At 71.9% G+C, this 52,000-nt stretch carries 31 protein-coding genes, 2 tRNA genes and 2 pseudogenes (1 of these 35 running past the window's edge); 28 read left to right on the top strand and 7 right to left on the bottom strand.

What is annotated here, in order from left to right; genetic code table 11:
- Positions 1 to 125: pseudogene (locus ABZX40_RS32935) on the bottom strand (superoxide dismutase); the annotation flags it as partial.
- Between the two features lie 343 nt (positions 126 to 468).
- Here ABZX40_RS32935 and ABZX40_RS32930 point away from each other — a divergent pair.
- Positions 469 to 1,050, top strand: coding sequence for a biotin transporter BioY (locus ABZX40_RS32930; protein ID WP_355746037.1), 582 nt, complete (start codon positions 469 to 471; stop codon positions 1,048 to 1,050).
- Between the two features lie 87 nt (positions 1,051 to 1,137).
- On the opposite strand, the gene ABZX40_RS32925 is transcribed toward ABZX40_RS32930, so the two are convergent.
- The gene (locus tag ABZX40_RS32925) at positions 1,138 to 2,589 is read right to left on the bottom strand and encodes an amino acid permease (protein ID WP_355746035.1); all 1,452 of its coding nucleotides are present in this window, start codon (positions 2,587 to 2,589) and stop codon (positions 1,138 to 1,140) included.
- Positions 2,590 to 2,701: 112 nt separating this feature from the next.
- Between ABZX40_RS32925 and ABZX40_RS32920 the strand changes: the two genes are divergently transcribed.
- Together ABZX40_RS32920 and ABZX40_RS32915 are read left to right on the top strand one after the other, a co-directional pair.
- Positions 2,702 to 3,187 carry a ribose-5-phosphate isomerase gene (locus ABZX40_RS32920; protein ID WP_355746032.1) on the top strand — a complete coding sequence of 162 codons (486 nt, stop codon included), beginning with the start codon at positions 2,702 to 2,704 and terminating at the stop codon, positions 3,185 to 3,187.
- A gap of 58 nt (positions 3,188 to 3,245) precedes the next feature.
- Complete coding sequence (locus tag ABZX40_RS32915) at positions 3,246 to 4,055, top strand: DNA-formamidopyrimidine glycosylase family protein (RefSeq protein ID WP_355746030.1); 810 nt, start codon at positions 3,246 to 3,248, stop codon at positions 4,053 to 4,055.
- Between the two features lie 236 nt (positions 4,056 to 4,291).
- On the opposite strand, the gene ABZX40_RS32910 is transcribed toward ABZX40_RS32915, so the two are convergent.
- Positions 4,292 to 5,545, bottom strand: a complete 1,254-nt coding sequence (locus ABZX40_RS32910) for a GNAT family N-acetyltransferase (RefSeq protein WP_355746027.1) — start codon at positions 5,543 to 5,545, stop codon at positions 4,292 to 4,294.
- A 223-nt stretch (positions 5,546 to 5,768) separates the two neighbouring features.
- On the opposite strand from ABZX40_RS32910, the gene ABZX40_RS32905 reads away from it, so the two are divergent.
- The 3 genes from ABZX40_RS32905 (at position 5,769) to ABZX40_RS32895 (ending at position 18,068) form a co-directional block, all read left to right on the top strand.
- On the top strand, positions 5,769 to 6,980 hold the full coding sequence (locus ABZX40_RS32905) for a PP2C family protein-serine/threonine phosphatase (protein WP_355746024.1): 1,212 nt from the start codon (positions 5,769 to 5,771) through the stop codon (positions 6,978 to 6,980).
- 102 nt (positions 6,981 to 7,082) lie between these two features.
- Positions 7,083 to 7,634, top strand: coding sequence for an HD domain-containing protein (locus ABZX40_RS32900; protein ID WP_355746021.1), 552 nt, complete (start codon positions 7,083 to 7,085; stop codon positions 7,632 to 7,634).
- 207 nt (positions 7,635 to 7,841) lie between these two features.
- Positions 7,842 to 18,068: a hypothetical protein gene (locus tag ABZX40_RS32895; protein ID WP_355746018.1), complete on the top strand. Its 10,227-nt coding sequence runs from the start codon at positions 7,842 to 7,844 to the stop codon at positions 18,066 to 18,068.
- Here ABZX40_RS32895 and ABZX40_RS32890 read toward each other — a convergent pair.
- Entirely contained in the window at positions 18,065 to 19,204 is a 1,140-nt protein-coding gene (locus ABZX40_RS32890) for an acyltransferase family protein (protein ID WP_355746015.1), read from the bottom strand. The two genes, ABZX40_RS32895 and ABZX40_RS32890, sit on opposite strands and share 4 nt — an antisense overlap.
- A gap of 314 nt (positions 19,205 to 19,518) precedes the next feature.
- Between ABZX40_RS32890 and ABZX40_RS32885 the strand changes: the two genes are divergently transcribed.
- The 3 genes and pseudogenes from ABZX40_RS32885 (at position 19,519) to ABZX40_RS32875 (ending at position 22,280) form a co-directional block, all read left to right on the top strand.
- Positions 19,519 to 19,713 carry a hypothetical protein gene (locus ABZX40_RS32885; protein ID WP_215168989.1) on the top strand — a complete coding sequence of 65 codons (195 nt, stop codon included), beginning with the start codon at positions 19,519 to 19,521 and terminating at the stop codon, positions 19,711 to 19,713.
- 66 nt (positions 19,714 to 19,779) lie between these two features.
- Positions 19,780 to 20,600 (top strand): annotated as a pseudogene (locus tag ABZX40_RS32880) (serine/threonine-protein kinase); the annotation flags it as partial.
- A gap of 372 nt (positions 20,601 to 20,972) precedes the next feature.
- Positions 20,973 to 22,280: a PQQ-binding-like beta-propeller repeat protein gene (locus ABZX40_RS32875; protein ID WP_355746057.1), complete on the top strand. Its 1,308-nt coding sequence runs from the start codon at positions 20,973 to 20,975 to the stop codon at positions 22,278 to 22,280.
- 92 nt (positions 22,281 to 22,372) lie between these two features.
- On the opposite strand, the gene ABZX40_RS32870 is transcribed toward ABZX40_RS32875, so the two are convergent.
- Positions 22,373 to 22,443: transfer RNA gene (locus tag ABZX40_RS32870), tRNA-Gly, on the bottom strand.
- A gap of 175 nt (positions 22,444 to 22,618) precedes the next feature.
- Here ABZX40_RS32870 and ABZX40_RS32865 point away from each other — a divergent pair.
- The 5 genes from ABZX40_RS32865 (at position 22,619) to clpX (ending at position 27,575) form a co-directional block, all read left to right on the top strand.
- Positions 22,619 to 22,695, top strand: a tRNA-Pro gene (locus tag ABZX40_RS32865).
- A 302-nt stretch (positions 22,696 to 22,997) separates the two neighbouring features.
- Positions 22,998 to 24,398, top strand: a complete 1,401-nt coding sequence (gene tig / locus ABZX40_RS32860) for a trigger factor (protein ID WP_355746012.1) — start codon at positions 22,998 to 23,000, stop codon at positions 24,396 to 24,398.
- Between the two features lie 328 nt (positions 24,399 to 24,726).
- Positions 24,727 to 25,329, top strand: a complete 603-nt coding sequence (locus ABZX40_RS32855; RefSeq protein WP_355746054.1) for an ATP-dependent Clp protease proteolytic subunit — start codon at positions 24,727 to 24,729, stop codon at positions 25,327 to 25,329.
- Positions 25,330 to 25,380: 51 nt separating this feature from the next.
- On the top strand, positions 25,381 to 26,061 hold the full coding sequence (locus ABZX40_RS32850) for an ATP-dependent Clp protease proteolytic subunit (protein WP_355746010.1): 681 nt from the start codon (positions 25,381 to 25,383) through the stop codon (positions 26,059 to 26,061).
- A 227-nt stretch (positions 26,062 to 26,288) separates the two neighbouring features.
- Positions 26,289 to 27,575 carry an ATP-dependent Clp protease ATP-binding subunit ClpX gene (gene clpX, locus ABZX40_RS32845; protein WP_355746007.1) on the top strand — a complete coding sequence of 429 codons (1,287 nt, stop codon included), beginning with the start codon at positions 26,289 to 26,291 and terminating at the stop codon, positions 27,573 to 27,575.
- Positions 27,576 to 27,672: 97 nt separating this feature from the next.
- Here the strand turns inward: clpX and ABZX40_RS32840 are convergent, their stop codons facing one another.
- Positions 27,673 to 28,635 (bottom strand): hypothetical protein, encoded by a 963-nt coding sequence (locus tag ABZX40_RS32840; RefSeq protein ID WP_355746005.1) that lies wholly within the window; start codon positions 28,633 to 28,635, stop codon positions 27,673 to 27,675.
- Positions 28,636 to 28,772: 137 nt separating this feature from the next.
- Between ABZX40_RS32840 and ABZX40_RS32835 the strand changes: the two genes are divergently transcribed.
- From ABZX40_RS32835 to ABZX40_RS32785, 11 genes are all read left to right on the top strand, one after another.
- On the top strand, positions 28,773 to 31,397 hold the full coding sequence (locus ABZX40_RS32835; RefSeq protein ID WP_355746002.1) for a valine--tRNA ligase: 2,625 nt from the start codon (positions 28,773 to 28,775) through the stop codon (positions 31,395 to 31,397).
- Between the two features lie 198 nt (positions 31,398 to 31,595).
- Positions 31,596 to 33,089: a folylpolyglutamate synthase/dihydrofolate synthase family protein gene (locus tag ABZX40_RS32830; protein ID WP_355746000.1), complete on the top strand. Its 1,494-nt coding sequence runs from the start codon at positions 31,596 to 31,598 to the stop codon at positions 33,087 to 33,089.
- An 11-nt stretch (positions 33,090 to 33,100) separates the two neighbouring features.
- A complete protein-coding gene (locus tag ABZX40_RS32825; protein WP_355745997.1) occupies positions 33,101 to 33,466 on the top strand; it encodes a DUF4233 domain-containing protein in 366 nt (121 codons plus the stop codon).
- Between the two features lie 95 nt (positions 33,467 to 33,561).
- Entirely contained in the window at positions 33,562 to 33,975 is a 414-nt protein-coding gene (gene ndk, locus ABZX40_RS32820) for a nucleoside-diphosphate kinase (RefSeq protein ID WP_355745994.1), read from the top strand.
- A gap of 409 nt (positions 33,976 to 34,384) precedes the next feature.
- Complete coding sequence (locus ABZX40_RS32815; RefSeq protein WP_004931372.1) at positions 34,385 to 35,404, top strand: rod shape-determining protein; 1,020 nt, start codon at positions 34,385 to 34,387, stop codon at positions 35,402 to 35,404.
- Between the two features lie 522 nt (positions 35,405 to 35,926).
- Positions 35,927 to 37,033 (top strand): rod shape-determining protein MreC, encoded by a 1,107-nt coding sequence (gene mreC, locus ABZX40_RS32810; RefSeq protein WP_355745990.1) that lies wholly within the window; start codon positions 35,927 to 35,929, stop codon positions 37,031 to 37,033.
- Positions 37,034 to 37,046: 13 nt separating this feature from the next.
- Entirely contained in the window at positions 37,047 to 37,727 is a 681-nt protein-coding gene (gene mreD, locus ABZX40_RS32805; RefSeq protein ID WP_355745987.1) for a rod shape-determining protein MreD, read from the top strand.
- Between the two features lie 206 nt (positions 37,728 to 37,933).
- A complete protein-coding gene (gene mrdA, locus ABZX40_RS32800; protein WP_355745984.1) occupies positions 37,934 to 40,453 on the top strand; it encodes a penicillin-binding protein 2 in 2,520 nt (839 codons plus the stop codon).
- Positions 40,450 to 41,649 carry a rod shape-determining protein RodA gene (gene rodA, locus ABZX40_RS32795; protein ID WP_355745981.1) on the top strand — a complete coding sequence of 400 codons (1,200 nt, stop codon included), beginning with the start codon at positions 40,450 to 40,452 and terminating at the stop codon, positions 41,647 to 41,649. The genes mrdA and rodA overlap by 4 nt, the downstream gene beginning before the upstream one ends.
- 184 nt (positions 41,650 to 41,833) lie before the next feature.
- Positions 41,834 to 43,348 (top strand): CYTH and CHAD domain-containing protein, encoded by a 1,515-nt coding sequence (locus tag ABZX40_RS32790; RefSeq protein WP_355745978.1) that lies wholly within the window; start codon positions 41,834 to 41,836, stop codon positions 43,346 to 43,348.
- A gap of 172 nt (positions 43,349 to 43,520) precedes the next feature.
- A complete protein-coding gene (locus ABZX40_RS32785) occupies positions 43,521 to 45,455 on the top strand; it encodes a TIGR03960 family B12-binding radical SAM protein (protein ID WP_355745975.1) in 1,935 nt (644 codons plus the stop codon).
- 64 nt (positions 45,456 to 45,519) lie between these two features.
- Here the strand turns inward: ABZX40_RS32785 and ABZX40_RS32780 are convergent, their stop codons facing one another.
- A complete protein-coding gene (locus tag ABZX40_RS32780) occupies positions 45,520 to 46,875 on the bottom strand; it encodes an enolase C-terminal domain-like protein (RefSeq protein ID WP_355746051.1) in 1,356 nt (451 codons plus the stop codon).
- A gap of 135 nt (positions 46,876 to 47,010) precedes the next feature.
- On the opposite strand from ABZX40_RS32780, the gene ABZX40_RS32775 reads away from it, so the two are divergent.
- The 3 genes from ABZX40_RS32775 to ABZX40_RS32765 all read left to right on the top strand — a co-directional run.
- A complete protein-coding gene (locus ABZX40_RS32775; RefSeq protein ID WP_355745972.1) occupies positions 47,011 to 47,964 on the top strand; it encodes a LysR substrate-binding domain-containing protein in 954 nt (317 codons plus the stop codon).
- 619 nt (positions 47,965 to 48,583) lie between these two features.
- Positions 48,584 to 49,375: a TIGR03936 family radical SAM-associated protein gene (locus ABZX40_RS32770; RefSeq protein WP_355745969.1), complete on the top strand. Its 792-nt coding sequence runs from the start codon at positions 48,584 to 48,586 to the stop codon at positions 49,373 to 49,375.
- Positions 49,376 to 49,639: 264 nt separating this feature from the next.
- On the top strand, positions 49,640 to 52,000 hold the 5' portion of the coding sequence (locus tag ABZX40_RS32765) for an Rne/Rng family ribonuclease (RefSeq protein ID WP_355745966.1). The gene runs 1,758 nt beyond the window's last position; only the first 2,361 of its 4,119 coding nucleotides appear in the window; it begins with the start codon at positions 49,640 to 49,642; the stop codon falls past the right edge of the window.

Below are 52,000 nucleotides of genomic sequence, written 5' to 3'. Positions count from 1 at the left end.
TCGTTCGCGCCCTTCACATACGCCGCGTGGTGCTTGTCGTGATGCAGTTCGATGATCTCGGGGCTGATCACCGGGGCGAGCGCGGAGTAGTCGTACGGCAGTTCAGGCAGCGTATAGACGGGCATGCGGTCCCCTCCGACCTCTTATTGCAATAGCCTTGCAAGTGCACGCTAGCAGCAGGAGGGGTGGGGTGGGCGGTCGGGACGCGCGACGGAAATCCCCGCCCGGGGGATGCCCTCGGCGCCCTCTTGGAGGGATCCCACAGGCCACCGCTCCCGGCACTCATGTGATCGGACCGTCCTCACCTCAGTGACCGGCATCACGCCGACCCAGGTGTATCCGGCATTCTTTGTGCGGTGCCCACCAAGACGCGGACACCGCCTTTGTCGTCTGCGAACGGTGATCGCCCCTTCACCGCTGGGATAGCGTCACGATGTCCCGAACTGCCCTCACCCCCGCGGAGTCCCCATGGCCACCGCCGCCACCACCGCCCGTCCGGGCCTGGTCCTCGCCGACCTGCTCCCGGCCTCCCGCGTCCGTGACCTCGCGCTTGTCGCGGGGGGCGCCGCTCTCACCGGCATCGCCGCCCAGATCGCCGTCCCGGTACCCGGCTCGCCGGTCCCGGTCACCGGCCAGACCTTCGCCGCCCTGCTGGTCGGCACCGCCCTCGGCGCCGGCCGCGGCTTCCTCTCGCTCGCGCTGTACGCGCTGGTCGGCATGGCGGGCGTGCCCTGGTTCGCCGAGGGCGGCAGCGGTGTGTCCGCCCCGTCCTTCGGCTATGTCATCGGCATGCTGCTCGCCGCCACGGCCGTGGGCGCCCTGGCCCGCCGCGGCGCCGACCGCTCGCCGCTGCGGATGGCGGGGGCGATGGTGGCCGGCGAGGCGATCATCTACGCCGTCGGCGTCCCCTACCTCGCCCTGGCCGCGGACATGTCCCTCACCGCCGCCATCGCCGCGGGCCTGACCCCATTCCTCCTCGGAGACGCCCTCAAGGCAGCCCTGGCAATGGGCGCGGTCCCCCTGGCCTGGAAGCTCACGAAGCGCGACTGAGAACGCCGGGCTCCTCTACCCCGGGAGGTTAGGGGGCGCGGGGAACTGCGCGACCAGCCACGAGACCGCCGCATCCGCCGACGGCCATCACCCACGCGCCCCAGACGGCCTCCGCTCACGCCACAACGCAACCCCCACCACCCCACCCCCCACCAGCAACGACAACAACACCGTCGTACGCCCGTTGTGCTCGGTGTCCGTCAGCATGTACCCGAGCACGAACACGATCACCCCCGCCGCGGCCCAGGTCAGATACGGATACAGCCACATCCGCACCACCAGCTTCTCCGGCGACTCCCGCTCGATGATCTTCCGCATCCGCAGCTGCGAGCAGCAGATCACCAGCCAGACGAACAGCGCGACCGCCCCGGACGAGTTCACCAGGAACAGGAACACCGAGTCCGGGAACCGGTAGTTGAAGAACACGGCGACGAACCCGAACACCACGGACACCAGGATCGCCGTACGCGGCACCCCCCGCTCCGTCGTCCGCGCGAACGCCCCCGGCGCGTCCCCGCGCCGCCCCAGCGAGAACGCCATCCGGGACGCCGTGTAGAGCCCGGAGTTCAGACAGGACAGCACGGACGTCAGCACGATGAAGTTCATGATCTGCCCGGCGTGCGCGATGCCGAGGGAGTCGAGCGCGGCGACATACGAGCCGTCCTCCTGGATCGCGGCGGAGTCCCACGGCAGCAGCGCGACCACGACGAACACCGAGCCGAGATAGAAGACGCCGATCCGCCAGATGACGCTGTTGGTGGACTTGGTCACCGCCCGCCGCGGGTCCCTCGACTCGCCCGCCGCCAGCGTGGCGATCTCGCTGCCCATGAAGGAGAAGACGACCAGCAGCACCCCGGTGAGGATCGCGCCCGGCCCGTTCGGCAGAAAACCGCCGTGGCCGGTGAGATTGCCCAGCCCGGCCCGCCCGCTGTCGACGCCCGGCAGCACCCCGAACACCGCGAGCCCGCCGATCACGATGAACGCGCCGATCGCGACCACCTTGATCCCCGCGAACCAGAACTCGAACTCCCCGTAGGAGCCCACCGAGACCAGGTTCGTGCCGGTGAGCACCACCATCACCAGCAGCGCCCACGCCCACTGCGGCACGGCCGGGAGCCAGCCCTCCAGGATCACGGCCCCGGCGGTCGCCTCGACGGCGAGGACGACGACCCAGAAGAACCAGTACAGCCAGCCGATGGAGAACCCGGCCCAGCGGCCGAGCGCCCGGTCGGCGTGCGCGGAGAACGACCCCGAGGCCGGATCGGCCGCCGACATCTCGCCCAGCATCCGCATCACCAGCACCACGAGCGTGCCGACGAGCGCGTAGGAGAGCAGGATGCCGGGTCCGGCGGTGGCGATACCGGAACTGGACCCGACGAAGAGCCCGGCGCCGATGACTCCCCCTAGGGCGATCATCGACAGATGGCGGTTCTTGAGCCCGGCCTGAAGCCCGGAACCGGGCTCACCGGAGCCGGAGCCGCGGCCGTGGCCGTGTCCCTCGGGCCCGGCGTCGGACAGGGTGGGTGGAGACGCTGCCATGTGGGGGGTCCTTAGCGGAGTAGGTGGGGTGGGGGGAGGGAGGGCGGACGACGGTCCCCGTCGCCCCGGCCCCTGCGCTGCCCCGCTTACCCGGGCATGTCACACTCATCCCATGCGCGTGTACCTCGGCTCCGACCATGCCGGCTACGAACTCAAGAACCACCTCGTCGAGTGGCTGAAGTCGGCGGGCCACGAGCCCGTGGACTGCGGGCCGCACCTCTACGACGCCCAGGACGACTACCCGCCCTTCTGCCTGCGCGCCGCCGAGCGCACGGCCGTGGACCCGGACGCCCTCGGCATCGTGATCGGCGGCTCCGGCAACGGCGAGCAGATCGCCGCGAACAAGGTCAAGGGCGTCCGCGCGGCCCTCGCCTGGAGCGAGGAGACGGCGGCGCTCGGCCGCCAGCACAACAACGCCAATGTGGTCGCGGTCGGCGCCCGTATGCACTCGGAGGCGGAGGCGACGGGGTTCGTCGAGACCTTCCTCGCCACCCCCTTCTCCGGCGACGAGCGGCACATCCGGCGCATCGACATGCTCGCGGACTACGAGACCACGGGCGAGCTGCCGCCGATCCCGGCCCACCACCCGCAGGGCTGAGGCCGCGCGGGGACCAGAGGCGAGACGGCCGGGACAGGAGCGGACGGGAGACGGCATCGTGCCGGAGGGCCACACCATCCATCGGCTCGCCCAGGACTACGGGGCCGCCTTCGCGGGGCGCCCGGTGCGGGTCAGCAGCCCCCAGGGCAAGTTCAGCGACGCCGCCGCCCTGCTGGACCGTACGCCGCTGGAAGCGGCCGACGCCCACGGCAAGCATCTCTTCCTGGGGTTCCGGGACGCCGACTGGGTCCATATCCACCTCGGGCTCTTCGGCAAGGTCGCCTTCGGTGCCGCCCCGGCGCCCCCGCCCACGGACACCGTCCGGCTGCGGCTCACCAGCGACACCGCCTATGTCGATCTGCGCGGCCCGACCACCTGCGCCCTGATCACCGGCGCCGAGAAGCAGGCCGTCCACGACCGGCTCGGCCCCGACCCGCTCCGCGCGGACGCCGACCCGGGCGCCGCCTACCGGCGGATCTCCCGCAGCCGTACGACGATCGCCGCGCTGCTGATGGACCAGAAGGTCATCGCCGGGGTCGGCAACGTCTACCGCGCCGAGGTGCTCTTCCGGCACGGTATCGACCCCTACCGCGCCGGGCGGGACCTCACCCCGGCCGAGTGGGACGCGATCTGGGCCGATCTGGTCGCCCTGATGCGCGAGGGCGTCCGCCTCAACCGCATCGACACCGTCCGCCCCGAGCACACCCCCGAGGCGATGGGCCGCCCGCCCCGCGTGGACGATCACGGGGGCGAGGTGTACGTCTACCGGCGGGCGCACCAGCCCTGCCATCTGTGCGGCGGCGAGATCCGCACCGCCGACCTCGCCGCCCGCAACCTCTTCTGGTGCCCCACCTGCCAGACCCACTGACCCGACCGACCCCAGGCCCCCGGCCCCCGGTCAGATGCCGAAGGAGGCAGCCACGCCCCGATCACAAGCCCCGCGGCAGCCAGGCCCAGCTCAGCAGCCGACGGCAGCCCACGCCCCGGTCACAAGCCGTGCGGCAGCCAGAGCCCAGCTCAGCTGCCGATGACGACCCACGCCCCGCTCAGAAGCCGTGCGGCAGCCAGACCCAGCTCAGCAGCCGACGGCAGCCCACGCCCCGCTCAGAAGCCGTGCGGCAGCCAGGGCGCGGGGCCGCCGCCCGGCCCGAACGCCGCCGACGCCGCCGCCAGCGCCCCGTCCCGCACCTCCCGGACCAGCCCGGCCCCGGCCAGCGCCGCCAGCGACGTACCGCCCAGATACGCCGACCCCAGCTCCCGCACCGACAGCGCCAGATCCGCCGCGTCCGTGGTGGGCGCGCAGGACGCGCCGCCCGCGTCCCCGGTGAGGCGCCAGCGCCCCGCGTTCCAGGGGCAGAAGGCGTCCTCGACGTCCAGCACCAGATCCACCGGCACCGCGTACGTCCGGGCCGCCAGCGCCGCGCCCACGTCCACCAGCCGGACATGCGCCGAGTCCTTCAGCCCTACGCCCAACCGCCGGACGTCCGACGCCAGATGCAGTACCGGATCGTCCACCGGGCGTCCGCGCGCCTCCAGCGTCGAGGTGAGGTCGATATCGAACAGGAACCGCCACAGCGCCGCGTACGCCGCCGGATACAGCGCCTCCACATCCCGCAGCCGCACCACGCCGTTCGGCCCGGCCGGATCCCACCCCGGCTTCACCTGGAACCGGGCATAGCCGACGATCTCCCGCTCCGACCCCGCCGCCCGCTCCGCGACCACGCACTGGAGCGGCGACGCCCCCTCCCGCTCGCTCTCCGGGTCCAGCAGCGGCACCCGCTCCCAGCCCGGCTGCCGGGCCAGCATCCCCGCCCGCCCCGCCACCTTCGCCGCGTACACCGCCTCGCACGCCGCCAGCACCTCCCCGGGCGCCGCGTACCGCAGCCGTACGTCATCCGTCCCCGGCGGGACCGACAGCCGTACCCGGCGGGTCTCGGCGGTCAGACTGAGCGAGTGCGAGCCGATGCCGTAGCCGAACCGGCCGTAGATCCCCGGCTCGGACGCCGTCAGCACCGCCAGCGGCCAGCCCCAGGACCGGACGTCCGCGAGCTGGCGCTCCATCATCGCCGTCAGCACCCCGCGCCGCCGGTGGGTGGCGGCCACGCTCACCATGGTCACGCCCGCCGCCGGTACCGACGCCCCGCCCGGCACGGTCATCCGGAACGCGAACGCCCCGGCCGTCCCCACCACCTCATCGCCGTCCCACGCCCCGAGGGAACGTTCCGTCTCGATCAGGGAGTCCCACAGCTCCCGCTCCTCCGGTGCCTCCGGCACCCCGCCGAACGCGCGGATCAGGGTGCCGTACCAGCGGGAGATCTCGTCCTTGTCGTCCTTGTGCGGCACCCGAAGATGCGCCACCCTCGCAGGGGCACCCGCACCAGCCGTCGTGTCACTCGCCTTGCTCGCCTCACTCACCATGAACCCATGCCTACCAGGGCATTGCCGGACGAGCCAGGGAATTTCCCCCTGAGGGCGGCGCGACGGCTTTCCGTGAAGTTCACTGTGAAGTCGAGCCTCGGACGGGGGACAAGTGGGACCTCCCGTACCGGGCGGCCGGTCCGATGGATAGGGTCCCGAACTAATGGCAGCAGGACGAGAGCGGCGCGCGGCGGCCGAGACGTTCCCGGCCCGGTTGAAGATGCAGTGGCACCGGGCCCGCGTCGGCGTGCGCAGAAGCGCCGTGGACTACTTCCGCGGCGACGGCTCCGACTGGATCGCCCTCGTCGGACTGCTGCTCACCATCCCCGTGATCACCGTCATGACCCTCGCCAACCCGGTCTGGTTCTCCCCGGCCGCGCTGGTGCTGCCGATCGTGGCGGGCGGACTGCTGCTGCGCCCCGCCAGCCTGCTCGGGCTGTACGCGGGCGCGGCCACCGCGCTGATCCTGGAGTCCGTCCGGCTCGGCCCGTACACCGAGGGCCCCGCCCGGGTCACGCCCGGCGTGGTGCTGGTGGTGGCCGCCTGCGGGTTCTTCGGGCTGCTGATCGCCCAGTTCCGCAGCCGGGTCGGGGTGCCCTGGCGGCGCGGCGGCACCATGCTCTTCGATCTGCGCGAACGGATCCGCACCCAGAGCCGGCTGCCCAAGCTCCCGGCGGGCTGGCACCGCGAGATGGCGCTGCGCCCGGCCGGCGGCCAGTCCTTCTCCGGGGACTTCGTGGTCGCCGCCCGCACCAACGGCGGCCGGACCCTGGAGGTCGTCCTCACCGATGTCTCCGGCAAGGGCATGGACGCGGGCTCGCGCGCCCTGCTGCTCTCCGGCGCCTTCGGCGGCCTCCTCGGCTCCCTCCCGCCGCACGCCTTCCTCCCCGCCGCCAACGGCTATCTGCTCCGCCAGGACTGGGACGAGGGCTTCGCCACCTCCATCCATCTCGTCCTGGACCTCGACTCCGGGGACTACGAGCTGTACTCCGCGGGCCATCCGCCGGGCCTCCAGCTCAGCGCGGGCAGCGGACGCTGGGAGGAGAAGGCCGCCGAGGGCCCCCTCCTCGGGGTGTACGACGCCGCCCAGTTCGACCCGGTCAAGGGCACGCTGCGCCCCGGCGACGTTCTGATGCTGTTCACGGACGGCCTGGTCGAGACCTCCGAACGGGACATCGTGGAAGGCATCGACCGCCTCACCGGCGAGGCCGACCGCTATGTCGCCGGAGGCTTCCACGGCGCCGCCTGGCATCTCATCGAGGCGGTCGCCAAGGACGTCAACGACGACCGCGCGCTGCTGCTGATCAGCCGCGAGGGAGGCGGCCCGGCCACGCCACCGCCTCCGGCGCTCTCCGGGCCGCCCCAGGCTCCGTAGGGGCTCCAGGAGGCTTGGAAGGGGGCTTGAAGGGGGCTTCCCAGGCTTCCTGGGGGCCTCTGAGGGCCTGAAGGTCCGGGGGGCCGGGGGAGACACTGGGGCATGACCGATGCCCCAGCCCCAGGCCCGGCCCCAAACCCGGCCCCAGCCGCCGCCGGGTCCCCCGACCCGCCCCCGCCCCCGCCCCCGCTCACCCTCCCCGAGGTCGAGGCGCTCGCCCGCGCCGCGCACCAGGGCCAGACCGACAAGGCCGGACGCCCCTACGCCGAGCATCTGCGGGCCGTCGCGGACGGCGTACGGCGCCGGGGCGGCGACCCCGACCAGATCGCCGCCGCCTGGCTGCACGACGCCGTCGAGGACGACGCCCTCTCCGAGCAGCAGCTCGCCGGGACCCCGCTCAGCCCCCGTACGAAGGCCATCGTCCTGGCGCTGACCAAGCGCGCCGGGCAGACCCCGCAGGAGTACGCGGCCCGCGTCCTCGCGGTGCCGGGGGCGCTGCTGGTGAAGGAGGCCGATCTGGCGCACAACGCCGACCCGGAGCGGCTGGCGGTGCTGGGGGAGGAGACCCGGGAGCGGCTGACCCGCAAGTACGCGCGGATGCGGGCGCTGCTGGGACTGCCCCGGAAGCCGCTGGATGGACCCCCGGTGGCCTGAAGGTGACGGCCAGGTGAACGGCGTCAATAAGCAATAAATAAGTTTCAGCGAGCATCTTTCTTGGTTTCCAGTAGTCACCACCCGCCCGACCATTCATGTGGTATTGGGCCACTTTGCTCGCGATCGGTGTTTCATCGAAGCTAACTTCCAGTAATTGCTGGAGCGCCCCATGGTGGGGACAACCATCGTTGTCAACACTCCTTGTCCATGGCTTCAGATGAACTTAACGGCCTGTTTCTCGCCCTCACCGGTTCGGAGATGCCGGACGCCGATTCGGCGCTGATGCGCGCCTATCTGGCGCAGCCGCAGCGTGAGCTGGAGGAGCAGCTCGTCCAGATACAGGAACTGGTCGTGCGGGTCGCCCAGTCCGTGTCGTCGAATGCCACGGGCGAGTTCAGCGAGTCGTATGTCGAGGCCATGAAGACGCTGGCCGCCCCGGAGGGGATGGCCGCGCTGGAGGGATTGCGGCAACAGGCAAGGGAGTTGGGGGACTTCGCGGAGGAGTCGGCGTACCAGGTCGACTACACGAATCTGATGATCCTCATGCAGCTGGCGATGTTCCTGCTGGAGTGGATGTTCACGCTGGTGATGGCGCTGTGGAATCCCTTCGGCGCACTGATACGGCAGTCCTTTCTCAAAGCGTTCTACCGGGCGATCCTGAACAGTCTGGTGCTGCGGGTGCTGGCGTCGATCCTGATGCAGCAGGTGATCCAGGTCGGACTGGCCGTGGCCATGGACCGGATCGCCCAGTGGGCCCTGGCCAAGATGGGCAAGCACACCACCAAGGGCAACACGTATCTGGTCCAGGCGGTCGGCTTCGGCGCGGTGTCCGGGCTGCTGGCGGTGCCGTTGCAGTTCTCGGCGTCCTGGGTGGCGCAGCGGCTGACCAAGGCGTGGCGCGGGGACGCGGGGGCGAAGCTCTTCAACGACCTGGACAACGCCCTGGCCAACCCGCCGGGACCGGTCCGGACGACGACCCGGGACGCCGCCGACGACAAACTGGACGGCGGCGGCCCCGCCCCCGTGCCGAGGCCCCGCCCCTCGGACACCGTGTTCGCCCGGGAGTTCACCGACCTGGTCACCGATGTCTCGGCACGGGTGATGCGCGACGGGGATCCGGGCGAGCTGGGTCTGACCCTCGTGGACGACATGGGGGCCGTCTTCGCCCGCGGTTTCGCCGACGACCTGGGCGGCGAGGGCCTGGCGGCGGCGCTGGGGCAGGAGTGGGCGCGGACGCTCCTGCGCAATCTGGGCAGCGACGACCTCGGGGGCGCGCTGAGCGGCGTCCTGGCCCGGGGCCTGCCGGATGCCTTCGGCGACGGGGTGCGGCGGGCGCTGTCGTACGGGGCGGCGGACCTGGTGGTCCCGTCCAACTGGGGCGGCAAGCTGATCAACTTCGTGGTGCAGGGCGTGGGGGAGGGGGTCCTGGGCCTGGGCTCGGAGATCGTTTACAACGCGGTCGCGCTGAAGGAGTTCTCCGTCAACGCGGCGAGCTTCTACTCGGGAATGATCAGCGAACGCTTCACACAGACGCTCGACTTCAACGCGGAGTGGGTGGCGGCGGGCTGGAAGAACCTGATGGCGGACGTGGGGTCCAAGTCGGGGACGGCGGGGGGGACGGCGGGGGAGCCCGTTCCGGGTTCCGACTCCGACTCCGGTTCGGGCACCGGCTCCGACTCCGGCTATGACTCCGGCAGGGGTGGCCTGGTGATGGCCGGGCCGAACGGCACGAACGGGTTCAACGGCGTAAACGGGTTCAACGGTACGAGTGGGCTCAACGGCACGAACGGGTTCGGGGGACTCAACGGGTCCGGCGGGCTCAACGGGCCCGGTCGCTTCACGGTCCCCGGTGTCTTCGGAGACGGCGGCGGCACGTGGAACACCGACGCTGAAACGTTTCTGGCAAACGTACCGGAGTTCGACCGTCCGGCCCTCGCGCCGCTCACACCGTTCGCTACGGAGGGCGATTCCACGGCGGACGGCACCCGGTCGGCGGCGGACCGGCAGACCCCGGACGCCTCCCGCCCGTCGAGTCCGGCCATGCCCTCTCCGGTCACCGGCACGCCGCTCGATCAGCGGGCGCCGGGAGACGTCCCGACGACGGACGCGGGCCGGGTCGTGGTCCCGCCCGCGATCAACCTCGCCCAGGACCCGGGCGCCGGTGCCCCTCGGCCGACGGCGGACCCCTCCACGACGGACAGGGAGCCGCTGCCGCAGGGGCCGGGGGTGCCTCAGCCGTCCGGCCTGGTCACTCCCTCCCCGGTCACCACTTCTCCGGTCACCACTTCTCCGGTACCGGTACCGCTCCCTCCGGTCATGCCGTCGCCGGTCACGCCGACTCCCGTCACGCCTACTTCGGTCACGCCTACTCCCGTCACGCCTACTTCGGCCACACCGTCTCCGGTCACTGACGCCTCCCCCCGCTCCAGCGCGCCCGGACCGGCCACGGCCACGCCCCGGCCCGATCAAGCCCGGCCCGATCAGCCCCGGCCCGTTCCCGGCCTGGTCTCCGACCCGGTTTCCAGCGACGTCCCCAGCCCTGTTCGCAACCTCGTCTCCGCCCCCGTCCCCGGCCCCGCTCCGTCCGCCACCCCCACCTCCAACCCGACCCCCACCTCCAACCCCGTTCTCACCCCCACCCCCACCCCCACCGAGAGCCGCCCCCCTGCCCCCACCTCCACCACCTCCACCCCCACCCCCCGCACCCCCGACCTCTTCGAGACCCTGACCGGTTCCCCCAGCTCCCCCAGTTCCCCCAACTCCGCCGCCGCCGACCACGACGACGCACCCACCACCGACACCCCGGACGATCGCCTCACCCCCGAGGAGCAGCACCACCGCGCCGAACTGCGCACCGCCGTGAACGCCGCCGCCGATGCCGCCCGGCAGGAGTATCTGCGGGACCTCGGGGCCGCCCAGGGCACCCCGCACCGCGAGGTCCCGCTCCGGATCATCAACTGCGTGATCCTGGTCCAGAAGCTGGCCCAGTACCTGTACTTCGGCAACAACTCCGACCTCTTCCGGGACGGCACCCACGGCGGCAGCGGTGTCCGGTCGGCCCGGACCATGGACGACCTCGGCATCGGCACCTCCCGCGCCGACCGGCGTCTGGCCGGGGGCCCCTGGACGCGCGTCACCTCACCGTCGGCGGTCGAGGAGGCCCTGCGCGCGGCCGAGCCCCGCTCCACCGCCCTGATCCTCGGCCAGCGCCCGGACGGACCGGGCCACGCCTTCGCCGCCCACCGCACTCAGACCGACATCCAGTGGATCGAGATGCAGGTCGAGCCGGTGGCCGGGCAGGGGCCCCGGATCGGCGATGTGCAGCTGCCGCAGCTGCCCGGTCAGACCCTGGCCGTCATCGTCGGCCCCGACGGCCGGGTCGTCCCCGACGCCTTCCCCGAACCCCCCGGCGGTTTCGCCGACCGCAGCCCCTCCGACGCCGAGGCCGTCATCGACCCCCCGGCGACGACCGGGTACGCGGCCGTCCGCCCCCAGCCCGACCCCCAGCCCCAGCCCCAACCCCCGTCCACCGCACCGGACTGGCGGGCCCTGGACCGCGCCCCGGCCGTCGGACTGCCCGCCCTCCTCGCCGGTCTCGCCGCCACCCCCGGCGCCACCACCGCCCACGCCGTCCGCGACCTCGCCGCCGCGATCGCCGGGCGGACCACCGGCCCCCCCGCCGCCGCCGTCCTCACCTTCGCCCCGACGGCCGCCGAGACCCGCCACTGGGTGCGCCGCCATCTCGCCTGGGCCATGGAGACCGTACGGGAGGACCTGCGGTGGGAGGGCCGGGCCGATCCGCGGGCCGACGCGCGGGCCCGGCGGTTCCTGCGGCAGTACGACGCCGCCTACCGCGACCCGGCGACGCTGCTCGACCGGCCCGGCACCCTGCACCACACCCTCGCCGCGGTCGACCGCGAAGTACGGGCCATCCGCACCGCGTTCACCAGCGGTATCGACCACCGGCCCGCCCCGGAGCCCCCGGAGTCCGTCCGGCTCCTCGGCCTGCGCCCGGAGCAGCTGCTGCCCGCCCTCGCCCAGGAACTCGGCGTCCCGGTCCGGCTGGACACCACCGCGCCCGACGGGACGACGTCCCGCCGCTGGGCCGAGTCCATCGGGCTCGTCTACGGCCGTGATCCGACCCCGGGCGACACCCTCCCCACCGGGATCCGCGGCGAACGCGGCTGGGCCGAGGTGGACCGGCGGCTGGCCGCGCTGGACCCCCGGCTCCCGGACCTCCACCGGTCCGCGCTGCTCCTCACCGCGTCCCCCAACGGCACCACGGCCGGTTTCCGGTCCACGCTCCCGCCCCGCGTCGGCGGCGACGCCTACCACGCCCTGGACCTGATCGACGCTCTGACCCGGGGCACCGTACGGCCCGACGCCGTCCCGGCGGCGGTCGACCGGATCGCCGGTTTCGTCGACCCGGCGGCGGCCGGCAGCCTGATGGCGCTGCTGGCCCGGCATGTCTCCACCGGGTCGGCGGACAGCGAGTTCAGGGCCCTGACGGGACGTCTGCTGGCCGCCGGGGAGGGAGCCTCCGCCCTGCTGGTCCCGGCCCACGACGGCCCCGAGGGCTCCTCGCCCGCCCCGGCCCTGCATGTCCTCAACATCGGCGGTGAGCTCCGCTGGGTCGACGCCCTCGCCGGCCCCGTCGCGGACACCTCCGTCCCGGGCCGGTTCCACTCGCTGGAGTTCGACCGGGACGGCCGCGCGCTCACCCCGGGACCGGATCTCCTCCCCCTGGGCGGCCACGCCTGGCCGCTGCGCCGCCTGGCCGTCGGGGACGAGGAGTGGACGCGGATCCGCCGGTCGGCGCTGGCGCCGGACTCACCGCCCGATTCCCCGGTCCCCCCGGCTCCGCCCGTCCCGCTCGCCCCGAGCCCGTCCGTGCGGGCCTTCGGCACCGCCCACACCGGCGCCGTCGACCTCGTCCGCATCCTCCCCGTCCCGCAGCCCACCGTCGACTGGCTGTACCACCAGGTCGTCGATGCCGTGGAGGCCGCTGAGGCCAGGGAGGTCATGGAGGCCATGGAGGCCATGGAGGACTGGGAGGGCGGCCCCGGTGCCGTCGCCACCGTCGAGCCCGAGCCCGACGCGGCGTTCCGCGCCGCCGTCCGGGCGACCCTCAACCAGAGCCTGCTCAGCGCCGACTGGCCCCGGCTGTTCAGCGAGTCCGGACTCCCGCTGCGGGTGTCGTACCGCGGGACGTGGTACCCGGTCTCCATCCGGCTCTCCACCGACGACCCCCGCCCGGCCGACCCGGGGATGGAACTCCTCGCCGACGGGCCGCCCGTGGCCGTCCACCGCTGGGCGTACGGCACCACCGAGAGCACCGAGACCGCGGGCGAGGGCGCGCTGCGGCCGGGCACGGCGGCGTACACCCACTACTTCCCGGTGGCGCGGACCGCGCTGTCGCAGGTGGCGCTCAGCCCGCAGGCGAGCCTGGTCCACAACCAGGCCGCGAGCTGGGTGACGACGGGCCGCAACGTCTATCCGATCGTCCGGCTGCGCAGCACCGAGCGCTCCTTCCCCTTCTCGTACGCCATGGACTGGGAAGTGCGGATCGGCGACGCCGCCGGGGAACTGCTCGCCGGACGGGTCCCGGCCGACGGCTGGCAGCGGATCGAGGGCGCGGCCCCCGACCGGCTGACGGTGTGGTTCCCCAAGCATCTGGCGGACCCGGCGCCGCTGCCCGTCGCCGACCCCGACGATCCCACCACCCTGCCCGCGCCGGTCGACCGGCTGCTGGACGAGGTCCCGCTCTACAGCCTGGTCAGCATCCCCGGCCACGACCGGCTGTTCGCCCATGTCATGGAGTCCTTCGCGGGGCCGCTCGACCGGCTGGGGGAGCAGTCCCAGGAGTCGCTGCGGGAGTTCCTCGCCGAGGGCGGCCTCCGGGTCAACATGCCGTCGCTCTGGGGCGGTTCCCTGCCCTCGCCCACCCTGTACGACGACTCCGGCCGGGTGCTCGGCTATCTGCGGCTCGGGGTGGACCTGACCGGTGGCGAGGAGGTGACGGGACCGATGTTCGCGGGTGCCCAGATCCAGAGCATCCTGCACCGGGCCCTGCGCATGGCGGGCGGGTCCTCGGTGACCAACTCCCTGGGCGTCAATCTGCCGCTGCCCGGCGTCTCGCTGACGATCGGCGGGGACACGGACCCGGAGACCGGGGTGCGCGGTGTCGGCGGTTCGCTGACCATGCAGTTCGGGATGCGGCACACCTTCACCCACACCCTGGGCTCCGGCGGCAGCACCCGGCTGATGCGCACCCTGCGGATCGCCCGCCCCCTGTTCCACATCACCCCGCAGGTGTCCCTGCGGGTCAGCCTGGTGCGCCCCGCCGGTCCCGAGGTGGGGCCCGCCGAGGGCACCCCGCTGGCCGACCCGGCGCAGCGCTATCCGGTGAACCTCAGGGTCCCCTCGCTGGACTCGCTGGGCCGCCCGCCCACCGAGACCCGGCATCTCCCGGCCCATCTGCTGCACCTCACCTCGCTGAGCACGGGCACGACCGCGCTCCAGGTCGAGGGGACCACCCCGCTCTTCGACCGGGCCGAGCAGGTGCTGCGCGACCACGGCTTCCTGCCCTCCCGGTCCGCCCTGGCCGGCACCCTGGACACGGTCACCCAGAAGTCGGTGCGCGCGGTACGGCTGGACAATCTGCGCAGGCTCGACCAGGCCCGGGACCGCCTCGGCCTGCGTGCCGAGCTGGACGAGATGATCGACGGCGGCTTCACCGTGCCGTTCACCGTGCCCACCACCGTCGGGGTGCGGCGGGCGACCCTCACCCTCGTCGCCGAGCGCGGCTACCGCGAGGGCGGCCCGGAGAAGGGTGTGGTGCACGAGTCGTCGGTGCCCGATGTGCACACCGCGAACTTCTACGGCGCCAACCTCGGCGGCGAGGAGTCCTTCACGACGGTCCCGCTGGCCTGGAACGCCGGGGTGCACGGCGCGGTCACCAACCCCATCTCCGCGCTGGGCCTGAGCGACACCCGGCCCCTCACCCAGGCCGGCGCGGAGTACCTGTTCAGCGCGCAGACCGCGTACACCCGGGGGGCGGCGACCGGCATCGACCAGGAGTACTACCTGCTGACCCCGACCGCCGAGGGCGTCCAGATCTTCCGGGTCCCGGTCACCTACCGCATGGAGATCGCCTTCGACGACGGGACGTCCGTCAGCCCGTCGCCCGCCGAGGGCTCGGTCCGGCTGGCGGTCCCGACCTACCGGACCTTCACCGATCCCGCCGGCTCCGCCACTTCCGCCGGGGCCCCCGCCCGGTCCGAACCGGTGGTGCGTGCGAAGGGCGGGGAGGACGACGCCCGGCTGCTGCTGCCGGACCAGCCGGGGCGCACGTACCAGAACGGGGTGCTGAAGCTGCCGGAGACGGCCTATCTGGAGCGGGTGGAGGGCAGCGGCGCGCTGCGCGACACCGTCCACGATCTGCTGGCCGGGCTGGATGTGGAGGCCGCCGCCCTGGCGCGGCAGGAGGCGGCGGCACTGGCCCTCCCCCCGATGCCGGGCGGCTGGCCGGAACACACCCCGGAGGACACCGCGGACAACACCCCGCAGGACCCCGCGGACGACCCCGCGGACGACCCGTCGGCCCCCGGCGGCCTCCCCCTCCCGGTCACCACCCCCACCCCCACCGCGGGCGTACGAGGACTCCCCGGACCGGACACCCCCGCGACCCCCGGCACCTCCTGGGGCACCGCCCTGGCCGCCACCACCGCCTCCACGGTCGGCCGCGCCGCGCTCACCGCCGTCCGCTGGGCCGCCCTGCCCCCCGGCGTCGACGGCGCCTGGCGCTTCGTCCGCCACCTGGCCGTCGGTGACCCGGTCACCGAATTCGGCTCCAGCATCGAGCAGGCCCACCGCGCGGCCCTGTCCCCGCAGCATCTGGTCGGCCACGCGATCCGGATCTTCCGGGACTCCTACGTCATCGAGAGCGGCGGCACCCCCGGAGCGCTGGCCGGGACGGATGTGACCGTGGAGGTCCGCGGCTATCTGACCGACGTCCGCAGGCTCCCGTACGCGCCGAAGCTCACCGTCGAGCGCTACAACCAGACCAACGACTCCTCCTCCACCACCGAGTCCCGGACCACGGGCCACCGCTTCGCCGGCTCCCTGACCGGCCGCTACGGCGACTCCACCCGCTCCTTCGACCCCACCGGCACCTACCACTACACCACCGGCACCACCCACAGCACCTCGGTCGCCGACAAGAGCGTGTCGGCCCGCGCGATGATCGACGAGGGCAGGACCGGGCACCTGTTCACCGCCACCCCGGTCTATGTCGTCACCGTCCGCAAGGGCATCGGCAACATCGTCACCGGGACGGTCCATCCCCGCCCCCACATCGAGCGCACCCGGGTGGTCGAGGTGCCCGACGGCGTCGAGTTCATCCTGGTGGACGAGGATCTGCGCAACCACCCCGACCTCGCCACGCTCGGCGGCCCCACCCCCACCCCGGCGAACCCCCTGGACCGGGTGCTGCCGTCCTGGTACCGCGACAGCGGGGGCGTCATGGCCACCGGCACGGTCATCGAGGCCCATCTCCAGGACGGCCGCAGCGCCCTGCACGACGCCGTCCGCGCCGCGGTCGAGGAACAGGCGCCCGGCTCCACCACCCCGGGCAGCGTCACCTACCGGCGCAATGTGCTGACCCGGATCAACGAGCACACCTCGGCCGTGGGCCTGCGCAGCCTGCCCGAGGCCGGCCCGGAAGGGCACGCCGCCTTCCACTTCGTCCACAACTCCTGGTTCGGCCCGCGGCTGGTCGAGGTCGCCCTCACCGCCCACCCGGTCCCCGGCGCACTCGACGCGGTCCGCGGCCGGGTCACCGACCCCGACTCCGGCCTCGACACCCTCTACGACCGCTCCACCGGCGAGGGCACCGCCCTGCGGGTGCCCGGCGCCACCCAGGTCTCCGTCACCCGCACCGCCGGTCACGGACTGGACCTCGCCCCCGTCGGCCAGGTCCGCGGCAACCAGGGACGGCCCCGGATCGCCCTGTCCGGCAGCCGCTCCACCACCGACAGCCAGTCCTCCAGCCGCCAACTGCGCGCCTGGGCCCGCACCCTGAACACCGTCGACTTCCACGGGGTGGAGTACGAGTACAGCTGGTCGGTCACCGCCCGCCCGCTGACCGAGGCGCTCCTCGTCGGGATCGTCACCGCCGGGCTGGGCGGGGTGACCAACGGTCTGCTGTGGGCGGGCCGCGCCACCGGGCTCGTCGGCCCCCAGCAGCCCCAGACCGGCTCCACGGGCACCCGCCGCGCCCGCCTCGACCTCCGCTTCCCGGCGGACGAGGCCCCGCCGGTCCCCTCCGTCACCCCGGTCCCGGCCCCGGCAGCCCTCCCGGCCCCGCCCGTGACCCCGGACGGGCTCGTGCCCCCGGCCGTCTACGCCGTCGACCCCACCGCCGCACCGCCCCCGGACGCGATCGTCGTCCAGATCGAGCCCCCCGAGGTGCCCACCACCACCCGCTCGCTGCTCACCGGCCACCCCTGGCAGCCCACCCGCGCCATCCAGCTCTACGCGTTCGGCGGCCTGCCGGAGCTGGGCCGGGCCCTGCGCGAGGTCCAGCCCGCGCTCGGCCGGACCGACGCCCCCCAGACCTCCCGGTCACCGGCGGGCATGCTGCTGCGCCTCACCGAACTCGTCTCCACCACGCGGGCGGTCGTCCTGGAACCGGCCCAGGTCGCCGCGTTCCTCGGCCAGAAGGGCGCCCCCGGCGTCTCCCTGCGCATCGGCGGCGTGTACGCGGCCCGCGCCGAGTCCAGCAGCAAGGACATCGCCATCGACCGCATGGCGATGATGGTGGACGGCTTCGGCGGCCAGACCAGCAAGACCACGACGCTCGGGGTGACCTTCGGCGGCTCCCCGATGCAGGCCGACGGCATCCGGCGCGGCGGCCCGTCCGTCCCCCTGCTGGGCGGCACCAGCACCCTCGGCCAGGGGTCGAGCGTCACCGGCCAGCGCCGGGACGTGATGCGGGCCGGCACCACCAAGCCCGAGGCCGACGGTTCGGGCCTCACCGGCCACCGGGTCCGCGCCGTGGCGGTGGTGGAGGTACGCGGCCCGGCGGGCACCCGCTGGGTCGTCGGCGACCTGGTCTTCCGCACGACGGAGACACCGCCACCGCTGCCCACCCCGCCCCCGGCACTCGCCCCGGCGCCTGCCCCCGCTCCAGCGCCGGACGCGGACCCGGTTCCTGTGCCGGACCCGGTCACTGTGCCGGACCTGGTCCCTGTCCCGGACCTTGACCCGGACCCTGTCCCTGTGTCGACGACGCCCACCTCGGCTCCGGACCCGGCCCCGACGGTCGTCTCGATCTCCGACCGCATCACAGCCGTACTGATGGGCGCCGACGGGGGCGACCGGGGCGGCCGGGTGGCGGAGGACGCCGGGGACGAACGGAAAGCCGTCAGCTAGGCGTTGACCCGCTCGCGCTCACCGTGCCCCGGCTGCGACACCGGCCGCGGACCGGAACCCCCAGCCCCAGCCTCAGCCCCAGCCTCAGCCCCTGCCTCAGCCCCAGCCCCTTCCCGCTCCCGGGCCACCCGCCCCGCGTCCCGGCGGAACGCCCAGTCCATCCGCGGCTCCATGGAGAACCGGAAGACCCGCCGCACCGGCCCGGTGCACAGCAGCGTGACCCCGACCACGGCCAGCGCTGTGACAAAGATCTCGCCGAGCGGCCGATGCAGCCAGGCCGGGTCGAACAGCCCGGCCTGATCGGCGCCCTTGACCACGAAACCGTGCAGCAGATAGCCGTACAGCGTGCCCGCGCCCAGCGCGGTGAACCAGGTACGGCGGCCCGGCACCCAGGCGAAGAAGCACGCGGTCAGCAGCAGCGAGCAGCCGAACAGGGCGAGCACCATCACCGGCCCGGTCCACCAGGGCGCGCCCAACTCCTCGGCGGAGTCGCGGTGGTAGAACCACCCGGTCTCCATCCGCGGCACCGCCCACCAGCCGACGGCGACCGCGAGGGCGAACACCGGAACCGACGCGATCCGTACCGAGGTCCGCCGCACCCACTGGAAGTGCTCCGGCCTCATGCCCAGTCCGAGCACGAAGAACGGCAGGAACTGCAACACCCGCTGAAGGTCGAGGTCGTCGCCGATTTCGGGGGAGAGGGTGGCGACCATGGCGATGGCCAGCGCCACCGGCAGCGGATACCGAATCATCTTCCAGATCGGCGTGGTGAGCCGCCACACGAACAACGCGCAGAGGAACCAGGTCAGATACCAGGGATCCAGCAGACTGATCTCCGCGGTCGCGTCCTTTTCGACGTACCGGCGGAATACGAAATACGCGGTCTCGAAGAGGATGTAGGGCACCGCGACACCCGTGATCAGGCGCTTGAGCCGGTCGGGCCGCATGTCGAAACTGCGGGAGAAGTAGCCGGAGATGAGGATGAACGCCGGCATGTGGAACGCGTACACCACCATATACAGGCCCTCCAGCACACGGCTGTCCCCCTTCAGGGGTTCCCAGGTGTGCCCGATCGCGACCAGCACGATGGCGAGATATTTGGCGTTGTCGAAGAATGCGTCCCGCTGCTTGCTCATCGGGGCACCCTAGTGGCGGGCGAGCTTTGTGCAAAACGAGGGCGGCGCTCTTCGTATCACTATTCGAAATGTCCGCTTCTCTGCTGTTCTAAAGACCTGTGAATTACTGTGAACACACTGTGTGGACATGGAAACGATTGTGCCGAATTCCCTGTTCAGTGCGGGTTTCGCGACGGGACCCGACCATCCTTGTGTGACCGACGTTGCGTCACGCCCCGCATACCGGAGCCGGGTTGGTGGCACCATGGTTCTGGCGGGGATGCGCGGTCGCACTCCCGGCCGGGAGAGCAGACCGACCGAGGGTGTGATCAGTTGTGGCCATTTCACTGTCCGTTGTGCTGCTGTTGGCGATCATCCTGGTGGTGTTGATCCGGGGCGGCTCGCTCAAGGCGGGACCGGCCATCGTGGCGGTCCTCTTCGGCTTCTTCCTGGCCTCGACGGGGATGGCCCCCTCGATCAACAGGTTTATGAACTCGATAGCGGAGACCATCAACTCGATCAGCTTCTGACCCCGTCCGTCACTACGGTTACGCTCCTCCGCAAGCGGACGACGCGAAACAGGGGGCGGCACGGGGATGGCGCTGCGCGACTCCGATCCGGCCGAGGTCGGCGGCTATCGGATCGAGGACCGGCTGGGCTCCGGCGGGATGGGCGTGGTCTATCTCGCCCGCTCCGCCTCGGGCCGCCGTCTCGCCCTGAAGATCGTGCACGACCAGTACGCGGGCGACGACGAGTTCCGTACCCTCCCCCACTTTCGGCTTCGCTCAAGCGGGGGGACCCCCATCGCCGCGAGGTGGCCGCCGCCCGCCGGGTCAGCGGCGCCTTCACCGCCCCGGTCGTCGACGCCGACGCCGATGCCGACCGCCCCTGGATGGCCACCCTCTACATCCCCGGCCCCACGCTCGCCGCCCATGTCCGCGACCACGGCCCGCTGCCCCTGCCCGCACTGCGCGACCTCGCCGCCGGACTCGCCGAGGCGCTGCGGGACATCCACCGCGCCGGGGTCGTCCACCGCGATCTCAAACCGGCCAATGTGATGCTGGCCGAGGACGGCCCCCGCGTCATCGACTTCGGTATCTCCCGCGCCGCCGAGTCCGCCGCCGAGGCCCTCACCCAGACCGGCCGCGTCCTGGGCACGCCGCCCTTCATGTCGCCGGAGCAGTTCGCCGCCCCGCAGCGGGTCGACGCCGCCACCGATGTCTTCTCCCTCGGCGCGGTCCTCACCTACGTCGCCACCGGCAAGGGCCCCTTCGACAGCGACAGCCCCTATGAGACGGCGGTCCGGGTGGTCGAGGGCCGCCCGGAACTGGACGCCGTACCCGAGGAATTGACCCCCTTCGTCCAGCGCTGCCTGGAGAAGGACCCGGCGACCCGCCCCACCGCGGCCGGACTGGTCGCCGGACTCCACGAGGCGGCCCTGCTCACCGCCCTCACCACCGGCCCCGCCACCCCCGCCCCGTCCCCCCTGCGCCCCGGCACCCGACCCACCCGGGCCTCCGACACGGAATGGGAAGGCGCCCGCTGGGACGGCACGGACTGGTCGGACACCGGCAGCGCGCCACTCCGGCCCGACACCGGCACCCCACCACCGGCGCCGCACCTCACCGCCCACCGCGCCGCCCCCACGGCCCCCTCCGGGACACCCACCCCCGAAGACCGGCCACCCACCCCCGAAGACAGGCCACCCACCCCCGAAGACCGGCCACTCCCCCCGGAGGACAGACCACTCCCCCCGGAGGACCAGCCCCCCACCCCCCGCCCCCGCCGCATGATCCTCGCCGCCGGGGCCGGAGCCGTCGCGCTGGCCGCCCTCGCCACCACCCTCCTCGCCCTCGCCCCCGGCGACAGCACCGCCCCCACCGACACCGGGTCCGCCACCACCCCGGCGGCCGGCGACCTCCCCGCCGGATGGCGTCCCTGGGCGGCCACCGCCGACGGCGGCGCGCGGGACTCCCGTACCGCCTTCCGCGGCTGTGTCCGCTCCGGGGACTCCCTGGTGTGCGCGGGCGCCGATCTGACGGCGGCCGGATTCGCCCTGGCCGACGGCGGCCGGGCCTGGCAGCACCCGGTGGACCCGGACCCGGTGACCCGGGGCGCGGGCGGCGAGGGCGCGGTCATCGGCACCCACGGCGGCACGGTCTTCGGCTACGGCGCCGACGAGACCGGCACCGAGGAGGACATGGCCGTCCGCTACAGCGTCCAGGCCCTCGCCGCCGACACCGGCGAGGTGATCTGGCGCACCAACACCGGCACCGGCCCGCTGGCGTTCTCCCCCGACAGCGAGCAGGGCGGATCCGTCGCCGTGGAACAGGGCGTGATCGTCCGCTACGGCGACACCGGCGGGGCGTACGCCCTGCTGGACGCCGAGGACGGCTCGGTGCGCTGGGAGAGCGCCTGGCCGCAGCCCGTGGACGACCCCGGCCCGCCCGGCGTCGGCGACGCCTGCGAACTGCGCGGTGCGGCCGGACAGGCGTATCTGCTGTGCACGACCGGCCGGATGGCCGACGGCGACGTACGCACCAGCCTGTACCAGCTCGATCCGGTCACCGGGGAACCCCGCTGGACCAGCGCCACGGAAGGGCTTCTGACCCTCCTGGGCGAGACCGGCGGACGCCTGGTGGCCGTCGCCCAGCGGGGCGACCTCCGGGAACCGCTCCTCGTCGACACCGCCACCGGCGAGATCGCCCCGGCCCCTCTCGCCCTCCCCATCGCCGGTGTCTCCCAGGGCACGGTCCATCTCGCCGGGGACACGCTCTACCTCGTCCTGCCCAGCGGCACCGTCCGCGCGTACACGGCCACCACCGGCGCGCAGAAGTGGGAGAGCGACTCCACCGTCGAGCAGCCGGGCCCACCGGCGGCCTCCGCCACCCATCTCTATCTGGCGTCCCCGAGCGGCCGGGTCGCCGCCCTGAATCTGCGCACCGGCGCCGTCGACGGCACGGCCCCCGCGCGCGAGGACGCCGCCGTCGCCACCGACCGCGAGCGCGGCGGCTCCCGGCCCCTGCTGGTCGGCGACGCCCTCTATGTGCCGTACGGGGTCCGCTCCGTCTACACGGTCGACATCCGCGACCTGTGACCCCCGCGGGACCCCCCAGGCCCCCCATGCGCCCGTACATGCCTCGGGGCCGGTCACGACGCGTTGCGCGTGACCGGCCCCGGGCCGGGAAGAGCGGGCGACGGGAATCGAACCCGCGTAGCTAGTTTGGAAGACTAGGGCTCTACCATTGAGCTACGCCCGCACAGACGCGCCGCGGGTCAAAGGACCGCGGCACCTGAAGCATCGTAGCGGGTCACACCCCCTCGCCGCACACCGCTTGTGCGCCCCCGGTGACCGGAGCGGGGCCGGGGCGGGGACACCCCGCAAATGCGGCGGTCGCACCGCCTGCGGGCATGTACCCTACGTGTCGCACCTGACGGGGTGTGGCGCAGCTTGGTAGCGCGTCCGCTTTGGGAGCGGAAGGCCGTGGGTTCAAATCCCGCCACCCCGACCACATGGATCCGGCGTAGAACCGGCGCGGATCCAGCGGAGCGGATCCCGTGGATCCGGCAGACGCCCGGGGACAGCCGGGGTGAGCCGGAGAAAGCGGGGGACTGCGGGGGACAGCCGGGAGCCGCCCCGGTACGGCGTCCCGGTATCGCGCCCCGTGATCGCCTTTTGGGGCGTTCGGCGCCTGCGGTTACTATGCAAGCTGCGCGCCCGTGTCTCTCCTCACCGAAGTCTCCGGGCGGCGAACGTGTCGGACCTGTCTGGCTCCGGCAGAATCCAAGAAGTCAGCCACAAGGAGACCGAACCGTGAAGAGCGCCGTTGAGAATCTGAACCCGACCCGGGTTCGGCTCACTGTCGAGGTGCCCTTCGAGGAGCTCAAGGACAGCCTCGACGCGGCGTACAAGAAGATCAACCAGCAGGTCACGGTGAAGGGCTTCCGCAAGGGCAAGATCCCGGCCCGGGTTATCGACCAGCGGTTCGGCCGCGGTGCCGTGCTGGAGGAGGCCGTCAACGACGCGCTGCCGAAGTTCTACACGGAGGCGGTCAACGAGGCCGAGCTGAACGTCCTGGGCCAGCCCGAGGTCGACATCAAGGAGCTGAAGGACAACGAGCTGCTGTCCTTCACCGCCGAGGTCGACATCCGCCCGGCCATCGAGATCCCGGACTACTCCGGTATCGAGGTCGAGGTCGACGCGGTCGCGGTCAGCGACGAGGACATCGACACCTCCGTGGAGCAGCTGCGCGAGCGCTTCGCGTCCACCTCCCCGGTCGAGCGGCCCGCCGAGGACGGCGACGTCGTCACCATCGACCTGGAGGCCAAGGTCGAGGGCGAGGTCCTGGAGGACGGCATCGCCTCCGGCGTCTCCTACACCATCGGCTCCGGTGAGCTGCTGGAGGGCATCGACGACGCCGTGAAGGGCCTGGAGGCCGGTGGCGAGACCACCTTCACCTCCGAGCTGAAGGGCGGCTCGGCGGCCGGCAAGGAGGCCGAGGTCACCGTCAAGGTCACCCAGGTCGCCGCCCGTGAACTGCCCGAGCTGGACGACGAGTTCGCGCAGCTCGCCTCCGAGTTCGACACCCTGGACGAGCTGAAGGCCGACAGCCGCAAGCGGCTGGAGAACATGAAGCAGTTCGACCAGGCCACCCAGGCGCAGGAGCGGGTCCTGGAGAAGCTCCTCGAACTGGTCGAGATCCCCGTCCCCGAGAAGCTCCTCGAAGACGAGGTCAACACCCGCAAGCACAACCTGGAGCACCACCAGCTCGGCCAGATGGGCCTCACCCTCGACAAGTACCTGGAGCTCCAGGGCAAGACCGCCGAGGAGTTCGAGACCGAGACCCACGAGGCGGCCGTCAAGGGCATCAAGACCCAGTTCGTCCTGGACGAGCTGGTCAAGACCGAGAAGCTCAATGTCAGCCAGGACGAGCTGACCGAGCACCTGATGCGCCGCGCCGCCTCCTCGGGCATGTCCCCGGACCAGTTCGCGCAGGCCGTCGTGGAGCAGGGCCAGGTCCCGCTGCTGGTCGGCGAGGTCGCCCGCGGCAAGGCCCTCGCGGTGGTCGTCGAGGCCGCCGTGGTCAAGGACACCAACGGCGAGATCATCGACCTGGACGACGAGGACGAGGACACCACCGAGGCAGCCACGGAGACGGCGGCCGAGGTCACGGAGGGTGAGCCGGAGCCCGCCGAGGACGCCGACAAGTCGTAAGCGACAGCAAGAGGGCCCTGGACGAGCAGAACGTCCGGGGCCTTCTTCATCTGGCGCCCCGGACACGCCCCGAAGGGGCGCCGGGCCGTATCGATATGCGGCTCCGCCGCGCGGGCGCGATCAGCCCCCCACCACCCGCACCCGCCCGAGCACCCCGGCCCCCCTCCCCCCTGGGCGCCCCACCCCCCCGGCGCGACTACGCCCCCGGCGAACACCTCCAATTCCGGGATTCCCCCGGAGGGGCACCGCGTTAGGGTCCATGAATACGGCGAACGTAAGACGGCCCGGTGCCGTCGCAAGACGAGCAGGTGGATACGTGACGAATCTGATGCCCTCCGCCGCCGGCGACCCCATCGGTGGCGGCCTCGGTGACCAGGTCTACAACCGGCTGCTCAACGAGCGGATCATCTTCCTCGGCCAGGCAGTGGACGACGACATCGCCAACAAGATCACCGCACAGCTGATTCTCCTTGCCGCCGACCCCGACAAGGACATCTACCTCTACATCAACAGCCCCGGCGGATCGATCACGGCCGGCATGGCGATCTACGACACGATGCAGTTCATCAAGAACGACGTGCAGACCATCGCCATGGGTCTCGCGGCCTCCATGGGGCAGTTCCTGCTCAGCGCGGGCACCCCCGGCAAGCGCTTCGCGCTGCCGAACGCCGAGATCCTGATCCACCAGCCCTCCGCCGGTCTCGCCGGTTCGGCCTCGGACATCAAGATCCACGCCGAGCGGCTGCTGCACACGAAGAAGCGCATGGCCGAGCTGACCAGTCAGCACACCGGCCAGAGCGTCGAGCAGATCACCCGCGACTCCGACCGCGACCGCTGGTTCGACGCCTTCGAGGCCAAGGAGTACGGCCTCATCGACGACGTCATCCCCACGGCCGCCGGTATGCCGGGCGGCGGCGGCACGGGCGCCTGAGGCACCCGAGCGCAGCCCCAGCCGACCGCCACAGCTCCTAGGAGAGAGACAGTGAACGAATATCCCGGCAGCGGCCTCTACGACCGTACGCGCGCCGAATACAACGGCCCGGTGGCCGAGTCCCGCTATGTCATCCCGCGCTTCGTCGAGCGCACCTCCCAGGGCATCCGCGAGTACGACCCGTACGCGAAGCTCTTCGAGGAGCGGGTGATCTTCCTCGGGGTGCAGATCGACGACGCCTCCGCCAATGACGTCATGGCGCAGCTGCTGTGCCTGGAGTCGATGGACCCGGACCGGGACATCTCGGTCTACATCAACAGCCCCGGTGGCTCCTTCACCGCGCTGACCGCGATCTACGACACCATGCAGTTCGTGAAGCCCGATGTCCAGACGGTCTGCATGGGCCAGGCGGCCTCCGCCGCGGCGATCCTGCTCGCGGCCGGCACCGAGGGCAAGCGCATGGCCCTGCCGAACGCGCGGGTGCTGATCCACCAGCCCTACAGCGAGACGGGCCGCGGCCAGGTCTCGGACCTGGAGATCGCCGCGAACGAGATCCTGCGGATGCGCGCGCAGCTGGAGGAGATGCTGGCCAAGCACTCCACCACGCCGATCGAGCAGATCCGTGAGGACATCGAGCGCGACAAGATCCTCACGGCCGAGGACGCCCTGGCCTACGGCCTGATCGACCAGATCATCTCCACCCGCAAGATGAACAACGCCTCCGTGCGTTGACACGGACGGCGCACCCCGGGCCGAGCGCGACCGGCGCCCGGGGGAGTATCGTCTGCCGCCCCTTGGCATGGTTCGCCCCGGTGCCCGACTCGGTGCACGTCAAAGTGAACCGCGCCAAGGGGGGCCCGAACGGGGGGCCCGGCAAGGTACCGTCGACATAAGGCAGCACCAGGAGCCGCTGGACTCGAAAGCGTCCAGGCAGCTCCCAGGCGAAGGGGAAGCACACCGTGGCACGCATCGGTGACGGCGGCGATCTGCTCAAGTGCTCGTTCTGCGGCAAGAGCCAGAAGCAGGTCAAGAAGCTCATCGCAGGCCCCGGTGTGTACATCTGCGACGAGTGCATCGATCTCTGCAACGAGATCATCGAGGAAGAGCTGGCCGAGACCAGCGAGGTGCGCTGGGAGGAACTGCCCAAGCCGCGCGAGATCTACGAGTTCCTCGAGGGATACGTCGTGGGTCAGGAGCCGGCCAAGAAGGCGCTCTCCGTCGCGGTGTACAACCACTACAAGCGCGTCCAGGCCGGTGAGAACGGCGGCGCCCAGGGACGGGACGACGCCATCGAGCTGGCCAAGTCCAACATCCTGCTGCTGGGCCCCACCGGCTCCGGCAAGACCCTCCTCGCCCAGACCCTGGCCCGGATGCTGAACGTACCGTTCGCCATCGCCGACGCCACGGCGCTGACCGAGGCGGGCTATGTGGGCGAGGACGTGGAGAACATCCTGCTCAAGCTGATCCAGGCGGCCGACTACGACGTCAAGAAGGCCGAGACCGGGATCATCTACATCGATGAGATCGACAAGGTCGCGCGCAAGAGCGAGAACCCGTCGATCACCCGGGATGTCAGCGGCGAGGGCGTACAGCAGGCCCTGCTGAAGATCCTGGAGGGCACCACGGCGTCCGTTCCGCCGCAGGGCGGTCGCAAACACCCTCACCAGGAGTTCATCCAGATCGACACCACGAATGTGCTGTTCATCGTGGGCGGTGCCTTCGCGGGCCTGGAGAAGATCATCGAGTCCCGGGCGGGCGCCAAGGGCATCGGCTTCGGCGCCACCATCCGCTCCAAGCGGGAGCTGGAGGCCAAGGACCAGTTCGAGAACGTCATGCCGGAGGACCTGGTCAAGTTCGGCATGATCCCCGAGTTCATCGGCCGTCTCCCGGTCATCACCTCGGTGCACAACCTGGACCGCGAGGCGCTCCTCCAGATCCTGGTGGAGCCGCGCAACGCGCTGGTGAAGCAGTACCAGCGGCTCTTCGAACTCGACGGTGTGGAGCTGGACTTCGAGCGCGAGGCCCTCGAAGCCATCGCCGACCAGGCCATCCTCCGCCAGACCGGCGCCCGCGGCCTGCGCGCCATCATGGAGGAGGTCCTCCAGGCGGTGATGTACGAGGTCCCGTCCCGCAAGGATGTGGCCCGGGTCGTCATCACCGCCGATGTCGTCCTCTCCAATGTCAACCCGACCCTGATCCCGAGGGACTCGCGGGGCCGTGGCTCCGGCGAGCAGAAGTCGGCCTGACCGACGGCACCGTACGCAGCGCAAGGGGAAGGCCCCGGTCCCAGTGACCGGGGCCTTCCCCTGTTCCGCTTGCCCTGTTCCGCTTCTCCCGCCCGCGTCACTTCTTGACGCGGACCTCCTTGCGGAGGTCCGCCGCCAGCTTCGCGGCCTCGTCCAGGGTGTACGTCGTGGTGCCGGCGGTCGGCTCGACCACGCCCATGGTGCTGTAGTCGGCCCAGATGCAGAGATAGGTGTTCTGCTTCTCCCCGGTGAGCACGCTCGGCGACTCCGCCTGCTGGCACTTCATCACCGCGCCGTCCAGGCTTGCCGGTTCGACCGACTTGGCCTCGCCGACGAAGGTGATGTCCTCGCCGCCCGACTCCTTCTTCATCTCCGCGAAGGTGGAGTCGAGCGCGGCCTGCGGGTCCGCCACCTTGCCGTACACGCCGAAGTAGGTGATGTTCTCGGCGTCGCTCATCTCGCTCGGGTCCTCGATGGCGGCGAGGTCGGTGGTCGAGTAGATGGCGCCGACCGAGGTGGGGTCGGTGATGCCGGCCTTCTCCAGATCCTTGGCGTCACTCGCGCTCGCCTCCTCCTCGGTGGGCTCACCGAAGCGGTCGTACTTGGACAGGACCGTGGCCGGGGCGCTCAGCTTGTGCGGGCCGTCGTCCTCGATCCCGCCCGCCCCGCCCGAGCCGCCGCCGATCACGAAGTACGCGCCGACGCCGATCGCCGCGACCACCGCGACCGCGCCGATGATCAGGCCCGTCCGCTTCTTGCCGCCACCCGGAGCCGGGGGCTGCGGCACCCCGTACGGGGGCTGGCCGGGGGGCTGCTGGCCGTACGGATTGGGCTGCTGGCCGTAGGGGCCGGGCTGCTGGGGGGCGCCGGGCTGCTGCGGGTAGCCGTAGCCGGGCTGGCCCTGCAGTGGAGCGGGCGGCTGCTGGGGGTAGCCGTAGCCGGGCTGCGGTGCCTGCGGCTGCTGGCCGTAGGGGCCCGGCTGTCCGTAGGGGCCCGACTGACCGTGCGGTCCGGGCTGCTGGGGCTGCCCGCCGTACGGGCCCGGCTGGTTGTAGCTCATTTCTAGGTTCCCCCTGTGGCTGCTTATGTGTTCCTGACATCCTGGACCAGGCGCCGGAAACGCAGGCCATCGGGGTCCCCACCGTTACAAAGCAATCGCGTTTCGGGACGGCCCCGTGACACCCCTAAACTGGGCCCGTGACCGAGAACGCTCAGCAGCAGCCACCAGCGCCCCACATCGAACTGCCGACCCAGTACGCGCCGGCCGACGTAGAGGGCCCGCTGTACGAGCGCTGGGTAGAGCGCGGTTACTTCGAGGCGGACGCGAACAGCGACAAGCCGCCGTACACCATCGTCATCCCGCCGCCGAACGTCACGGGCTCGCTCCACCTCGGGCACGCCTTCGAGCACACCCTCATCGACGCCCTCACCCGCCGCAAGCGGATGCAGGGCTTCGAGACGCTCTGGCAGCCCGGCATGGACCACGCCGGCATCGCCACCCAGAACGTCGTCGAGCGCGAACTCGGCAAAGAGGGCAAGTCCCGGCACGACCTGGGCCGGGAGGCGTTCGTCGAGCGGGTCTGGCAGTGGAAGGGCGAGTCCGGCGGCCAGATCTCCGGCCAGATGCGCCGCCTCGGCGACGGCGTCGCCTGGAACCGCGAGCGGTTCACCATGGACGAGGGCCTGTCCCACGCCGTCCAGACCATCTTCAAGCGGCTCTACGACGACGAGCTGATCTACCGCGCCGAGCGCATCATCAACTGGTGCCCGCGCTGTCTGACCGCGATCTCCGACATCGAGGTCGAGTACCAGGACGACGACGGCGAACTGGTCTCCATGCGGTACGGCGAGGGCGAGGACACCATCGTCGTCGCCACCACCCGCGCCGAGACCATGCTCGGGGACACCGCGGTCGCCGTGCACCCGGGCGACGAGCGGTACGCGCACCTCATCGGCAAGCTGATCCGCCTCCCCCTCACCGACCGCTCGATCCCGGTCGTCGCCGACGAGCATGTCGACCCGGAGTTCGGCACGGGCGCCGTCAAGGTCACCCCGGCCCACGACCCCAACGACTTCGAGATCGGTCGGCGCCATGACCTGCCCGCCATCACCGTGATGGACGAGCACGCCGTGATCACCGTCCCCGGCCCCTTCCAGGGCCTGGACCGGCTGGAGGCCCGCTCCGCCATCGTCGCCGCGCTGCGCGCCGAGGGCCGGATCGTCGCCGAGAAGCGGCCCTACGTCCACTCCGTCGGGCACTGCTCGCGCTGCAAGACCACCATCGAGCCGCGGCTCTCCCTCCAGTGGTGGGTCAAGGTCGGCCCGCTCGCCCAGGCCGCCGGTGACGCGGTCCGCGACGGCCGGGTCACGATCCACCCCCAGGAGATGGAGAAGCGGTACTTCGACTGGGTCGACAACCTCCACGACTGGACCATCTCCCGCCAGCTCTGGTGGGGCCACCGCATCCCGGTCTGGTACGGCCCGGACGGCGAGGTCGTCTGCGTCGGCCCCGACGACGAGCCGCCCACCGGCGAGGGCTGGCACCAGGACACCGACGTCCTGGACACCTGGTTCTCGTCCGGCCTGTGGCCCTTCTCCACCCTGGGCTGGCCCGAACGGACCGAGTCGCTCGCGAAGTTCTATCCGAACTCCGTCCTGGTCACCGGCTACGACATCCTCTTCTTCTGGGTCGCCCGGATGATGATGTTCGGCCTCTACGCGATGGACGGCACCCCGCCCTTCCACACCATCGCCCTGCACGGCATGGTCCGTGACCAGTTCGGCAAGAAGATGTCCAAGTCCTTCGGCAACGCGGTCAATCCGCTGGACTGGATGGACAAGTACGGCTCCGACGCCCTGCGCTTCACCCTCGCCCGCGGCGCCAACCCGGGCGTCGACGTCCCGATCGGCGAGGACTGGGTCCAGGGCTCCCGCAACTTCGCCAACAAGATCTGGAACGCCACCCGCTTCGCCCTGATGAACGGCGCGACGGTCGACGGCCCGCTGCCGGACCCGTCCCGGATGTCCGCCACCGACCGCTGGATCCTCTCCCGCCTCAACACGGTCGTCTCCGAGGTCGACGCCCTCTACGACGACTTCCAGTTCGCCAAGCTCTCCGACGCCCTGTTCCACTTCGCCTGGGACGAGGTCTTCGACTGGTACGTCGAGCTGTCCAAGACGACGTTCCAGGCGGGCGGCGAGCCGGCCGAGGTCTCGAAGCGCGTCCTCGGCGAGGTCCTGGACGTCACCCTGCGGCTGCTCCACCCGGTCGTCCCCTTCGTCACCGAGACCCTGTGGACGACCCTCACGGGCGGAGAGTCGGTCGTCATCGCCGACTGGCCGACCGACAGCGGCTTCCGGGACACCGGCGCCGAGCGCGAGATCGAGTCACTCCAGTCCGTCATCACCGAGGTCCGTCGCTTCCGCGCCGACCAGGGCCTCCAGCCCGGCCAGCGGGTGCCCGCCCGGCTGACCCTGGACGGTACGGCGCTGGCCCCGCACGAGGCCGCGATCCGCCAGCTCCTCCGGCTCCAGCCCGAGGGCGAGAACTTCTCGGCGACGGCGACCCTGCCGGTGTCCGGCGCCTCGGTCGCCCTCGACCTCTCCGGCACGATCGATGTGGCGGCGGAGCGGAAGCGGCTGACCAAGGACCTCGCCGCCGCAGAGAAGGAGAAGGCCCAGGCCACGGGCAAGCTCGGCAACGAGGCGTTCCTCGCGAAGGCCCCGGACCAGGTGGTGGAGAAGATCCGGGGCCGCCTGGCGAAGGCGGAGGCGGACATCACACGGATCACTGCGCAGCTGGCGGGGTTGCCGGAGGTGTAGGGCGGGGAGGTGGGCGGGGCTGGCTGCGTGGGGCGGGGGGCGGCAACGCCCTGCTTTTTAGGGGCGCTGGGGGCACCCCCTCTGGGGGAGGAACTGCGCGAACGGGCCCCACCGGCCCGCACCAGCCCACCCGGCCCAGCCACCCCCCACCGCCCCCGCCCCCACCGGCTCCCACCCCGCCCGCCTTAGACTGACCCCGTGAGTGACAGCGACAGCGACCCGTTCGACGACATCGTCGCCGAAGAGACCGACCGCGACCCCGACCTCGCCGTGATCGAAGCGGGCAGCCGCACGCTCCGGACCCAGGGCGCCGCCCCCACCCGGGGCGACATCCCCGCCCGCCCCGAGGACCCGGAGGTCGACGCCGCGCTGCGCGAGGTCGAGGCCGAGCTGGCCACCCGCTGGGGCGAGACCAAGCTGGAGCCCTCGGTCACCAGGATCGCCGCGCTGCTGGACGTCCTGGGCGAGCCGCAGCGCACGTACCCCTCGCTCCACATCACCGGGACCAACGGCAAGACCTCCACCGCCCGCATGATCGAGGCCCTGCTCGGCGCCTTCGATCTGCGCACGGGCCGGTACACCTCCCCCCATGTCCAGTCCGTCACCGAGCGGATCAGTCTCGACGGCGCCCCGATCTCCGCCGAGCGGTTCATCGAGACGTACCAGGACATCAAGCCGTACATCGAGATGGTCGACACCGCCCAGGAGTACCGGCTGTCGTTCTTCGAGGTGCTCACCGCCATGGCGTACGCGGCCTTCGCCGACGCGCCCGTCGATGTCGCGGTCGTCGAGGTCGGGATGGGCGGGACCTGGGACGCGACGAATGTGATCGACGGCGATGTCGCGGTCGTGACGCCCATCGATCTCGACCACACCGACCGGCTCGGCTCCACGCCCGGCGAGATCGCGGGGGAGAAGTCCGGGATCATCAAGCCGGGCGCCACCGTGATCATGGCCCAGCAGCCGGTGGACGCGGCACAGGTGCTGCTGAAGAAGGCCGTCGAGGTCGATGCGACGGTGGCGCGCGAGGGCCTGGAGTTCGGGGTCGCGGAGCGCAGCGTCGCCGTCGGCGGGCAGCTCGTCACCCTGCGCGGGCTCGGCGGCGAGTACCCCGAGCTGTACCTGCCGCTGCACGGCGCCCACCAGGCGCACAACGCGGCCGTGGCGCTCGCCGCCGTCGAGGCGTTCTTCGGGGTCGGTGCCCTGCGCTCCGACCCGCTGGACCTGGACACGGTCCGCAAGGCGTTCGCGTCGGTGGCCTCGCCGGGCCGGCTGGAGGTCGTCCGGCGCTCGCCCACCGTCGTGCTGGACGCGGCGCACAACCCGGCGGGCGCGCGGGCGGTCGCCGAGGCGGTGGGGGAGGCGTTCCAGTTCACCCGGCTGATCGGGGTGGTGGGCGCGAGCGCCGACAAGGACGTACGGGGGCTGCTGGAGGCGCTGGAGCCGGTCTTCCTGGAGGTCGTCGTCACCCAGAACTCCAGTCATCGCGCGATGGACGCCGATGAGCTGGCGGCGGTCGCGGTGGAGGTGTTCGGCGAGGACCGGGTGCAGGTCGAGCCGCGGCTGCCGGACGCGCTGGAGGCCGCGATCACGCTGGCCGAGGAGGAGGGTGAGTTCGCGGGCGGCGGTGTGCTGGTCACCGGGTCCGTCATCACCGTGGGAGAGGCCCGGCTGCTGCTGGGGAAGGGCTGAGTCCAGACGTCATGCGTACGCTCACGTCGTCGACCCTGATCGGCGAGATCTTCATCATCGGCTTCGCCGGGCTGGTCGCCATGAAGGACCCGGATCTGTCCACCCAGACGGTGTGGACGGTGTGCGGGATCGCCATGTTCGCGTCGCTGGTGCTGTGCGGGCTGGCCACCCGGCCCGGGGGCATCGCACTGGGCTGGGCGCTCCAGGGGGCGCTGATCCTGTCCGGGTTCGTGGTGCCGCTGATGTTCTTCCTGGGGGCGATGTTCGCCGGGCTGTGGTGGGCGTCGGTGCACTACGGGCGGAAGATCGACGAGGCCAGGGCGAGATTCGCGGCGCAGGGCGGCCCGGCGCCCGATGCCTCGCCTGACGCTGCGTGAGGACGGCTCAGGGCAGCCCTGTAGCCTCGTCCCACCGCACGCACAGCACGTACACCGTCAGGCAGTAAGTCAAGGCAGTAAGAAGGAGTCCTCCCGTGACCCAGCGCACCCTCGTCCTGCTCAAGCCCGACGCCGTGCGGCGCGGACTGACCGGCGAGATCATCAGCCGTATCGAGCGCAAGGCCGGCTGGCGGATCACCGCGCTGGAGCTGCGCACGCTGGACCAGGAGACGCTGGAGCAGCACTACGGCGAGCACAAAGGCAAGCCGTTCTACGAGCCGCTCATGGAGTTCATGGCCTCCGGTCCGGTCGTGGCGCTGATCGTCGAGGGCGACCGGGTCATCGAGGGGGTGCGCGCGCTGGCCGGCCCGACCGACCCGATCGCCGCCGCGCCCGGTTCCATCCGCGGTGACTTCGGGGTGATCGTGCGCGAGAACCTGATCCACGCGTCCGACTCGGAGGAGTCCGCCGAGCGCGAGGTGAAGATCTTCTTCCCGGGCCGCGGCTGACGTATCGCGTCCCTCCCCGCGGTGTCGATGCGGGGACGTCCCTCCCCGCGGTGTCGACGCGGACGGAATTGGCCCATCCGGGGGCGTGCCGTCCGGGGGAGTTTTCGTGGACGTTCCTGACGGGATGTCAATCGGATCACATCGGCCATGCTGGGACCATGGTGGGGCGGCCGGGCGTTTTCGGCCGCCCTTTGGCATATGCGTGGCGATCGGGGGAACGAATGCCCCCGATGGACCGTCTCCACAAGCGAGGCGGTTCGCCATCTGGTGACAATGGCGAAGACCCTCGCGCGGTGTTCGTGCAGGCGCGTCTACGATGGAAGCCTTCACGTCACCGCACCCACCTCGCCTACCTGAAAAGCCCTCAAAGCTCCGTGGGAAGGCCAGACGAATCCTGATGGGGAACTCAATGTCGTTCATCGGCCGTGACATGGCTGTCGACCTCGGGACCGCCAACACGCTGGTGTACGTCAGGGGTCGCGGGATCGTACTCAACGAGCCGTCCGTCGTCGCGATCAACACCAACACCGGTGGAATTCTCGCGGTCGGCGCCGAAGCGAAGAAGATGATCGGGCGCACCCCGGGCAACATCGTGGCCGTGCGTCCGCTGAAGGACGGCGTCATCGCCGACTTCGAGATCACCGAGCGGATGCTCCGCTACTTCATCCTGAAGATTCACAAGCGGCGGTATCTCGCCCGGCCGCGGGTCGTCGTCTGTGTGCCGTCCGGTATCACGGGCGTCGAGCGCCGTGCCGTCATCGAGGCGTCGTCCCAGGCCGGCGCCCGTCAGGTGCACATCATCGAGGAGCCCATGGCCGCGGCCATCGGCTCCGGTCTCCCGGTCCACGAGGCCACGGGCAACATGGTGGTGGACATCGGCGGCGGCACGACGGAGGTCGCGGTCATCTCGCTCGGCGGCATCGTCACCGCGCAGTCCATCCGCGTCGCGGGCGACGAGCTGGACAACGCGATCATCCAGCACATCAAGAAGGAGTACTCGCTCCTGCTGGGTGAGCGCACGGCCGAGCAGATCAAGATCACGATCGGCTCCGCGTACGACCTCGACGCCGACGAGCACACCGAGATCCGCGGCCGGGACCTGGTGTCCGGGCTGCCCAAGACGGTCGTCATCTCCGCCGCCGAAGTCCGCAAGGCGATCGAGGAACCGGTCAACGCGATCGTGGACGCCGTGAAGACCACGCTCGACAAATGCCCGCCGGAGCTGTCCGGCGACATCATGGACCGCGGAATCGTTCTCACCGGCGGCGGAGCGCTGCTGCGCGGACTCGACGAACGGCTGCGCCGGGAGACCGGAATGCCGATCCACATCGCCGAGGACCCGCTCGACAGCGTGGCGCTCGGCTCCGGAAAGTGCGTCGAGGAGTTCGAGGCGCTCCAGCAGGTGCTGGACGCCCAGCCGCGCAGATGACATAACTCTTCGATTCCGCCGTACGAGACGATCCCCTCTCGTACGGCGGATCGTTGATTAACCGGCATAAGCTCCCTACATCTATCCGTTCCGTATCCACCCACCCGTATCCGCCCACCCGTATCCGCCCCCAGCTGTTCCGCCATCAGTTAGCTGTTCTGTCATCAGTTCCGCATCTGATCCGCGCCTGATCCGCATCCGATCCGTATCTGCTTCGTATCCACGTCGTATCCGATCCGTATCCGCATCGCCGCACCGCGTATCCCTTGCGCGTCCGTTCCTCGTCCGTTCCTCGTCCGCTCTTCGTCCGTTCCGCGTTCCTGCCGGATCCCCTTCGGATCCCCTTCGGATCCGCTTCGTATCCGGTGCGCGGTACATCGCCCCGCCGAATCGGTGAATGGGCCGAATCGGCCGAATGGGACGGGCGGGCCGAAGGGGCCGGAGGTGCCGGGCGGGGGCGGTATCCGGATACACGCACCACCCACACGAGAATTCCTACGAGGAAGGGCACGGCCGCCGCACGTGAGGGACACACGAGAGAGCCGGCTGCTCCTGGTGCTGCTGGTCGCCATCGCGTTCGCACTGATCACGGTGGACATCCGCGGCGGTGAGGACTCACCCGTCGACGGAGCCCGGCAGGCCGCGGCGACGGTCTTCGGCCCGATCGAGAACGGGGTGGCCTCCGCGGTCGACCCGGTGGGCAACGCGATCGCCGCGGTCCGCGACTCGGGGGAGCGCCATGACCGGCTCGCCGAACTGGAGCGGGAGAACGCCGCGCTGAAGGCGCAGATCGGCAGCGAGGACCGCGGACGCAGCCGCCTCGCCCAGCTCGACTCGATGCTGAAGCTCGCGGGCGAGGGCCAGTACGGCATCAAGGGCGCCGAGGTCATCGCCATAGGGGCGGCCCAGGGCTTCTCCTGGACCATCACCATCGACATCGGCGCCAATGACGGCATCAAGCGCGACATGACCGTCCTCAACGGCGACGGTCTGGTCGGCCGGATCACCACCGTCGGCCCGCACACCTCGACCGTGCTGCTCGCCAACGACCCCGACTTCACCGTCGGCACCCGGATGGAGGGCAACGACGAACTCGGCTTCGCCTCCGGCCAGGGCGACCGGCCGCTGCGGGTCGAACTCCTCAACGGCAAGGCCGAGATCAAGAAGGGCGACCGGCTGGTGACCTTCGGCTCCGAGGCCGACAAGCCGTTCGTGCCGGGGGTGCCGGTCGGGATCGTCTCCCGGGTCGACCCGTCCGGCGGCGATCTGACCCGCACCCTGTATGTGACGCCGTACGTCGGCTTCAGCAAGCTCGACATCGTGGGTGTGGTCGTCGAGGCGCCGAAGAAGGACCCGCGGGACGCCGTACTGCCCGACCGGCCCAGGGCCACTCCCACCCCGACCGTCACGGTGACCGTGACGCCGGGCGCCGACGGCGAACTGCCGCTGGAGGAGCAGGCGGGCGGCGAGCAGCAGCAGGGCGGCCGGGAACAACGGCCCGGTACCGGGGAAGAGCCCGCCGGGCAGAACCAGCAGGGCGGTCCCGAGCAGCAGGGCGGCGGCCGGGAACTGCCGAGCGCCCAGGAACTGCCCGGGGCCACCGACCAGCGAGACCCGCAAGGGCAGTAGGGGAGCTGAACTCATGCGCTTCAACCGGATCCTGCTCTCCACCACCCTGGTCGTCGTCGCCCTGGTCATCCAGGTCAGCGTGCTGGCCCGGCTGCATCTGCCGGGCGCCGTCCCCGATCTGGTGCTGCTCACCGTCCTCGGCCTCGCCCTGGTCTACGGGCATGTCGGCGGCGCCCTGATCGGCTTCGGCGCCGGGCTGCTCTCCGACCTCGCCCCGCCCGCCGACCACGCGGCCGGCCGCTATGCGCTGGTGCTCTGTGTGATCGGCTATCTGGCCGGCCTGGTCAAGCCGGAGAACGGCCGTCTGAAGTCGGCGACGGCCCCCATGGTGGTGGTCGTGGCCGCCGCGATCGGTACGACGCTGCTGTACGCGGGCGTGGGCGCCCTGGTCGGCGACACCGCCGCCCGCCATGTCGGCCTGCCCAGCCTGCTGTTTACGGCGGCGCTGTACGACCTGCTGCTCGCCCCGTTCGTGGTCCCCGGCGTCATGGCGCTGGCCCGCCGCGCGGAGAACGACCCGCTGGCCGAGTCCTCCGCCGCCGCGAAGAGCACCGACATCTCCTCCGGCTGGCTCTCCTCCGGCACCGGACTGCGCATCGGCAACCAGCGCGGCGGTCTCGGCGGGCTGAAGGTGAAGGCGGCCCGCGCCCGGGTGGCTCGGGCCGGTCGTATCAAGGGGGTCAAGCGGCTGTGACCGCAGGGCAGTTCACCCGAACGGGGGAGCGGGGGCGGAACCCGGCCCCGTCGGCCGCTCGTTCATCACTCGTACATGCACACGCACGGGCATCGGCTGTACCGGTACCGGTACCGGTACCAGTGCTGGTACCAGTGCTGGTACCGGTCTCCGTACCGCCGATGCCCGCGTACTCGCACACACACTGAGAGGGGGAGGCAGCCGCAGTGACCAACATCCCCGAGACCGGCCGGACCCCACGGGTCCAGATCCGGCTCGTCGTCATCCAGATCCTCGTCCTCTCCCTCCTCGGCACGCTCGGCGGCCGGCTCTGGTACCTCCAGATCCGCCAGGGCGCCGAGTACGCGAAAGAGGCGTCGGGCAACCATGTGCAGCAGGTCGTCGACCCCGCCGTACGCGGCTCGATCCTGGACGCGCGCGGAGTGCCCCTCGCGGACAACGAGACCCGGCTGGTGGTCTCCGCCTCCCGCACCGAGCTGCTGAAGATGCCGGACGACGGCGCCGCGGTGCTCGGCAAGCTGGCGGGCGTCCTGGGCATGGAGCCCAAGGAGGTCCAGGAGAAGGTCCGGCTGTGCGACGCCGAGACCCCCCAGCCCTGCTGGAACGGCTCGCCCTACCAGCCCATCCCGATCACCGACGAGGCCACCGCGCGCCAGGCCCTCCAGATCCGCGAGCGCGCCGAGGACTTCCCCGGCATCACCGCCGAGCCCCAGGCCGTACGGCGCTATGCCGCGCCGGGCCAGGCCAATACCGCCCAGGTCCTCGGCTACCTCTCCCCGGTCACCGACGACGAGCTCCAGAAGGCCCAGGACACCGACTCGCCGTATCTGCGCTCCGACCAGGTCGGCCGCTCCGGCCTGGAGCGGGAGTACGACGCGGAGCTGCGCGGCAAGGCCGGTGTCACCCGCTACGAGGTGGACAATCTGGGCCGGGTCATCGGCGAGGCCGAGGCCGACCCGGCCGAGCCCGGCGCCAACCTGGTCACCAGCATCGACGCCCGGGTGCAGCGGGTCGCCGAGTTCGAGCTGAACGAGGCGATGAAGGCGGCCCGCAAGGAGTGGGACCGCAACACCCAGGAGAACTACAAGGCCGACGCGGGCGCGGTCGTGGTGATGGAGGCCAAGACCGGCCGGGTCGTCGCCATGGCCTCCAACCCGACCTACGACCCCAACGCCTGGGTGGGCGGTATCTCCGCCAAGGACTACGCGGCGCTCACCGGCAAGTCCTCCAACTACCCGCTGCTCAACCGGGCCATACAGGGTCAGGCCGCCCCTGGCTCCATCTTCAAGGTGGTCTCCACGGCCGCCGCGGTCCAGGCGGGCTACGACTTCGACGGCGGGTACAACTGCTCCAGCTCGTACTCGGTCGGTGGTCAGGTCTTCAAGAACTTCGAGTCGCAGAACCACGGCTCGATCGACCTGGGCCGCGCCCTGGAGGTGTCCTGCGACACCGTCTACTACTCCCTCGCGCACAGCGAGTGGAAGAAGGACGGCGGCATCGACCCCAAGGGCAAGCCCAACGACTACTTCTACAAGGCCGCCCATCAGTTCGGCCTCGGCAAGGAGACCGGCATCGACCTGCCCAACGAGGTCACCGGCCGGGTCCCGGACCGCCAGTGGAAGCAGGACTACTGGGAGGCCAACAAGGACGCCTGGTGCAAGACCGGCAAGAAGGACGGCTCCTACGTCGAGGTCATCGCCTACGAGAACTGCCTCGAAGGCAACAAGATGCGCGCCGGTGACGAGATCAACTACTCCATCGGCCAGGGCGACACCCTGGTGACACCGATCCAGATGGCCACCATCTACGCGGCCATCGCCAACGGCGGCACCCTCTACAACCCCACCGTAGGCAAGGCCGTGGTCAGCGCCGACGGCAAGCAGGTCACGGAGATCGAGCCCGAGGCGCACGGCAAGCTGCCGGTCGACCAGGCGACCCTCAAGCAGATGGACGAGGCGCTGGAGGGCGTGGCCACCCGGGGCACGGCGGCCTGGCGGTTCGGCGGCTGGCCGCAGGACGAGATCGCGATGCACGCCAAGACGGGCACGGCGGAGGTCTACGGCAAGCAGACCACCTCCTGGTTCGCCACGTACACCGAGGACTACGCGATCGTGATGACGATCTCCCAGGGCGGTACGGGCTCCGGGGCCTCCGGACCGGCCGTGCGGAACATATACGACGCGCTGTACGGGGTCTCCGACGACGGCACGATCACGGAGAAGAACGCGCTGCTGCCGTCGCCGCAGGCATCCCTGCCGAAGGTCCGCACGGACGGCACGATCACCTCGCCGAAGATCTCCAAGGACCCGGCGAAGGACCAGCAGGCGTACCAGAAGGCTCCGGAGGAGCCGACCGGGGGACAGCTCCCGGCGGGCGCCCCGCAGTCGCCGGAGGCCAACACCAACCGAGAGACGCGCAGGCGCAGGCGCCGGGGCGGGGGACGACCGGGCGGCGGATCGCGGCGTGACGGCACGGGCTCCGGCTCGGGCTCGGGCTTGGGCTCGGGTTCGGGGCCGGGTTCGGGGCCGGGATGCTGCGGCCCGGCCGGTGAGGCGGCGGCCTCCGGGCTCCCGGGCGCGGCGATGGCCCTGCCGGGTGCCGTGACGGCTCTGCCCGCGAGGAGACATCGGGAGACGCCCGGCGGCAGGCCCCGGCGGCTCGGGCCGAGGCGCGCCCGTGGGGTGTGGGCCGCGCTGAAGGACGGCCGGAAGGCGGCGGGCTCATGACCGGGGCGAACAGCTTCCAGGTGTCCGGGTACGGGCCGGAGCGGGCCGGATGGACCCGGCTGCTGGCCCGGGACTCGCTGGCCCGCCGGCTCGACTGGCCGATACTGCTGTCGGCGCTCGCGCTGTCCCTGATCGGCTCGCTGCTGGTCTGGTCGGCGACCCGCAACCGCACCGAGCTGAACCAGGGCGACCCGTACTACTTCCTGTTCCGGCATCTGCTCAACACCGGTATCGGCTTCGCCCTGATGATCGGCACGGTCTGGCTCGGCCACCGCACCCTGCGTACGGCGGTGCCGATCCTCTACGGGGCGTCGGTCCTGCTGATCCTGCTGGTGCTCACCCCGCTCGGCTCGACGGTCAACGGCGCCCACTCCTGGATCCAGGTCGGCGGCGGGTTCTCGCTCCAGCCGTCGGAGTTCGTGAAGGTCACCATCATCCTGGGCATGGCGATGCTGCTGGCGGCGCGGGTGGACGCGGGCGACAAGCTCTACCCCGACCACCGGACGGTGCTCCAGGCGCTGGGGCTGGCGACCGTGCCGATGCTGATCGTGATGCTGATGCCGGACCTCGGCTCGGTGATGGTGATGGTCATCATCGTGCTGGGGGTGCTGCTGGCCTCCGGTGCCTCCAACCGCTGGATCTTCGGCCTGCTGGGCGCGGGCACCACCGGCGCGCTCGCGATCTGGCAGCTCGGCATCCTCGACGAGTACCAGATCAACCGCTTCGCCGCGTTCGCCAACCCCGAGCTGGACCCGGCCGGGGTCGGGTACAACACCAATCAGGCGCGGATCGCGATCGGTTCGGGCGGGCTGACCGGGTCGGGGCTGTTCGAGGGCTCGCAGACCACCGGGCAGTTCGTGCCGGAGCAGCAGACCGACTTCGTCTTCACGGTGGCCGGTGAGGAGCTGGGCTTTCTCGGTGCCGGACTGATCATCGTGCTGCTCGGCGTCCTGCTCTGGCGGGCGTGCCGGATCGCCCGGGAGACGACCGAGCTGTACGGGACGATCGTGGCGGCCGGGATCGTGGCCTGGTTCGCGTTCCAGGCGTTCGAGAACATCGGGATGACCCTCGGGATCATGCCGGTGACGGGTCTGCCGCTGCCGTTCGTGTCGTACGGAGGGTCGTCGATGTTCGCCGTGTGGGTGGCGGTGGGGTTGTTGCAGTCGATCAGAGTGCAGCGTCCGATGTCGGCGTGAGCCGTGCGGCGGACGCGCGGTCCGGCGGGCTGGTGTGCGGCGGGTCCGGGGTCCGGCGGATCCGGGGTCCGGCGGATCCGGGGTCCGGCAGGCTGCTGTGCGCTGCGTCCTCGCCGGGCGTTTTCCTCCGGTTCACCCGGGGTGCACTCTGCCATCGCGGCGTGACTGCCATTAGGGTCGGTTCATGGCGGAGACGAAGCGTGAAATCGAGCGCAAATACGAATCCGACGAGAGCGGCCTGCCGGATCTGACCGGAGTGGCCGGGGTGGCGGCGGTCGTGGACAAGGGCGTCGCCGAACTGGACGCCACCTACTACGACACCGCCGACGAACGCCTCGCCGGGGCCGCCATCACCCTGCGCCGCCGCACCGGGGGCTCGGACGCGGGCTGGCATCTGAAGTTCCCGGTGTCCCCCGGGGTGCGGGACGAGATCCAGTCCCCCCTGTCCGACACCCTGCCCGGCGAACTCGCCGCGCTGATCCGGTCCCGGGTCAGGGACACCGAGCTGCTGCCGGTGGTGCGGCTGCGCTCCGCGCGGGACGTCCGGGAGCTGACCGACGGCGAGGGCCGGCTGCTGGCGGAGGTGAGCGTGGACGCCGTACGGGCCGAGCGGCTCACCGGGGGCGGCGGGCGGGCACAGTGGACCGAGATCGAGGTGGAGCTGGCCGAGGGGGCGGACCCGGCCGTGCTCGACAAGGTCGAGAAGCGGCTCCGCAAGGCGGGGGTACGGCCGTCGAAGTCCCCCTCGAAGCTGGCGCGGGCGCTCACCGAGACCGCCCCGAAGAAGCAGCGCAAGCACCGGAAGGCCGACCGCACACCGGCGCCGCCGGTCACCGCCGGGGACCATGTGCTGGCGTATCTGCGCGAGCAGCGGGACACGATCGTGGCGCTGGACCCGGCCGTGCGCCGGGACGCGTACGACTCGGTGCACCGGATGCGGGTGGCGACCCGGCGCACCCGCAGCGCCTTCAAGTCGTACGGGAAGCTGCTGGACCGGGCGGTGACCGACCCGATCGGCGAGGAGCTGAAGTGGCTCGCCGGGGAGCTGGGCGTCGACCGGGACCAGGAGGTGCTGACCGAGCGGCTCACCGACACCATCGGCGCCCTGCCCCGCATCCTGACCGTCGGCCCGGTCCGCACCCGGCTGCGCACCTGGTCCCACGCCCGGCGCGGCGGCTCCCGGCGCCGGCTGATCGCCGTACTGGACGGGCGGCGGTATCTGGCGCTGCTCGGCGCGCTGGACACCCTGCTGGCCGAGCCGCCCCTGCTGGAGCCGGCCGCGGGGGACCCGGCGAAGGTGATCGCCAAGGCCGTCCGCAAGGACGTCGACAAGCTGGCGGCGCTGGTGGACCAGGCGCTGGAGCTGCCCCCCGGGCACGACCGGGACTTCGCGCTGCACGAGGCCCGCAAGAAGGCGAAGCGGGCCCGGTACGCGGCGGAGGCGGCCGTCCCGGCGCTCGGGGCCCCGGCGGGCGGGCTGGTGAAGTCGATGAAGTCGCTCCAGAGCCTGCTCGGCGACCACCAGGACAGCGTGATGACCCGAGAGGCCCTCCGCGACCTGTCCCGCCAGGCCCACACGGCGGGGGAGAGCGCGTTCACCTACGGCGTCCTGTACGGCCGGGAGGAACAACGAGCGGCGGACGTGGAACGCGAGCTGCCGGGGGTGTGGGGTCCGATCCGCAAGACAGCACCGGTGTGACCCGGATCCCCCCCACTCCCCACCCCCCATTCCCCACTGTTGCCCCCACCCACCCCACCGACCACCAGCCCGTACGGACCGCCCCTCCGGTCGCGTTAGGCTGGATGGTCACTCCTCTTCCCCGGATCGGCCTCCGGCCGGGGGCGCCCCCGTCAGCTCACGAAAGTCCGCGATGTCTGCCGAGTCGGTTTTCCCGCAGCTCGAAGCCTTGCTCCCGCATGTGCAGAAGCCGATCCAGTACGTCGGTGGAGAGCTGAACTCCACCGTGAAGGACTGGGACTCCTGCGATGTGCGCTGGGCGCTCATGTACCCGGACGCGTACGAGGTCGGGCTCCCCAACCAGGGCGTCATGATCCTCTACGAGGTGCTGAACGAGCAGGAGGGCGTCCTCGCCGAGCGCACCTACAGCGTGTGGCCGGATCTGGAGGCGCTGATGCGTGAGCACCGCGTGCCGCAGTTCACGGTGGACGCGCACCGCCCGGTGAAGGCGTTCGACGTGCTCGGGGTGTCCTTCTCCACCGAGCTGGGCTACACCAATCTGCTGACCGCGCTGGACCTGGCCGGCATCCCGCTGGCCGCCGCGGACCGCACCGTCGACGACCCGATCGTCCTCGCCGGGGGCCATGCCGCGTTCAACCCGGAGCCGATCGCCGAGTTCATCGACGCGGCGGTCATCGGCGACGGCGAGCAGGCCGTGCTGGACATGACCCGGATCATCCGGGCCTGGAAGGCGGAGGGCCGCCCCGGCGGCCGGGACGAGGTGCTGCTGCGCCTGGCGAAGACCGGCGCCGTCTACATCCCGCGCTTCTACGACGTGGAGTACCTGCCGGACGGCCGGATCGGGCGGGTCGTACCGAACCGTTCCGGCGTGCCGTGGCGGATCTCCAAGCACACGGTGATGGACCTGGACGAGTGGCCCTACCCCAAGCAGCCCCTGGTCCCGCTCGCCGAGACGGTCCATGAGCGCATGTCGGTGGAGATCTTCCGCGGCTGCACCCGGGGCTGCCGCTTCTGCCAGGCCGGCATGATCACCCGCCCGGTGCGCGAGCGCTCCATCACCGGCATCGGCGACATGGTCGACAAGGGCCTGAAGGCGACCGGCTTCGAGGAGGTCGGCCTGCTCTCCCTGTCCTCCGCGGACCACAGCGAGATCGGCGACATCGCCAAGGGCCTCGCCGACCGCTACGAGCAGGACAAGGTCGGCCTCTCCCTCCCCTCCACCCGCGTGGACGCCTTCAATGTCGACCTCGCGGGCGAGCTGACCCGCAACGGCCGCCGCTCCGGCCTCACCTTCGCCCCCGAGGGCGGCAGCGAGCGGATGCGGAAGGTCATCAACAAGATGGTCTCCGAGGAGGACCTGATCCGGACGGTCGCCACCGCCTACGGCAACGGCTGGCGCCAGGTGAAGCTGTACTTCATGTGCGGCCTGCCCACCGAGACCGACGAGGACGTCCTCCAGATCGCCGACATGGCGATGAGTGTGATCGCCAAGGGCCGCGAGGTCTCCGGCTCCGGCGACATCCGCTGCACGGTGTCGATCGGCGGCTTCGTCCCCAAGCCCCACACCCCCTTCCAGTGGGCGCCCCAGCTCTCCGCCGAGGAGACCGACGCCCGCCTCGGAAAGCTCCGCGACAAGATCCGCGGCGACAAGAAGTACGGCCGCTCCATCGGCTTCCGCTACCACGACGGCAAGCCCGGCATCGTCGAGGGCCTCCTCTCCCGCGGCGACCGCCGCATCGGCGCCGCGATCCGCGCGGTCTACGAGGACGGCGGCCGGTTCGACGGCTGGCGCGAGCACTTCTCCTACGACCGCTGGATGCACTGCGCCGACAAGGCACTGGCCCCCTTCGGCGTGGACGTCGACTGGTACACCACCCGCGAGCGCTCCTACGAGGAGGTCCTCCCCTGGGACCACCTGGACTCGGGCCTCGACAAGGACTGGCTCTGGGAGGACTGGCAGGACGCCCTCGACGAGACGGAGGTCGAGGACTGCCGGTGGACGCCGTGCTTCGACTGCGGGGTGTGCCCGGCCATGGACACCCACATCCAGACCGGCCCCACCGGCAAGAAACTGCTGCCCCTGAGCGTGGTGAACGGCGGCGCCTGAGCGCCGGGAGGCGGCCTAGGACGTCGGGCCGAGGGCTGGTCGGTGTACGAGGTCGGCGTGGCGGTCAGCGGACCAGCGCCGGACGCTTCGGGTCGAAGCTCCAGCCCGGGATCAGGTACTGCATCCCCGTCGCGTCGTCCCGGCCGTCGAGGCCGAGGGCGTGATAGCGCTCATGGGCGGCCTCCACCTCCGGCCAGTCCAGGTCGATGCCCAGCCCAGGGCGGTCGGGGAGGGTGAGGCGGCCGTTCCGGATGGTGAGCGGGGCGCGGGTCAGACGCTGGCCGTCCTGCCAGATCCAGTGGGTGTCGATCGCGGTGATCTCGCCCGGCGCCGCCGCCGCGACCTGGGTGAACATGGCCAGGGAGACGTCGAAGTGGTTGTTGGAGTGCGAGCCCCAGGTCAGCCCCCAGGCGTCGCAGAGCTGCGCGACCCGCACCGAACCGTGCATCGTCCAGAAGTGCGGGTCGGCCAGCGGGATGTCCACCGCGTCCGCCTTGACGGCATGGGCCAGTTGCCGCCAGTCGGTGGCGATCATATTGGTGGCCGTCCGCAGCCCGGTCGCCCGGCGGAACTCCGCCATCGTCTCCCGCCCCGAGAACCCGCCCTCGCCACCGCAGGGATCCTCGGCGTACGCCAGTACGTCCCGCAGTGAGCGGCCGATCGCGACCGCCTCCGCCAGCGGCCAGCCGCCGTTGGGGTCGAGGGTGATCCGGGCGCCGGGGAACCGTTCGGCGAGCGCGGTCACCGTCTCGGCCTCCGCCCGCCCGTCCAGCACCCCGCCCTTCAGCTTGAAGTCCTGGAACCCGTACCGCTCCTGGGCCGCCTCCGCCAGCGCCACCACCGCCCCGGGCGTCAGCGCCTCCTCGTTGCGCAGCCGCGACCAGCGGTCGTCGGCGCCGGACTCGTCGCGGTAGGGGAGATCGGTACGGCGGCGGTCGCCGACGAAGAAGAGATAGCCGAGGACGGGGACGGACGTCCGCCGCACCCCCTCGCCCAGCAGCGCGGCCACCGGTACGCCGAGGTACTGGCCCAGCAGGTCCAGCAGCGCCGACTCCACGGCCGTCACCGCGTGCACCGCCACCCGCAGATCGAAGGTCTGCGCCCCGCGCCCGGCCGCGTCCCGCGCCCCGAACCGCTCCCGCAGGGCACGCAGCACGGCGTGCGGATCACCGACGGGGGCGCCCACCACCAGCTCGCGGGACTCCTCCAGGGTCGTGCGGATGCGCTCGCCGCCGGGTACCTCGCCGACCCCGGTCCGGCCGTCCGAGTCGGTCAGCACCAGCAGATTGCGGGTGAAGTACGGGGCGTGCGCGCCGCTGAGGTTGAGCAGCATGCTGTCCCGCCCGGCGACCGGGACGACCCGCAGCGCGGTGACGACGGGGGTGGCCGCGGGGGAGGGGTGCGTGGGGGTCGTCGTCATCGTCATCGTCGTCGTCCTCTCCGAGGCTCCCGGGGCGGCGCTCCGACGCTAGGAGGGCGGGTTCATGCGCGTCCAATATCGGTTCGGCATGCTGTGATGCGTCTCATGCATCAGCCGGTCGCAGAAGGGTGCCGTATGTACTCGCTGGAGCAGCTCGCCGGGTTCGTGGCCGTCGCCGAGGAGGGGCACTTCGGGCGTGCGGCGGCCCGGCTCCATATGACCCAGCCGCCGCTCAGCCGCCGCGTCCAGGCCCTGGAGCAGCAGCTCGGCGTCGATCTGCTGGACCGCTCGCGGCGCGGGGTGCGGCTCACCGCCGCCGGGCACAGCCTGCTCGCCGACGCCCGCCGCATCCTGGGCCTCGCGGAACGCTCCGTGCACTCCGCCCGCCGCGCGATGGCCGGGGAGACCGGCACCCTCACCTTCGGCTTCACCGCCAGTTCCGGGTACGTCCATCTGGAGACGGTCCTCGGCATCGCCCGCACCCGGCTGCCCGGGGTGCACCTGGTGCTGCGCGAGATGGTCACCTCGGCCCAGCGCGCCGCACTCCTCGCCGGTGACCTCGACACGGGCCTCGTACGCCCGCCCGTCGCCTCCCCCGAACTCACCCGCCGCCCCTTCGCCCGCGAACCCCTGCTCGCCGCGCTCCCCGCCGCCCACCCCCTGGCGACCCGGGACACACCCCCGGACGTACGGGACCTGCACGGCGAACCGTTTCTGATGTACGACCCCGACGAGGCCCGCTACTTCCATGACCTGCTCGACCGGCTGTTCGAGCGCACCGGCACCGCACCCGTCCACGTCCAGTACGCCAGCCAGGTGCACACCCTGCTCGCCCTGGTCGGCGCGGGGCTCGGCGTCTGCCTGGTCCCCGAGGCGGCCCGGCGGCTGGGCCCGGCCGGAGTGGTCTTCCGCCCGCTGACGGGCACCGGCGCCACCCGCGCCGAACTCCAGCTGGCCTGGCGCACCGACCACGACTCCCCGGCGCTGGGCGCCCTGCTCACCGCGCTGCTGACCGCCCCGCCCCGAGACCCGGTCGAGACCGCGACGGAACCCCGGGACGGCATCCGGAGCGCCCGTCCAGGCATCTGAACGGACATGGGCATGAGCATGGGCATGGACATGAGCATGGGTATGGGTACGGGCATGGGCATGGAGACGGACACGGACACGGACACAGGCACGTACCTGGAGAAGCGACCGCCGTCCTGATCCCCCATCCGATCGCCGACCCCATTGCCGACCCGCCCGCCCCCCGGGGCCCGACGAGGACCCGCGACGCGCCCGGGGAACTCCGGCGGGCGCCGGGCCCGGGGGATGTCTCGTGATGGCGACCCGCCGACCCCGCGCGCTGCGCCCACCGCACCGCGCTCACCCCGGTCGCGCACCCCGTACGGGACGCCGCGCTGCGGCCCGCCGCCCCCTGCCCGACCGCAGCACGCCGGACGGCCCCCGGCAGCCGTCCGCCGCCGTGCCGGATACCGCCCGCAGGACGCTCCCCGCCGCGCACGACACCGCCCGCCAGACCCCCGCCGACCTCCGCCGCCCGCCCCTCGGGGACCGTCGGCGGCCGGAGGCCGTGGCCCGCGGGGAACCTGGGGAACCTTCGGGGCGTGAGACACGTACTCTTGGTAGCAGTACGACCGCACTCACGAAGGACTGAACGACACTGGGGAAGCGACAGCCCGAAGGCCCGCCGCCGGTACCCGCGGTGCAGCGCATCCGACTGCGTTACACCAAGCGTGGCCGCCTGAGGTTCACCAGCCACCGCGACTTCCAGCGCGCTTTCGAGCGGGCGCTGCGCCGTGCCGAGGTGCCCATGGCGTACTCGGCGGGGTTCACGCCGCATCCCAAGGTGTCGTACGCCAATGCCGCACCCACCGGCACGGGCAGTGAGGCGGAGTATCTGGAGATCGCGCTCACCGCGCCGCGCGACCCGCAGCGGCTGCGCGCCCTCCTCGACGAGTCGCTGCCCCCGGGCCTCGACATCGTCGACGCCGTCGAGGCCCGTACATCAGGGCTCGCCGACCGGCTCACCGCCTCCGTGTGGGAGCTGCGGCTCGACGGTGTGGCACCCCTGGACGCCGCCCGCGCGGTCGCCGCGTTCAACGCGGCCGAGACCGTCGAGGTGCAGCGTCTGACCAAGAACGGGATGCGGACGTTCGACGCCCGCCAGGCCGTGGCGAGCCTGACGAGCGACCCGGCCGGCGACGGGGTGGCAACACCGGGTTCGTCGGCTGATAGGCCGACCGACCGGCCCTGTGCGATACTGCGGCTGGTTGTTCGGCACGTGACGCCTGCCGTTCGACCCGACGACGTCCTGTCCGGTCTCCGCGCCGTGGCCGACCTGGCGCCGCCGGTCCCCGCAGCGGTGACCAGGCTGGCGCAGGGGCTGTTCGATGAAGAGACCGGCACGGTGACCGACCCGCTCACGCCCGACCGCGAGGCGGATGCGGCCCTTACTCCGGCCGCCCCGACCGCCGCCGCGAAGGCGCCTGCTTAGGGAAGGTCCCGCGTAGGACGCACGCCGCAAGCGCCGCCCTCGTACTCGGGAGCCACCTGGGTCGGGCAGCGCACCGACCAGAAGACTTTCGCCAGGCCGTACGCGACAAGGCATACGGAACCGGCGAGACAAGACACAGAGAGCTTCCGTGCGGCGCCCGCGCCCCGGACGGCGGCGCACGCGCACTGCGCGAGCCGCGGACGTCACCGGCCTTCCCGCCGGACCATGCGCGGCGCCCGGAAGCCTGACGGGAGAAACGCCCGCATGCTCGAACCGACCGAACCCGCGGAGTCAGCGGACAACACCACCGACTCCGCCCAGAACACCCCCAGCGACACGCTGCCGCCGCGCCGTCGGCGCAGGGCGGCGTCCCGCCCGGCCGGACCACCGGCCGGCCCCTCCGCCGCACCGGCCGAGACCCTCGCGCCGATCACCGGGAACGCCCTGGCCGCCGAAGGCGACGACAAGGGCGCCGACGACGGCGTAGAGGCAGCGAAGGCCGTAGAGGCCGCGGAGACCGCCGGGGCCGAGGAGACCACTGTGACGGCCGAGACGCCTGAGACGAACGACGAGACCATCGAAACCATCGAAGAGACCGAAGAGATCACCGGAGAGAACACCGGGGCGGGCGCCGACCGGGCCGCCGCGCCGGTCACCGAAGAGCCCGCCCCCCGGACCCGCCGCCGTGCCGTCCGCCGGGCCTCCGCGCCCGTGGGGTCGCCCACCGCCGCCGACGCCGCCGAGACCGTGGTCCCGGCCGCCGCGCCGGTCGCCGAGGCGCCCGAGGCCCCCGCCGCCGAGGAGCCCGCGCCGCCGCGCACCCGCCGTCGTGCCACTCGCCGGGCCACCGCGCCAGCCGGTGCGCCGGAGCCGGTCGCCGCCGAGCAGCCCGCCGAGGACACCCCGGCGGTGCCCGAGACCCCCGCGTCCGCCCCCGCCGCGGAGGACGACGCAGCCCCCCGGCGTACGCGCCGCCGGGCCACCCGCCGTGTGACGGCCCCGGCCGCTGAGAGCGCCGAACCGGCTGTCGAGCAGGCCGAGGCGCCGCAGGCGCCCGAGGTCCCGGAGCCGGCCCCCGCCAAGAAGGCCGCGGCCCAGGCCCAGGCCCCCGAGGCCGATGCCGACGCCGACGACGACACCTCCCCCCGGCGCCGCCGCAGGGTCGCCCGCAAGCCCGCCACCGGGTTCGCCGCGCCCCCCGCGACCGCCCCGAAGACCTCGGCGCGCACCGCCGCGGCCCAGGAGCAGGACGACGCCCCGCGCCGCCCGGCCCGCCCCGCCGTCGCCGTGTTCCAGGCGCCGGTGTTCGCCGAGCCCCGCTTCCAGACGCCCGAGCGGGCCGCCGCCGAGGCCGCCGCGGTGGCGGCGGAGCCCTTCCAGGCCGCCCCCCAGGAGCCCGCCGAGACCGCACCCGTGACCGCGCCGCAGGCCCCGACGGCGGAGCCGTCCGCCGAGGCCGCCGAGGAGGCGTCCGGCCCCCGGGGCCGCCGCCGTCGCCGCCGGGGTGCCGCCTTCGAGGAGGCCGAGCCCCGCGCCGAGGCCCCGGCCGAGGACGAGGAGCCCGCCGCCGACACCACCGACACCGACACGGACGACGGTGACGAGCAGGCCGACGACTCCGACGACTCCGAGGAGACCGGTTCGCGCCGCCGCCGTCGCCGGGGTGGCCGCCGCCGCCGCCGTGGGGAGGCCGCCGACGGCGATCTGTCCGACGACGGTGACGACAGCGCCGCCGAGCAGGCCGCGCAGGACGCCGAGGACACCGCCGAGCAGCTCGACGAGGACGCCGAGGACGACGACCGCGCCGAGGACTCCGGGGGCTCGTCCGCCGGAAGCCGCCGTCGCCGCCGCCGTCGTCGCCGGGCCGGGGACTCCTCCGGCGAGGGCGACGGGCCCGACCGCTCCTCCGACGACCCGGAGCGCACGGTCGTCAAGGTGCGCGAGCCGCGCAAGCAGTCCGAGCGCGAGCCGTCCGACGAAGTGCAGTCCATCAAGGGCTCCACCCGGCTGGAGGCCAAGAAGCAGCGCCGCCGCGAGGGCCGTGAGCAGGGCCGCCGCCGTGTCCCGATCATCACCGAGGCCGAGTTCCTCGCCCGCCGCGAGGCCGTCGAGCGCGTGATGGTGGTCCGCCAGCACGGCGACCGCACCCAGATCGGCGTCCTTGAGGACAATGTGCTGGTCGAGCACTACGTCAACAAGGAGCAGTCGACGTCGTACGTCGGCAATGTCTACCTCGGCAAGGTGCAGAACGTGCTGCCGTCGATGGAGGCCGCCTTCATCGACATCGGCAAGGGCCGCAACGCCGTGCTGTACGCCGGTGAGGTCAACTTCGAGGCGCTGGGCATGGCCAACGGGCCGCGCCGCATCGAGTCGGCGCTGAAGTCCGGGCAGTCGGTCCTCGTCCAGGTCACCAAGGACCCGATCGGCCACAAGGGCGCCCGGCTCACCAGCCAGGTCTCCCTGCCCGGCCGCTACCTCGTGTACGTGCCCGAGGGCTCGATGACCGGCATCAGCCGCAAGCTGCCCGACACCGAGCGGGCCCGGCTGAAGACCATCCTCAAGAAGATCGTCCCCGAGGACGCCGGTGTCATCGTGCGCACCGCCGCCGAGGGCGCCAGTGAGGAC

The sequence above is a fragment of the Streptomyces sp. NPDC004610 genome (assembly GCF_040609715.1).
Lineage (GTDB): Bacteria > Actinomycetota > Actinomycetes > Streptomycetales > Streptomycetaceae > Streptomyces.
The sequence above is the reverse complement of the archived record's forward strand: the minus strand, read 5'-3'. Positions and strand labels throughout refer to the sequence as shown.

Excerpts from the sequence above, each read along its gene's own strand:
- ABZX40_RS32875 (WP_355746057.1), top strand. The coding sequence starts at position 20,973 with ATGATCCTCGCCGCCGGGGCCGGAGCCGTCGCGCTGGCCGCCCTCGCC.
- ABZX40_RS32775 (WP_355745972.1), top strand. The coding sequence starts at position 47,011 with ATGTACTCGCTGGAGCAGCTCGCCGGGTTCGTGGCCGTCGCCGAGGAG.
- ABZX40_RS32785 (WP_355745975.1), top strand. The coding sequence starts at position 43,521 with ATGTCTGCCGAGTCGGTTTTCCCGCAGCTCGAAGCCTTGCTCCCGCAT.
- mreD (WP_355745987.1), top strand. The coding sequence starts at position 37,047 with ATGCGCTTCAACCGGATCCTGCTCTCCACCACCCTGGTCGTCGTCGCC.
- ABZX40_RS32855 (WP_355746054.1), top strand. The coding sequence starts at position 24,727 with ATGCCCTCCGCCGCCGGCGACCCCATCGGTGGCGGCCTCGGTGACCAG.
- ABZX40_RS32930 (WP_355746037.1), top strand. The coding sequence starts at position 469 with ATGGCCACCGCCGCCACCACCGCCCGTCCGGGCCTGGTCCTCGCCGAC.
- ABZX40_RS32825 (WP_355745997.1), top strand. The coding sequence starts at position 33,101 with ATGCGTACGCTCACGTCGTCGACCCTGATCGGCGAGATCTTCATCATC.
- rodA (WP_355745981.1), top strand. The coding sequence starts at position 40,450 with ATGACCGGGGCGAACAGCTTCCAGGTGTCCGGGTACGGGCCGGAGCGG.
- ABZX40_RS32840 (WP_355746005.1), bottom strand. The coding sequence starts at position 28,635 with ATGAGCTACAACCAGCCGGGCCCGTACGGCGGGCAGCCCCAGCAGCCC.
- ABZX40_RS32900 (WP_355746021.1), top strand. The coding sequence starts at position 7,083 with ATGACCGATGCCCCAGCCCCAGGCCCGGCCCCAAACCCGGCCCCAGCC.
- ABZX40_RS32895 (WP_355746018.1), top strand. The coding sequence starts at position 7,842 with ATGGCTTCAGATGAACTTAACGGCCTGTTTCTCGCCCTCACCGGTTCG.
- ABZX40_RS32815 (WP_004931372.1), top strand. The coding sequence starts at position 34,385 with ATGTCGTTCATCGGCCGTGACATGGCTGTCGACCTCGGGACCGCCAAC.
- ABZX40_RS32925 (WP_355746035.1), bottom strand. The coding sequence starts at position 2,589 with ATGGCAGCGTCTCCACCCACCCTGTCCGACGCCGGGCCCGAGGGACAC.
- ABZX40_RS32890 (WP_355746015.1), bottom strand. The coding sequence starts at position 19,204 with ATGAGCAAGCAGCGGGACGCATTCTTCGACAACGCCAAATATCTCGCC.
- ABZX40_RS32790 (WP_355745978.1), top strand. The coding sequence starts at position 41,834 with ATGGCGGAGACGAAGCGTGAAATCGAGCGCAAATACGAATCCGACGAG.
- ABZX40_RS32905 (WP_355746024.1), top strand. The coding sequence starts at position 5,769 with ATGGCAGCAGGACGAGAGCGGCGCGCGGCGGCCGAGACGTTCCCGGCC.
- ABZX40_RS32780 (WP_355746051.1), bottom strand. The coding sequence starts at position 46,875 with ATGACGACGACCCCCACGCACCCCTCCCCCGCGGCCACCCCCGTCGTC.
- ABZX40_RS32920 (WP_355746032.1), top strand. The coding sequence starts at position 2,702 with ATGCGCGTGTACCTCGGCTCCGACCATGCCGGCTACGAACTCAAGAAC.